The following is a 57671-nucleotide window of genomic DNA, read 5'->3' as shown; positions in this document are numbered from 1 at the left end:
AAGATTGGTACTACTTATCTTATGCGACTGGATTTCCCGAAAAAATAGTTTATGCCATGAGTAAAAATATAATTGGGCCCTGGGAATATAAAGGCATTTTAAATGAAATTGCAGGCAATTCCAATACCAACCATCAATCAATAATCGATTTTAAGGGCAAATCTTATTTTGTATACCATAACGGTGCAATCAATAATGATGGTGGCAGCTATCGTCGGTCGGTTTGCATCGATTATTTGCATTATAATAATGATGGTACAATTAAACGTATTGTGATGACTTCTGAAGGTGTTGGTGAAGCTAAATAATATGATGAATTTTTTTTTTACAGTTACCAGGATGGCAATATTTTTCACCTTTAAATTTACTCCATGCTTTCTGCTTTTTGCTTTTACTTGCTCGGCACAGGAGTATCAATCCAGTACAATTTCAAATGAGGGTTGGTCTAAAAATTCTGTAAACGCGGTTATTTTTCGTAAAAATTCTTTAGTGAATTATAAAAACAGTCAGTATGCGGCTTTCTACGATAAAAATCAGTTTGTTGTAGTTGCAAAAAGGAATATCAAAGATAAATTATGGCATTGCCAGAAAACTAAATACCAAGGCGATGCTACTGATGCACACAAATCAATCAGTATTGCTATGGATGGACGCGGATTTTTACACCTTGCATGGGGGCAACATAATAATCAATTAAATTATGTGCAATCAGTTGCTGCCGAATCATTAATATTCGGAGAAAAGATTTCGATGCTTGGAGAAAAAGAAGACAAGGTAAGCTACCCCGAATTTTATAAACTCGTTAACGGCGATTTACTGTTTTTTTATCGCGATGGCGGTTCTGGCAACGGAAACTTAATGATTAACCGATATTCAGTTAAAAATAATTCCTGGAGCCGAGTACAAGATGGTTTAATCAATGGGGAAGGAAAACGCAATGCCTATTGGCAGGTAGCAACCGATAAATCCGGAGGATTACACATTTCCTGGGTTTGGAGAGAAAGTCCGGATGTAGCAAGTAACCACGATTTAGCCTATGCTAAATCTACAGATGGCGGTATAACCTGGATTAAAAGTACGGGTGAAAAATATACGCTTCCAATAACCGAATCAAATGCTGAGTATGCCTTGAAAATTCCTCAAAATAGCGAATTAATTAATCAAACCTCCATGTTTGCTGATGATAGAGGGAGGGTTTTTATCGCTGCTTATTGGCGAGCTAAATTCGATTCGATTCCTCAATACCACATCGTTTATAAGGATGATTTTAAATGGAATGTCAACGATTTAAATTTCAGGAAAACAAGCTTTACTTTAAATGGTGGCGGTACAAAGAAAATCCCGATTTCCCGTCCGCAAATTATAGCCTGGAAACAACAAAAAAACTACGGGGTTGGCATCATATTCAGAGATGCTGAACGTGAAAATAAGGTCTCAATTGCTACCAATCAAAATATATTAACCAATAACTGGAAGCTAAAAGATTTAACCACAACCTGCGTAGGCGATTGGGAACCCAGTTACGATACCGAATTGTGGAAAGATAAACGCATCCTGAATCTATTTATCCAAAAAGTAACCCAGATAGATGGAGAGGGTAAGGCTGATATTGAACCTTCGGCGGTGCAGGTACTTAAATGGATGCCTTTTTAAAAGATTAACAATGCAAAAAATAACAACTGATATGAAAGTAATTTTTCGATTATCGTTATTGATAATTTTAACACCATTTCAAATTTTTGCGCAAAATAAAAGTACCTCCAAAGAGAAAATGGAGGCCTATCTTTTTGTGTATTTTACTGGCAATAATAAAACAGAAGAAGCGATACACTTTGCAATAAGTAAAGATGGTTACACCTACAGGGCACTTAATAATGATAATCCTGTTATTTCATCAACTAAAATAAGTTCTACAGGAGGCGTAAGAGACCCACACATTTTGCGAGGTGAAGATGGGAGGTTGTTCTACATGGTTGCCACAGATATGGAGTCTGCTAAAGGATGGGATTCTAATCGGGCAATGGTGCTTTTAAAATCTAGAGATTTAATTCACTGGACTTCGAACGTTGTAAATATTCAGACCCGATTTAAAGGACAAGATAGTTTAAAAAGAGTTTGGGCGCCGCAAACCATTTACGATACCAAAGCGAAAAAATACATGATATACTGGTCGATGAAACACGGAAACCAGCCAGATATCATATACTATGCTTATGCAAATAAAGATTTTACCGATTTAGAAAGCGAACCGAAGCAACTGTTTTTCAGTCCGACAAATGGCTCTTGTATCGATGGAGATATTATTTACAGTAACGGTAAATACAACCTGTTCTTTAAAACAGAAGGAAAAGGTAATGGGATAAAAAAAGCCGTTTCTAAAGAATTAACCAAGGGGTATGTTTTACAGGATAATTATTTGCAACAAACCAAAGAAGCTGTAGAAGGAGCAGGGGTATTTAAACTTAATAACAGTAATGAGTATATCCTGATGTATGATGTTTACATGAAAGGCAAATATCAGTTTACAAAAAGTACTGATTTGAAAAAATTTAAAGTGATAGATGAAGCGGTAAGCATGAATTTTCATCCTCGTCATGGTACGGTTTTGCCTATTAATGCATCAGAAGCAGGGAGGTTGTTATCTAAATGGTACAGCTCTAAATCGGTTTTAGAATCATCAATTTCATCATCAATAAAAACAAACAACATTGTAGTCGATTCGGCAAATCATACCGTTTTTTTTCCGCTGAAGTATGGCACAAATTTAAAAGCTGTCAATTTGCAATTACTTGGTTTTCCTGGTATCGTAATTTCTCCTTTTGGGCCTGTAGATTTTAGTAAAGGAACAGTTGATATCAGCATAACAATGCCTGGTAAGATTGCCGAAACATTTAAGGCAACGGCTCAAATTACTAATAATCCTGTATTAACGGGTTATTTTGCAGACCCAGAAATTTTGTATTCTAACAAGACATCTAAATATTATTTATATCCAACCAGCGATGGTTTTACAGGTTGGAGTGGTAATTATTTCAAAACTTTTTCATCAACAGATTTAGTAAACTGGAAAGATGAAGGAACAATTTTAGATTTGGTAAATGATGTTAGTTGGGGAAAAAGAAATGCCTGGGCGCCAACCATCGCTGAAAAGAAAATCGGTAATCAATTCAAATATTTTTATTATTACACTGCGGCTCAAAAAATTGGTGTTGCCGTATCTGATAATCCTGCGGGGCCATTTAAAGACAGCGGGCAGGCGCTTATTTCTAAAAAACCAGCAGGTATAAAAGGCGGTCAAGAAATCGACCCAGATGTTTTTACCGACCCTAAAACCAGAAAAAGTTATTTGTATTGGGGGAATGGCTATATGGCCGTTGCGCAGCTAAACGATGATATGGTTTCTATCGACACGAATTCTATTAAAATCATAACACCGAGTAAAGATTTCAGGGAAGGTACAGAAGTATTTTACCGTAATGGAAAATATTATTTTTTATGGTCGGAGGATGATACAAGAAGTGAAAACTACAGAGTTAGATATGGTTTTTCTGATACGCCAACTGGTAAGATTACTATTCCAAAGGATAACTTGATCTTAGCAAAAACCCCTGAGCAAGGCATTTATGGTACAGGGCATAACAGTATTATCCAAATTCCTGGTAAAGATGAATGGTACATGGTTTACCACAGGTTCACCATTCCGAAAGGAATTGAGATGGGAAGTGCAGCTGGTTATAACCGTGAGGTTTGTATAGATAAAATGGAGTTTAATGCAGATGGCAGTATAAAAAAAGTAATTCCGACAATTAAAGGTATTAATCCAATTAAATAATGAAAAAAATATACTTAACATTTATGCTGATTGCGTTTTTACAAATGGTGGCAAACGCACAGAAGCTACCAGCAAAAGCAGATGTACTACAGATTATTGATAAGGTTAACCAATACTGGCAGAGCAACAATAAACCACAGGTTCGCTCATTTTGGGATAATGCGGCTTATCATACAGGAAATATGGAAGTGGTGGCGTTAACCAATAATAAAAGCTATCAGAAATACTCTGAAGATTGGGCAAACCATAACCAGTGGATGGGCGCAAAATCTACCGATAGAAGCTTGTGGAAATATAAATACGGCGAAACTGATGAATATGTCCTTTTTGGCGATTGGCAAATTTGCTTTCAAACCTATGTAGATTTATATCACTTAGATAAGCAGGAATATAAAATAGCCAGAGCTAAGGAAGTGATGGAGTATGAGATGAGTACGCCTCAAAACGATTACTGGTGGTGGGCCGATGGACTATATATGGTAATGCCCGTGATGACCAAGCTTTACAAAACCACAGGCAATAAACAATACCTTGAAAAATTGCACGAATATTTTACCTATGCCAACAGCATTATGTACGATGAAGAAGCAGGGCTTTATTACAGGGATGCTAAATATGTATATCCAAAACACAAAAGTGCTAATGGCAAAAAAGATTTTTGGGCCCGTGGCGATGGATGGGTGTTTGCTGGTTTAGCGAAAGTTTTAAAGGATTTGCCTAAAAATGATAAACATTTTAATGATTATTTATCGAAATACAAAACGATGGCTGCCGCCATTTTAAAAAGCCAGCAACCAGATGGTTACTGGACCAGAAGTATGTTGGATGCTGAACATGCACCTGGGCCAGAAACCAGTGGAACGGCCTTTTTTACTTATGGTTTATTATGGGGCATTAATAACGGTTACCTTAAAAAAAATACTTATTTGCCAGTAGCATTAAAGGGCTGGAGTTATCTTTCCAAAACTGCTTTGCAAGAAAATGGTAAGGTTGGCTATGTTCAGCCTATTGGAGAAAAAGCCATTCCTGGGCAGATTGTAGACCAAAACTCCACATCAAATTTTGGAGTAGGCGCTTTTCTTTTAGCTGGATGTGAATTTTACAGATTTTTAAAAAACTAAACGTATGAAAATTTTATATAAAAAAGGTTTATTGCTGATTACCATTTGCTTTTTAGTGCTTTCTGCTTCGGCCCAAAAGAAGAAATCAATTAAAAATGCTAATGTTTTAAACGACAGACAGTTTTGGTTACAACAGATGGATAAAATGGTAAAGCCAGTGTTGTATAATTTGGCAAAAGATAGCTTGCGTATCGTAATGCCGCAGGTTACTTCAATTCACATTGATAATAAAGAACATAGAATTAAAGTTCAGTACGTTGAGGTTTTAGGGCGTGTTTTGAGTGGTATTGCGCCATGGTTGCAACTAGAAGGTGGTGATAAACAGGAAGTGGCTTTAAGAAAACAATACCGTGAATGGGCAATTCAGGGTTTAAAAAACTCGCTGGATTCTAACGCCAAAGACTTTATGAATTATGACATTGGCGGTCAGCAATTGGTTGATGCATCTTACGTAGCACTCGCTTTTGTAAGGGCTCCTTGGTTGTGGGAAAATCTCGGAGATAAGCATAGACAACTTATTATGAAATCCATCGTAACAACTAAAAAGTTTAAACCTGTGTTTTCAAACTGGCTTTTATTTTCTGCAATGAACGAAGCCTTTTTAGCAAAGTTTGGTTACACCTGGGACCCGATGCGAGTAGATTACGCCTTGCAGCAAATGGAGCAGTGGTATGTAGGTGATGGTATGTATAAAGATGGCAGCACTTACGCATTTGATTATTACAACAGTTATGTCATTCATCCTTTTCTGGCAAAAATTTCTGAAATTATTGGTGCAAAGGTTAAAGATTACAATTCGATGTTCGAGAAGATTAAAAAACGTAACGAGCGCTATGCAATTATTCAGGAACGTTTAATCAACACAGATGGCACTTACCCAGCAACAGGAAGGTCGATTGTTTATCGTGGAGCAGCATTTCATCATCTGGCAGATATGGCACTCAGAAAAGCACTACCTAAGCAATTAAGTCCAGAGCAAGTTCGTTGTGCGCTAACGGCTGTTATTAAAAAAACTTTAGAAAATCCATCAACTTATAAAAATGGTTGGTTAACAATTGGCTTATACGGTTCTCAACCGAACCTTGGCGATTTTTACAACAATCAAGGTAGCCCATACATTTGTTCAAATATTTTTCTCCCATTGGGATTACCTGCAAGCGACCCATTTTGGTCAAACCCGCCAGCTAAATGGAGTGCTCAACGCATTTGGTCTGGAGAAGATTTTCCTAACGACCATAGCGCCGATTTAAGATAACAATATTTAAAAGCGCAATTAAAATTTTTTGCGCTTTTAAAATAAACGTTGTATTTACGGTTAAAAAAACGATAAATGGCTTAAAAGTGCTTTTTTTGGCGATAATTACGAATTTAACCCCCATTAATTACTGTATTGCCCCTCACTATGTGGTCTATTTTAGTCTTTAATTTGTTATAACCAAATGTAAAAATATGAGAATAAGACACACCACTTAATTCGCTTTTGTAAGTAAAAGCCTTCTCATTAATATATGAGAAAAAATCAATTTAAAAATTGATTCCAACTAAAAACAAACTAACCAAATAAAACTATGCTAAAAAAATTACCATCACTAAAAAGGTGTTTGCTGATACTATTCGCAATATTTATAATTGCCAACACAGGTTTCAGTAACCTTTACGCTCAAGGCGTTACAACAGAAGTAAGCGGCACCATTCAGGATGCTAAAGGTTCCCCGATTCCGGGCGTTACTGTTAAAAATATAAGTTCGGCTAAACTGGCCATTACAGATGGCAACGGCCGCTATAAGATTGCGGCTTTAAAAGGCGAAAGTTTATCTTACAGTTATGTTGGTTATACCACTAAAACTGTGGTAGTTGCTAACGATAATCAATTAAATATAAAACTTGAAGAAGCTGACGATAAAACATTGAACGATGTAGTAGTTGTTGGTTACGGAACACAGAAAAGATCTGATGTTACCGGTTCAGTAGTTTCTGTGCCTAAATCAAGATTATCTCAACTTCCGGTTACGAATGTTCTTCAATCAATTGAAGGTGCAGTTGCAGGGGTTAATATTACGACAACATCTACGGTTCCTGGTAGTCAGCCGAATGCCTTAATTAGAGGGCAGAACTCCATTACTGCAGGTACTGGTCCGTTTGTGGTAGTAGATGGAGTTCCTTTAAGTAAAACTGGTGGCTCTTTAAATGATATCAACCCAAATGATATTGCTTCAGTTGAGATATTAAAAGACGCAAGTGCAACCGCAATTTATGGTACAAATGGTTCTAATGGTGTAATTCTAATCACAACCAAGAGAGGTACATCGGGCAAGCCAATAATTAGATATGGAGGTTATGCAGGTATAGAGAATTTATCTAACATTCTTGAGCCCAGAAGTGGTGCGGAATATGCTCAAAAATACGCTGATTTCTTGAAGCAAACAGGGCAGGTTCAGCAACGTCCGGTTCCAAATATTGGTGAACTTCCGGCCTATAATGCCGGTACAACAACAGATTGGGTAAAAGAAGCAACTCAGCAGGGAATAATACAAGACCATAATGTTGGCATATCAGGTGGTTCTCAAGATGTGAAGTATTTTATATCTGGCGATTATCTTGACCAAAAAGGTGTTGTTAAAGGATATAATTTTAAACGCCTTGGTCTGCGTTCAAATCTTGATGTTAATGTAACCAGTTTCTTAACAGTTGGTACATCATTATTTTTAACAAGTAATAATTATGATGGAGGAAGAGCAAACTTGTTATTCGCTACGGCAATGAGTCCTTATGGGCAGTTGTATAATCCAAATGGAACCTATAAAATTTTTCCAATGGAGCCAGAGCAATTATATACTAACCCTTTACTTGGTTTAACCACAACCCAAATTAGCAGAACAACTAATTTAAATGGAAATGGTTATGCCGAAATTAAATTCCCTGGTGCATTAACTGGTTTAAAATACAGATTAAACGCCGGATACACTTATTTTCCAAAAAGAGAAGGAAGTTATATAGGCCGTTTAGCTAATGATAATAATGGCACAGCGAGAAGTTTTAATTCTTCTACAAACAGCTACACAATCGAAAATATTTTAACCTATTCGAAGGATATTAAAAAGCATCATTTTGATATAACTGCTTTATATAGCTCACAAGAACGTAAGTATTTCGAAACTACGGCCGGAGCAACCGGATTTATAAATGATGAGTTAGGTTTAGATAATATTGGCGCTGGGTCTACACAAACAAGTGGTTCTTACAGAGATAGATATGGTATTAATTCTCAAATGGGACGTTTATTTTACTCTTATGATAGCCGTTACTTATTTACATTAACAGCTAGAAGAGATGGTTCATCAGTATTTGGTGCAAATACAACTAAATATGGCGTGTTTCCTTCAGCAGCATTTGGTTGGAACATCATCAACGAAAATTTTATGAAAAATGCCAAGGTGTTTAACAATTTAAAATTAAGATTATCTTACGGTAAAACAGGTAATGAGGCGGTTAGCGTTTATCGTACCATTACAACGGATAATACTGGTCGTTCTCCATTTAACGGAATAAGTACCATTGGTGTATTCCCAGCAAACTTAGGTAACTCATCTTTACAGTGGGAAACCACTAAAACAGCCAATATTGGGTTAGATTTTGGAATTTTAAACAACAGAATTAATGGTAGTATCGAAGCTTACGAGAATAAAACCAGTGGCCTGCTTTTAAGTAGAAGTTTGCCAATTATTACTGGTTATTCCAACGTGCTTGAAAATATAGGTAAAACTACAAATAAGGGTTTAGAAGTAACTTTAAACACTCAGAATGTTGCAGGCAAAGATTTTAGATGGGAAACCATGATTGTATTTGCAACCAATAAAAACAAAATTACCGATTTATACGGCGATGGTAAGGATGATATTGGCAACAGATGGTTTATCGGAAAACCAATAAGCGTTATTTACGATTATGAGATGACAGGCATTTGGCAAACTGGTGAAGATGTATCAAAGCAAGACCCAACTGCAAGACCAGGAAGTATAAAATTTAGTGATCTAAATGGTGATGGAAGAATTACTGGCGATGATAGAAAAATTTTAGGTCAGCTTGCACCAAAATGGACGGGAGGTTTAACGAACACCTTTCATTATAAAAATATTAACCTGAGTGTTTTCATCCAAACTGCACAGGGCATGACCAAAAATAATCCTGATTTAACTTACGGCGATGAAACCGGAAGAAGAAACACACCTGCAGAAATCGGATACTGGACTCCAGAAAATATGAGCCAGACCAGACCAGCATTATCATACAACAATACATTGGGTTATGGTTTTGCTTCTGATGCAAGCTATACCCGTATAAAGGATGTTACTTTAAGTTATGTGTTTGGTCAGTCAATGTTAGATAAACTTCATCTTGGAGGTTTAACAGTATATGCCAGCGGTCGTAACCTCCATACTTTTACAAATTGGGTGGGTTGGGATCCTGAAAATAACTATTCATCTCGTGGTTCCGGAGATTGGGTAAATAACTATCCATTAACCAGAACATTTGTATTCGGTTTAAACGTTTCACTACGCTAATTTATTTATCATGAAAAAGAATATCACAATCATAGCATGTACAGCGGTTATGTTTTTAGCATTTTCATCTTGCAAAAAAGCATTTCTGGATGAAAAACCATTCTCCGCCTACACACCACTAACAGTTACCGATTCACTTGGATTTGAAGCTTCATTAGTTGGGCTTTATAACCATACCAGTACAATATTCTCTTGGTCTGACCAGCAAGGCTGGCCAAGTGTTTGGCAAGTTGGTACCGATGTGGCAAACGCTACAAATAACCAACAAGGTGTAGAAATACCTTACTATAATTACGAAACACTTGCAGCTACCGATGGTGGTTCTGCCCGTACCTGGAACAGGAATTATATTTTGGTAAATCTAACAAATACGATTGTAGATGGTGTTGAAAATCCCGCTACAACCAGTTTGAGTGCAAGAGGTAAGGCTTTGGTAAGTGCCGAAGCGAAATTTTTTAGAGCTTATGCTTATAATAATTTGGCAACGCTATATGGCGGAGTGCCTTTAATTACAAAAGCATTAACTGGTCCAAAGATTGATTTTGTACGGGCTCCGATAGCAGATGTAAATAACTTTATTGTAAGCGATTTAGTTTATGCAGCTGCAAATCTTCCGGATATAGAATCTGTTAAAACAAATACAAAAGGGAAAATGTATGGTCGTGCGAATAAATTTATGGCCATGCAACTACTTGCAGAGGTATATTTAAGGATGGGTAAACCAGATTTGGCCGAACAACAAGCCCAAGCGATTATTACGAGTGGGAAATTCAGTTTAATTAGAAACCGTTTTGGTGTTAAAACCAGTTTACCAGGCGATTATTATTCTGATATGTTCCAGTATGGTAACCAGCGTCGTTCGCAAGGTAATACCGAATCTATTTGGGTATTAGAGCAAGAAAATCCTAATGCAGTTGTTGGCGGTATAACCAATTCACCACAACAAAGAAGGGTTTGGGGAGCAGCATATTATAATATCGCAGGTATGGCATTAGCTGATTCACTCGGTGGAAGATCTATCGGAAGATTACGCTTAAGCAACTGGGTATTATATGGTTTATACAAAGGAAACGATATCCGTAATTCTCAATACAACATCCGCAGAAAATATTATTATAACGATCCTAGTCCGACTTATGCCGCTAGATTTGGAAAACAAGTTCCGTTTACTGGCCCTGATACACTTATAAATATCTGTCCAAGTACTACAAAATGGGGTGCTTTCGACCCTAATGATACTTTCGGTTTTGCGATGATTAAGGATTTTATTCTGATGCGTTTGGGTGAAACTTACTTATTGCTTGCAGAGGCTCAGGTTGCCCAAGGTAAAACCAGCGAAGCTGCTACAACGATTAATGTACTTAGAACCAGAGCTAATGCAGATCAGGTTACTGCAGCTCAAATGACTAAAGATTTTATTTTAGACGAGCGAGCAAGAGAACTTATTGGGGAAGAAAACAGAAGAATGACTTTAATGAGAACCGGAACATTAGTAGAACGTGCCTTACGTTTAAATTCTGGCGATAAATCGAAACCAATTACTGGTTTAACTGCCAGAAATTTACTGTTACCAATTCCATTGGGCGAAATCCAGTTGAATAAAGATGCAGTACTGACTCAAAACCCAGGATATTAGTGAATGTGGTTAGTTAATCGGGGAGGTTTTTTTTAGCCTTCCCGATAATTAAAGTATTGATTATCTTGCCATTTCAATTTACACACCAAAACTAGTTTTATGCTTAAAATCAAAATTGCTCTACTCTTAATTTTTGTTTCAATTTCCAGTTTTATTCTAGCACAAGAGAAATTAAATGCTTTCTATCCTGGCAAAATATGGAAAGATAACAATGGCGTTCACATCAATGCACATGGTGGCGGAATTGTAGAAAATAAAGGAACATATTATTGGTTTGGAGAACATAAGATTGAAGGCGAAAAAGGAAATACAGCTCAGGTAGGTGTACATTGTTATTCATCAAAAGATTTATACAATTGGAAGGATGAAGGTATTGCACTTTCAGTTTCTGATGATTTAAAAAGCGACATTGCTAAAGGGTGTATTTTGGAAAGGCCAAAAGTAGTTTACAATAAAAAAACAAAAAAGTTTGTAATGTGGTTTCATCTGGAGCTTCTTGGTAAAGGTTATGAAGCTGCACGTACTGGTGTTGCAACTGCTGATAAAGCAACTGGACCATATACATTTATAAAAAGCTACCGCCCAAATCCAGGTATTATGCCGTTTTATCTTCCGGGTACTCCGGCTGACGAGAAAGTTAATTGTGCAAAACCAGCCAATAAAAGCGATGGTTTTTTCTGCAGAGATTTACCAGGCGGCCAAATGGCAAGAGATATGACCGTTTTTGTTGATGATGATGGTAAAGCTTATCACATTTTTTCTTCAGAAGAAAACTTTACCCTGCACCTGGCAGAACTAACCCCAGATTATTTAAATCATACTGGCAAATTTATAAGGATTTATGTGGGGCAGCAAACCGAAGCACCTGCACTTTTTAAAAGGGATGGCACATACTACATGATTGGTTCTGGTTGCACTGGTTGGGACCCAAATCCAGCCAGATGGTTCAAATCAAAATCAATTTGGGGGCCGTGGGTGTTTATGGGTAATCCTTGTATCGGAGAAAACGCTAACATTACTTATGGTGGGCAGAGCACTCATGTACTACCAGCACCAGGTAAAAAAGGTCAGTTTATTTTTATGGCAGATAAATGGTCGCCTAAAAATGCAATTGATGGTAGATATCTATGGTTGCCGATTAAGTTTGATAACGAAAAAATTGAAATTAGCTGGCTGGATAAGTGGGATTTAAGCACCTTCAACTAAAAAAATAACTTACAGGCGATTTAGTTTCATAATTGCGATTAATCTCGCGATAGTGGATACTTTTTGCCAAAAAAATCTATCTAATGAACAAATTTACAACATACATTTTAGTGCTAATTGGTTTGTGCTTCGCCTCATCAATTTTTGCCCAACAAGTAAAACACACCTTTAAGCTCAGCAAAACCGATTTTCTATTGGATGATAAACCCTTTCAAATTATCTCTGGAGAAATCCATTATCCACGGGTTCCGAAAGAAGCTTGGCGAGACCGTATGAAAATGGCTAAGGCAATGGGTTTAAACACCATTGGTACTTACGTGTTTTGGAACCTGCACGAACCTCAGAAAGGGAAATTCGATTTTTCTGGTAATAATGATATCGCAAGTTTTGTAAAAATAGCCAAAGAAGAAGGCTTATGGGTTATCTTACGGCCTAGCCCTTACGTTTGTGCGGAGTGGGAATTTGGTGGCTATCCATATTGGTTACAAAATGAAAAAGGTCTTGTTGTTAGAAGCAAACAAAATGAATATTTAAACGAATATAGAAAATATATTAATGCGGTGGGTAAGCAGCTTGCATCATCACAAATTAACCATGGCGGAAACATTTTGATGGTTCAGGTAGAAAATGAATATGGCTCTTACGCAGCTGATAAAGAATATTTAGACATCAACAGAAAAATGTTTATCGAAGCGGGTTTTGATGGTTTGCTGTACACTTGCGACCCTGAAAGTGATATAGTTGGTGGTCATTTGAATGGCTTATTGCCTGCAATTAATGGGCAAGATAATCCTGAAAGGGTTAAAGCTGCCATCAACAAATTTCACAATGGTACTGGGCCGTATTTTATTGCAGAATGGTATCCTGCCTGGTTCGATTGGTGGGGAACACCTCATCACACTGTGCCAGCAGAAAAATATACAGGCAAATTAGATTCAGTTTTAACAGCTGGTATTTCCATCAATATGTATATGTTCCATGGGGGCAGTACACGAGGCTTTATGAATGGAGCAAATTACAAGGATATTTCTCCTTACGAGCCCCAGATAAGTAGTTATGATTATGATGCACCCTTGAATGAAGCTGGAAATGCAACCGAAAAGTTCAAGCAATTCAGGGCGGTAATTCAAAAGCATTTACCTAAAAACGTTAAATTACCAGCTATTCCAGCGGCTAAGCCTGCTATTACAATTAAACCTTTCGAACTTGCTAAAAAGTATTACATTTTAAATCATCTACCAAATGGTATCGAAAACGAAAAACCATTAACTTTTGAAGATTTAAAACAGGACTATGGCTACCTGTTGTACCGCACCAAAATAGAAGGTGGTAAAAAGGGATTACTTAAAATTAACAAGCTAAGAGATTATGCAATTATTTTCATCAACGGAAAACAACAAGGCATTTTAGATAGACGCCTAAATCAAGATAGTTTATTGCTAAATTTACCTCAAGGAACTTTACAACTAGATATTTTTGTTGAGAATATGGGTAGGGTTAATTTTGGTAAATATCTGTTAGAAAATAAAAAAGGTATTACCGAAAGTGTTTTATTTGCTGGTAATGAATTAAAAAACTGGAAAATGTTTAGTTTGCCATTTAGCGATATTAATAGATTCTTAACGGAGCAGACAAGCAATAAATCTTTGTCAGGTCCATTAATCCGAACAGGTGCTTTTAGCTTAAACAAAACTGGCGATACTTACCTTGACATGCAGAATTGGGGTAAAGGAGTGGTTTGGGTTAACGGACACAACTTAGGTAAATACTGGTCTATTGGGCCACAGCAAACCATTTATGTACCCAAAGAATGGTTAAAAGTTGGCGAAAACGATATCAAAGTTTTAGAACTGTTAGATGATAAGGTAATAACTATCAATGCAATTGCTACTCCAATTTTAAATTCATTAAAGAATTAGTGTATGGAAAGAATTGCATTAAAATTGAAATTGTTAAAAGGGTATGAAGAGGAGTACCAAAAAAGACATGATGCCATTTGGCCAGAATTATCAATCCTGTTAACAGAAACTGGAATTTCCGACTATTCTATTTTTTTGGATAGAAGTAATTCCGAACTTTTTGCAGTTTTAAAGATTCAAAATCCTGAATTATTAAAAGAGCTTCCTGAGCAACAAATTATGCAAAAATGGTGGGCATACATGAGCGATATAATGGAAACAAAATCTAATAACGAACCAGTTTCTTCTCCTTTGGAAGAAGTTTTTTACCTTCAATAATACTAATTGATAATTAAGTAATCATCAGTAAGTTTTTTGATAATTAACCTTTAATGCCCTTGAGATGAAATATTTTTTCCTTCTATTTGTTTTGCTTGCTAAGTTTTCAGATGCACAAAACCTGCAAGATTATAAAATTAGACCTATAGAGTTTAATAAGGTAAAATTATCTGATAAATTTTGGCTACCTAGAATTGAAACGAATAAAGTGGAAACCATTCCAACTTCTTTTGCTCGCTGCGAAAATACAGGACGTATTAAGAACTTTGAAATGGCAGCCACAAAAACGGGCAAATTTTGTACAACATTTGTTTTTGATGATACTGATATTTATAAAACTATAGAAGGTGCATCATATTCTTTGGCTGTATATCCAGATAAAAAACTTGAAAATTACATCGATTCTTTGATAGTCGTAATCGCAAATGCGCAAGAACCCGATGGTTATTTATACACGGCCAGAACCATAAATCCCCCAAACCCACCATCATGGTCGGGAAAGGAGCGATGGGTAAACGAAGGCAATATGAGCCATGAATTATACAATTCAGGACATTTAATCGAATCTGCAGTTGCTCATTATCAGGCTACAGGAAAAAAAAATCTTTTAAACATTGCGATAAAAAATGCCAACTTGCTGGTAGCAACTTTCGGAACAAATAAACGAAGTGTAGCACCTGGACATGAAATCATTGAAATGGCTTTGGTACGTTTATATAGGGTAACGGCTAATGAAAATTACTTAAATCTTGCTAAATTCTTCATTAACCAAAGGGGAATTAAAAAGTATGATACGCTGGATTTAAATCCCTGGAAGAATGGCGCTTACTGGCAAGATAATTTACCTGTTGTTAATCAGAATGAAGCAGTTGGACATGCAGTGCGGGCAATGTACTTATATGCTGGGGTTGCAGATGTTGCCGCATTAACTGGCGATGAAAAATATCTGAATGCCATAGATAAAATTTGGGAAAACATGTGCGGGAAGAAGATGTATGTTAATGGAGGCATTGGCGCTGTACCCGATGGTGAACGCTTTGGAAACAATTATGAATTGCCTAATGCTACTGCTTACAACGAAACTTGTGCCGCAATAGGAAATGTCTATTGGAATCAACGTATGTTTCTTTTGCATGGCAGTTCTAAATATATTGATGTGATGGAAAAGGTGATGTATAACGCCTTATTATCTGGTGTGGGTTTGGACGGGAAAACTTTTTTCTACACAAATGCGATGCAGATTTTTGATGGTCCGAAACATAAGGACGTAGAGCCAGGTCGTTCTGGTTGGTTCGAATGTTCTTGTTGCCCTACTAATATGTCCCGTTTCTTGCCGTCGTTATCTGGTTATATTTATGCACAAACTCAAAATCAGGTTTACGTAAATTTATACGTGGCCAGTTCAACCGATTTGCTCTTGGGAAATAAATCAGTTAAAATTACTCAGAAAAATAATTATCCTTGGGAGGGCCACTTAAACTTTGATATTGAGCCTGAAGAGGATTCTGATTTTGCCTTAAAACTGCGTTTGCCAGGCTGGGCAGTAAATCAAGCCATACCATCCGATTTGTATAAATTTCAGAGTAAAAGTAATGAGAAATTTACTGTAAAATTGAATGGGAAAGCTTTAAAATATACTCTTAATGATGGTTATATCACAATTCAAAGGGTATGGAAGCGTGGCGATAAAGTTGAACTTGTTTTGCCAATGGAAATAAAAAAAGTGTTGGCTAACCAGAAATTAACGGATGATATTGGAAAAGTAAGTGTGCAACGTGGCCCAATAACCTTTTGTGCGGAATCTACCGATAACACAGCCAAGATAAGCGAAGCGAAAATACCGTCAAATTCAGATTTCAAATATTCATTCAATTCTAATTTATTAAGCGGAGTTGCCGAAATAAAAGGTAATGCAATTACAAAATCGCCAAGTGGAAATGAAATTTCAGTCCCATTTAAGCTCATCCCATACTATGCCTGGGCAAACAGAACTTTAGGCGAAATGAGTATATGGTTCCCAGTTTATACCCATACAAAATAATTTTCACATGGTCAGGTTTATGGCTTTATTTTAGAAAAATAATAATTGTGTTTGTAACGTCTATTCTTTTTTTAAATATTAAATTACGCTAATAAAAACCTAATATTATCTCTATGGTAACCAAAAAGTATGCAAAAAGTATATTATACAATTGTATTATTTTGTTATTGTTTGCGCCATTATTAACTAGGGCTCAAAATAGTCATTTTATCAAAATTAAATTAGATAAATCTATCGCTAAAGTGCAGCCTAATATGTGGGGCGTTTTTTTTGAGGATATTAATTTTGGTGCTGATGGTGGTATTTATGCAGAACTTATAAAAAACAGGTCATTTGAATTTACCAAACCTTTAATGGGCTGGTCTATTTTAAGAGAGAAACCTCAGGAAGGTGAGGTGCTGGTTGTTAATCGTAAAGAAGAAAACTCGGCTAACCCAAGGTATCTACAAATCAAAAAGCTAACTGGAGATTTTGAATTGGTTAATGAAGGATTTAAAGGAATTGGTGTTAAAAAAGGATTGCGCTACGATTTTTCAGTGCTTTATCATCAGCCAGAGCCTGGTGTAACCATGGTTTTGCAGTTAATTGATGGTGAAAAAAAAGTAATTGGTCAAGGTACTTTTAATCCGAAAGAATATGGGGAAAAGTGGTACAAGCAATTGGTTAGTTTTGTGGCGACAGAAACCAATCCAAAGGCAAAATTTTCTATAGTATTTAAAGGTAAAGGAAAAATCGATTTAGATATGATTTCATTATTTCCAGCTGATACATGGAAAAATCGATCGCAGGGATTAAGGGCTGATATGGTTCAATTATTAGCCGATATGAAACCAGGATTTACCCGTTTTCCTGGCGGTTGTATTGTAGAGGGAACTGATTTGGCCAATAGATACCAATGGAAAAATACAATCGGACCTATTGAAGATAGGAAAATGATTATAAATCGCTGGAATACAGAGTTTGCCCATCGGTCTGCGCCAGATTATTTCCAAAGTTTTGGATTGGGCTTTTTCGAGTATTTCCAATTGGCAGAAGATATCGGCTCAGATGCGTTGCCGATTTTAAATTGTGGTATGGCATGTCAGTTTAATTCTGGCGAAGTGGTAGCGCTTAATGAATTAGGCCCTTATGTTCAAGATGCTTTAGATTTAATCGAGTTTGCCAATGGCGATGTATCGACAAAATGGGGTAAAAAAAGAGCTGATTTGGGGCATCCAAAACCATTTAATTTGAAAATGTTGGGTGTTGGTAACGAAAATTGGGGACCGCAATACCTGGAACGGGTTGCTATATTTAAAAATGCCATCAAAGCAAAATATCCAAACATAAAATTAATATACAGTTCGGGCACCGACCCAGAAGGCGACCGCTTTAACTTGCTAAATAATTACCTCAGAAACGAAAAGGCCGATTTTATTGATGAACATTATTATCGCCCTGCAGAGTGGTTCTTGAAAAATGCAGGTCGTTATGATGAGTATCCAAGAAATGACACGAAAATTTTTGTAGGCGAATATGCGGTTCACGCGGATAAAAGTTTAACAGGAAAGGATAAAAATAACTGGCAAAGTGCGCTAGCTTCTGCCTCATTAATGACTGGCCTAGAACGAAACGCTGATGTTGTTCAAATGGCATCGTACGCACCATTATTCGCTCATATAGATGCATGGCAATGGGCACCCGATATGATTTGGGTTGATAATCTAAAATCCTATGGAACGCCAGATTATTATGTGCAAAAACTATTCTCAACAAATAAAGGCACTGATGTAGTTTCTGCAACTTTAGATAATAAAAACATTATTGGTCAAAATGGATTATTTGCTTCTTCAGTATTGGATAAAACCAAAAAAGAGTTGATAATAAAAATTGCTAATAATGCAGAAAATAGCCAGACTATCGATTTTAATTTAGAAGGTAAAATCAATCTTAATCAAAAAGGAAGTATTGAAGAATTAAGCAATTCGAATTTGAATCAGCAAAATTCTTTCGAAAATCCATTAGCTGTTAGTCCGAAAAAATCAGTTATAACCCTAAATGGAAAAAGCCTTAAAGTTGTTTTAAAACCTTATTCTTTCAATGTGATTAAAATTGGATATAATTAAAAATCTTGGATAGCTTCTTTTTAGCAAAGTCATAATCAAATTCAAAACAAGCAACAGTTAGTAAGAGTATGCTTTTAAATACTAATTGGAATCATCGAGGGCGATAATTCGGATAGGCAGTAATTTATTGGTGAAATTTCATATACAATTATTTTCTTACCCTTTGTACAAATGCATATCCAACATAAATTTCTAATTATATCCACTCAATTGCCGGTTCATTTAAATTCATTTAAGTTTTTGACAATCACGCCTGGTATCTTTTCAAAAATATCTTGCATGTACTTTCGGTGGTTGGCGCCCGCAATTACAACAACTTTTTTTAGGCCTTTCGCTTTTGAATGCGTCACCACATTTTTGCACATGCCTTCATTGCGCATTATCCACCAGTGAATTTTACTAAGCATCTCTTCCTTTGGAAAACCTTTCATGTTATACATCTCAGGGAGGTAAAAATCTCCAGATGCCGAGATAGCGGAAGCCTCAGGCGTATTGAGCCACTCGGTTACTTTATTTGAGGTCTTTTCAATTCGGTCGTATTCTGCAAAACCCTTGTTAATTTTTTCAAGTTTTTCTTTGAGCGCCATGCGAAATACCGCTGATGTGTCTTTCCTGAAAACTAAAAATTTAGTATCAAATGCTGCCCATGAAGCATTCCAGTTTAAATCATAGTCCTGACTGTCCATGGCCAGAAGTTCATTTATACCCATCTTTTTCATCATTGGAAAAGCAATCAACGCATATTCGGAACTCTGCAACCTCCGCATGCTCCGGCCTGTGGTATCCAGCCGCGGACTTAGTACAGCATCCACATACTCCTGGAGCTTCGCATCTGGCTTTGCTTTTAACGCATCAAAAACCTGCCAGTATTGATAATGGGCATTACTAACATCTTGATTTAAGTAAAATGCATGAGCCAGATCCGTTTTCAGCTGAAAGTTTTCAGGCTGCTGCAGCGTAAGTTCCTTTAAACTGTCAATCTTTTTCATTAGCAGCTTCTCTGCAATATACCTGTTTTTCCGAAGCATCTGCAATCTTGCCAGATTATCCTTTTTACACCAGTAATCCATCAGATTCTGTTCATCCGTTTTACTCAAAAACTCACCAAAAAAACCGTCCGGTTTAAACCTTTCTATTTTCCGGTAAATATCAGAAACGTCCTGCTTAGGATATTTGCTATAATTATGAGACACCCCAATCAGGAAAACTTCCAGCTTTTGGGCCGAAGCCGAGCAAGAAAACAAAAGGAACAAAGCGAAAAAATATTTCATACCAGCATTTTAGGTTTAATAGTAGATTTCTTGTCAAATCATTAGGTGAACACAAAATAGAAATTTATATATGGCTGGCAAAGGATTATTTTATTCAAAATGCATGATATGAGGCTGATATGTGTTACACTCTGGTGTTAGATAAATAATTAGGATATCGACATATTAATATCTTTTCCAGGTTCATTATTTCTTTTTTCCAATTATGTTTTACGTTAAGCTTTTACATTACTTTCATTGTTATCCGGATAATCCAGAATCGTTAACTCTGCTCGATCGGAAATAAAGTTAACGTAAGTCGCTGCTAATCTTTGTTTTATCTATTGTTGAAGATGGTCAATTAGATTTGATTTTCCCACTCAATAATTAAGTTAAAAAAAAGTAGACAGACTTGTCTGTATATGTAAGTTATTTTTTTACTTTTGTGTAATTAAATATTATGCATATGTCATCACCAAAAAAAAGGATTATAGAAACAGCATCCGTTCTCTTCGCAAATCAAGGTTATAATTCAACTGGAATTAATCAGATAATTTCTGAGGCTCGTGTCGCTAAGGCTAGTTTTTATCAACATTTTAAGTCGAAGGAAGATTTATGTGTTGCGTTTTTGGATGCCAGACATGAGTATTGGTTTAATGAACTTTATGTGTTTGTAAAAAATGAAAATGAGGTGAAAGCCAAGGTAATTTCGTCATTCGATTTTTTAATATATATGAACATGAAGGAAAATTTTCGTGGCTGTAGTTTTTTAAACGTATTATCTGAAATACCAAATGATAACATTAAACTTTTAAATCCAATTCAGCAACATAAAGCAGATCTCCGAGCATTTTTCAAATCACTGATGGCAGATGAAACATTGTCGGATCATGTTTATCTGCTTTTCGAAAGCTGCATTACAGAAAGTAAGATGTATAAATCGAATGAACTAATAGAAAAATCAAAATCAATTATAAATAACTTAATAAATTAAAGTAATGGAACAGAAATTTCCCCTACCTCCATACACCTTGGAGACAGCATTACAAAAAATCCAATTTGCAGAGGATGCCTGGAATTCACAAAATCCTGAGAAAATCTCTAAAGCTTACACAATTGATAGTGAATGGAGAAACAGAGATCAATTTGTTAATGGGAGAAAAGATATTGTAAAATTTCTTTCTGAAAAATGGAAAAAGGAGTTAAACTATAAACTTAAAAAAGAGTACTGGTCTCATACAGATAATCGCATAGCAGTTAGGTTTGAATATGAATTTATGGATTTAGAGGGTAATTGGTTTAGAGCATATGGAAATGAAAACTGGGAATTCGATGAAAACGGTTTAATGGCGAAGAGGTACGCAAGTATCAATAATTTAGCCATCAGTGAAGAGGAAAGGAAATTTAAATAGTTAGGTTTTTCAAGATGGAAGATGCAGGTGTTTGCATATATTTTGATAATTTTCAACGAACCTGTAAAGTTTTAAATTCAGGATTTTTTTAAAAAAAAAAGAATAAATATTACAATATCATATGAGGAAAACCATAAGAAAGCATATTAGGACTGTTAAATACATCATGTACAAAGAAACCCTGATAGATTTCAAAGAGCATATTTGGACTTTTCTGGGTTCATTTTTCGGAATCGGAATAATTGGATTTATAAATTCGGAATATTTCACCGCATCTGATAATCTTTTTCTTATCGGATCTTTTGGTGCCTCCTCCGTATTGGTTTATGGTATAATCAATAGTCCATTGGCTCAACCGAGAAATCTGATTGGTGGGCACCTTATATGTGCCATAATTGGGGTAACTATACACAAAATGATTCCGTCTGAACTTTGGCTTTCTTCTGCCTTATCTGTTTCACTCTCTATCGTGCTTATGCAAGTAACAAAAACGCTCCATCCACCAGGTGGAGCAACTGCCCTAATTGCGAACATAGGTTCTGCAAAGATACAGTCACTCGGATATTTTTATGTTTTAAGTCCAGTATTAACCGGTGCTTCCATACTTTTGATAGTAGCAATTTTTTTCAACAACCGCACCTCCCATCGGAGCTATCCCTCAAATAAGAATTGGTATCGAATTTGGCGTAGATATCGTCGGTAGTTAAATATTATGTTTATGATAATTGACTTTAATGTCTATTATATTCATTACCATTTTTTTGAGTAAGACTGGTCTTTGGTCATTATTTAGCCTTGATTTAGTCGATGATATAGTGGTGTTAAGGTTAATTGAGGCAAGTTGGTTGTCAGGAGATGTTGATTTGCACAAGCGACACGCGTGCGCCAGTGACGACAATAAGTAGTATTAAAAATAAAAAAGAGCAATAATTTTATTGCTCTTTTTTATTTGAAATGTCTTGATTAAATTCTTTCCTTACCGCTGTATTTTAATGTTAACTCAGGGTTTTTAGCATATTCATCCCAAAGCTCATCAATAGTCTTTCCGGCTAATTTAACCCAGGTATCTTTTGTGTAAGTTTTGTTTCTTAACTCTTTATCCATTTCAATAATTAATCCTGGCTTAACTTTTTGGTCTATCCATTCGAAAAAACGGGCAGTTATACGGTAGCTGTTTTCATATTTCTTTTCGTTGTGTTTAGCAGTTAAATCAGGTAAAGCCCACTTCGAACCAATATTATCAACCCCATATCTGTAGCGGATAAAATCGGCAATGCCTTCTGTTAGCCAAACTGGCCCTGAGCCGTATCCATAACCTTGTACCAAGTGCATACCTTCGTGTGTTACAATATCAATGTCAGTAGGGTGGGCGTTCATGTAATTCGTGCTAAACAGAATTCGGTTTCCACTGGCCTCTGCTACACCTTTATAAGCTGTATCGGTTACAAATAAAACATTGTGCGTAGTTTTATCATTAAAAGTACTTACCAATGTCGGGAAAACTTTAAAGTAAGTTTCGATTAGTTCTTTCTGGATATTTGGATTAAATGCAGAATTCTTATTTATAAAAACCAGCTGATAATCATCTTTCTTAATTGTATCAACTGATGCCCAATTTTTATGAAGTGCTTGTTGGAGGTTAGTCTGAAAGTTATTAAAGTTGGCTTTCTTTTTAATCCATTTGCTGTTTACCACAATTTCGCCAGGTATAGCCTTTATTGTAAAATTATTGGCGGTATCAATAACCCGCATGGTAACCTCTCTTTTAGTTCTATAACCATCTGCTACAGCAAAAGCCGGATAAATTTCTTTAAATGCGGCATTAATTTTTGCTGTATCTAAATTTACATTTGTTTTATTATCAATAGTTATTGAATATGGGCGAGGTGCATTTCTGTTTCGCTGCGGTGTTTGTGCAGAATTATTTGTAGTATTTTGCGCTACTGCAGTTACAGAAAGCAAGGTAAAAAGTGTAAGCTTTGAAATTTTCTTTAACATAGGTTGATTTTTTTTTGCTAAAAATAAGTGTTGTTTGAAAAATATCCTGTAAAAATGAAGCTACACATTGCATTGGAAATAAATAGTCCGTTGCTTTAATTCATTCTCTTTATTTTATCTTTGCCGCAAATTTAATATGCCCAATTGTGATTAATGTAAATAATATCTCCGTTTCATTCGGCGGAAGCACCCTTTTTAGTGATGTAACTTTTTCCATCAACGAAAATGATAAAATTGCCCTAATGGGTAAAAATGGCGCAGGGAAATCGACCATTTTAAAAATTATTGCAGATGTTGCTAAACCAACATCTGGGAATGTTACCGGACCAAAAGACGCAGTTATAGCTTATTTACCACAACATTTACTTACGCAAGATAATGTAACTGTTTTCGAAGAAACAATGAAAGCTTTTGCTGAAGTAAACAACATGCAAAAGGAACTTGATGAATTAAATGAACAGCTTACGATTCGTACTGATTACGATAGTGATGATTACATGAAACTTATAGAGCGTGTATCTGAGCTTAGCGAGAAATTTTATTCGATAGAGGAAACTAATTATGATGCAGAAGTAGAAAAAGTATTAAAAGGTTTGGGTTTTGAACGCAAAGATTTTAATCGTCAAACATCAGAATTTTCTGGTGGATGGCGTATGCGGATTGAATTGGCAAAAATTTTATTAAAAAAACCTGATCTTATTTTGCTCGATGAGCCGACAAACCACATGGATATAGAGAGTATCCAATGGCTTGAAGATTTTCTGATAAATTCGGCTAAAGCTGTAATGGTAATCTCACACGATAGGGCATTTGTAGATAACATAGCCAATCGAACGATTGAAGTTACAATGGGTAGAATATATGATTATAAGGCAAAATATACTCATTATCTGCAATTGAGAGCTGAGCGCCGCGTACATCAGCTAAAGGCTTATGAAGAACAACAACGCTTTATTGCCGATAATCAGGAGTTTATCGACAGGTTTAGAGGGACTTATTCAAAAACACTACAGGTTCAATCGCGTGTAAAAATGCTCGAAAAACTCGAAGTTATTGAAATTGATGAGGTTGATACATCAGCATTGCGTTTAAAATTTCCACCATCTCCACGTTCCGGCCAATATCCGGTAATGGTAGAAGAACTTACTAAAAAATACGGCGATCATGTCGTTTTTGAAAAAGCATCCATGGTTATTGAGAGAGGCGAAAAAGTTGCTTTTGTAGGTAAAAACGGAGAAGGTAAATCAACGATGATTAAAGCTATTATGGGTGAAATAGACTTTGAAGGAAGTTTGAAAGTTGGTCATAATGCTAAAATTGGATATTTTGCTCAAAACCAGGCAGCATTATTAGATGAAAATTTAACTGTATTTGATACTATCGACCAGATTCCTTTAACCGATGGAACCATAAAAATTAAAGATCTTTTAGGCGCTTTTATGTTTAGTGGAGATGATACTACAAAAAAAGTAAAAGTGTTATCTGGTGGAGAGAAAACCCGTTTAGCAATGATTAAACTATTGCTTGAGCCGGTTAACGTTTTAATCCTCGATGAGCCAACCAACCACCTGGATATGAAAACAAAAGACATCATTAAAGATGCCTTAAAAGATTTTGATGGTACTTTAATTCTGGTATCACACGATAGGGATTTCTTAGACGGGCTGGCTAAAAAAGTTTTTGAGTTCGGAAATAAACGTGTTCGCGAACATTTTGAAGATATAAAAGGATTTTTAGCTTACAAGAAAATGAACAACTTAAAAGATATTGAATTGTAGTAGAATAATTAAATATCGATGGGGAAGAAGTTATACAAATTCTGAGTTAAGCTTATTAAGCTTGCAACAATTTAAAGAAGAATGTAGTACCTTTTTCCCACTCGCTGTTTAACCAGATAGTACCTCCATGTCTTTCTACGATTTCTTTGCACAGATATAGGCCAATCCCAAAGCCGGCAATAGAACCCATGTGCTGGTTTTTTACCCTGTAATAACGCTCAAATATATGTTCGTGGTCTTCGGCAGAAATTCCCATCCCTCTATCTTGTATTGAGAAAACAACTTCATTATTATTTACTTCATACCTAATGGTAATCGTAGAACCCATTGGAGAATATTTCACCGCATTTCCAACCAGATTTTGTATAACCTGGGCTATTTTATCTCTGTCGGCATTTAGGTAAATATCACTAGTTAACTCAAATTCCAGCGGATGAGTATGAATTGTTGATTGAAGTTCTGATTCTAACTCATTAAATAATTCTTTAACACTAAAGGAAGAAATTTCAATTAACATTTTCCCTGATTCTAACCTCGAAACATTTAAGAATCCATTAATCATGGATGTCATACTTCGTATTTGTTTTAGTGCCTTACCCAAAACGTTATTTAATGCTTCATCTTCTTGCTTAATTGCAGTTCGTTGTAAAACTTGTATATATGCATTTAAAGATGTTAAAGGAGTTTTTAATTCATGGCTTACCATGCTAATAAAGTCATCTTTACGCTGTTCGTCTTTTTTTTGCTCAGTAATATCTCGTAAAGTTCCATTTAAACTCACCGCATTACCATTTTTATCAAATGTTGTTCGTCCTATAGCTTGTACAGTTCTAATTTCTGCTGATGAATTGGGTTTTAAACGATAATCAATAGCATAACGACCACCATGCTCTTGTATCAGCGCTTCAGAAATTGCTTTGGCAACATAATCTTTGTCATCATCGTAAATGGCAGCGAAAGCATTACTTAAGTCCATTTTTTCATTACTTGAAAGTCCGAACCAGTTTCTTAATAGCTCATTTCCAGAGAAAAGATTACTGGCCGGCTCATAATAAAAGGTTCCTAATTCTCCGGCATCTACAGCTAAAGAAAGCATTTGTTGAGCTTTTTCGTGCTCAAAAGAATCTAATATCTGTTTGGTAATCTCTTCTAAAATAACCAAAACGCCAGTTATTTGTCCGGATGATGATATAATTGGTTGATAAATTGAATTTACAAATGCTTCACGCAATCCATTTTCCTGGTAAAGCATTACTCTAAATACATTATTAATTTTTGGGATTCCAGTTTCGTAAACGCTTCTTAACCATTCGTTAACTGGCTGTCCTTTAAGCTCAGGTCTGGCAAGCTCGTGCGGCTTTCCTAAAACTTCTGATTCTTTTCGTCCCCAAATATTTAAAATCGTTTTATTGGCAATTTCAATAACCAAATCATCGCCTTCAAGCACACAAATACCTACCGGAGCTTGCTCAATTATGGTACGGATATGCTCTCTGCTATCAGCAAGAAGAACCATTGATTTGTTAAGTTCTTCATTTGTAGATAGGAGTTCTTCAACCGTTGCAGCCATTTCTTCATTAATGGCTTGGGCTTGCTCTTCTTTCTCACTTATTAAAAGCAGAGATGCCCTTCTTTGTGATACATCTCTAGCCGTATGAATGATGCAATATGTTTTCTGATTTTCATCGAGCATTGCTCTGTACTCAAAATCGAAATAAAAAGTTTGCAACTCCCCATCAACAATAATATCTGCTGGCGTATCAGATGCATAATAACTAACACCAGTTCGCCATACATTTTGCAGAATAGCAGTAAATGGCTGACCAACAATTTCTGGAATAGCTTCTTCAAAATGTTTACCTACAATAGAGCGATCTTTTCCCCAAATGTTAAGCATAGCATTATTCGCAAAGCGGATAAATAAATCTTCACTTGTGTAAATTGCAGTGGCTTCTTGTGTGTTTTGAAGAACTTCTAGAAGCTTATCATCGCTAAAGTTTGTAGCAGAATTATTTCTAAGATGAGTCATAAACTTTAACAAATATAATAATTGCTTATCGATTTGATAACAATTATTAATGAATTGAAACTGTTAAAATTTTCTGTAACCAAATTTAGAAATCATTTAAATCGAAATCTTATATAATTAGATTAAGGTTTATTCAGATTTAATGTTGTGTTAATCTAGTAATTAAATGGTTGTTGTAAATTCGGGAATAAATAAAAAAGGATAATGACAAACAGTTTAGATTTAGAAGCAGAAATTATAATTGGGTTTACAGCCAAGCTTAAAAAAAGTGTATTTTTTAATGATTCACAAAGTGAGGAGGTATATCAGCTTAAAAATGATTTACTTAATCAAGACTATCTTTTAAAATGTAAAAGCAATTTTAAAAATGCGATAGCAATTGCATCAACTATAACTACTTATTAATGGGTTTATCTCTATAAATCAATTGATTGAGAAACTAACGGACTATTACGAGTGTTGTTCGATTTTTCATTTAAATACAATTTAATAGCTTTTATAGTTTCTTCTGGAGCACTTATATGTGGATAATGACCAGTGGCATTTAATAAATGTAAGGTATTATATGGCGTATGTCTTTTAATAAAATCACCAACCTGTAATGGTACAATCATGTCATTATCATTCATTAAAGTTATGCTTTTTGTTTTGAGTTCTTGTAATTTGTTTCTATAATCACAATTAAAGGTTGCCATAGCAAATTCAAGTGCAATTTTTGGATTCATAGATTCGAAACATTCTTGCAAAAATTCTGCGTGTTCTGGATTTTCTAAATTTCCCATAACATTGGGAGCTAAATATTTACTCCAACCTATATAGTCATCTGCCATATATTTAAATAAACCTTCAACTTGTTCACGTTCAAATCCTCCGAAATATTCGTTTTCATTTATATATTTAGGAGACGGTCCGATAAAAATAAGCTTACTAATAGCTTCAGGAATTTGAATCGCTGCTAGCATACCAATCATTGCGCTTACAGAGTGTCCAATAAATACGATGTCTTTAAGTTTGAGCACTTCAATAATGTCAACTACATCACAAGCATAGCCTTCTAAAGATGAATATTTATGGTAATCATATTGATTTATTTCAGATTTTCCAGAGCCAACGTAATCAAACAAAATAATTTTATAATCATCTAAAAAAGCGCTGGTGATAAATTTCCATGTACTTTGGTCGCATCCGAAACCATGAGCCATCATCAAAACCTTTTCTCCTTTTCCAATAATATTTACATGATTTCTTTTTAGAATATTATTCATAGCGCCCTTAATATTTATTCAGCAAATAAATATAAAAACAAAATTGCTTTCAGTATTTTTTTGAAGTAATTGTTACAAATAATAGATGATTGGATACGGATTTTAGAGAGTGGCGCTAAGAAATGACCGTGATTGAATTTATTAAAAAAGATGAAATTAGAAAGATGAGTGATTTCTAATCGTTACAGTAAGATTGCCCAACTTGCAATCCTCCTCGAGATTTCATTGGGACAATTTCGCCTGATTCCAAATAAACTTTGTACAAAGGCTGACCGTCTGCTGGCGATACCTCTGTACTTATTGCAGAAATAACACCGCAAAATTTCTTTTTACATCCGGTGCTCATCATTACAAACAGCATAAGAAATATGAGTAGTCTATTCATCAATCAAAATAACCAAGCTTAAGAAAAATAGTTTTTATAAGTTATGCACACATCAATTTGTGTTTCAACCTCATCAATAAATTTAGTTTTTCCAAAGTACCAGGTTTTGGGTGCTGAAAAGGCAACTATAATCTTATTAAGTTTTAGCTCAGAAAGATTAGTATTTTTTTTATACTCATAGGCTAAAATGTAAGAATTCATATCTCCGTATCCTCGCAGCTGATGTATTTTTTTTAAGAAAAATTTTAAAAGGTGTATCTGGCTAGAAGTTTCCATATACACAAAGTTAAAACATTGTATAATTAATACTACCGTATTATTACCCTTTTGTTAAATAGCTGCCTAAATCGCAGTTTTTTTGTTTATTTTGAGGGTAAATATTTAATAATGTGTGTATTACGAAATAACGAATGATAAATATCAATTACTTTTTTTTCATTTAATATTATAGAAGAAAAACTAATTAGCGTTGGTGTTTATATTCGCAGATAATCTTATTAGCGCTATGAATAGATTGATACAAAGACACAATACCCATGCTTTTATTGATAAAATAAAGTTAGAGTGGCCGGGTTTTATCGAAGCCGCAAGGCATATGAATGAAAGATTAGTTTTTATTCAACTTTTAGAAAAAGCTGATGCATATGCATTTACATCTAGCCTTATGCCAAAGCTGGGCGCCTTGGTAGATTTTAGTCACCCACTAGAAATATTCATCTTAAATAATGATGGAGTTTCTTTAGAGCATCTTCGTTTTAATTGCGAAACAATCAGCGTAAGTGCTTAACATCTTTTATTTTAATTAATTACTATTCCGATGCATAGCAATTATTCTTTTTAAAAGTATTAAACCTTTTTTCGCGATTTTTTATTCTCTGCGGTTTCGCCCACAAGTAAGGTGGCAATAAGCTCAAATTTATCTGGCTGCGCATTGTATTCATCTGCCATTGTTTCCCACTTTCTTAATTCTAATTGAGCATTTTCAACTTCAACTTTTAATAACTCTATCTTATTTTGTAGTAGTTTGCTAATATTCTGATTTGCCATAATTACAAAATTACAGCCTTTTCCTGCTCTTTTTAATTAGTTATTGTTAAGAAATTGTAACTACTTAATCTACAGAGTGAAAAAAAATTCTAATACATTTTTAGATTTTAGCGCTTACGATAATGGTTTATTGACAAATTCTATAACGTTTCAAAAAAAACAAAATATTGTGCTTGATAATCATAATATTATAAGAAAAGTACGATTAATCTTATATTTAATTGTGCAGATATCGATTAGATGATTACTTTTGCAGCGGAAAGCTGGCAGAGTGGTCGAATGCGGCAGTCTTGAAAACTGTTGACTGTCATAGGTCCGGGGGTTCGAATCCCTCGCTTTCCGCTCAACAAAAAAAGGAAATCGAAAGATTTCCTTTTTTTGTATCCAATACATTTTTCAACTCCTCTTTACAAAACGTATTTCTTCGTAAAATTGTCCAAAGAGTGTAATTACAAGTATCTCCATTTGTTTAAGATTTTATCGCTTTGTACCTTCATAAATAAAATATAAAATTATGGGAATTGAAAAAGCAATATTGGCAGGCGGATGTTTTTGGGGCGTAGAAGAACTTATAAGGCATTTACCTGGCGTAGAATCTACAGTGGTGGGTTACACCGGAGGAGATGTTCCTAACGCAACTTATAGAAATCATGGAACCCATGCCGAAGGAATAGAAATTACATTTGATTCGTCTGTATTATCTTATCGAAAATTACTTGAATATTTTTTTCAAATTCATGATCCGACAACTAAAAACAGGCAAGGGAATGATGTAGGGACATCATATCGTTCTGCAATTTTTTATTTAAATCCAGAACAGGAAGTTACCGCAAAACAATTAATCGAAGAAATGGATGCTTCTGGAGTTTGGCCTGGTAAAATTATTACCGAAATTGTACCAGCTACAGAATTTTGGAACGCAGAAGAAGACCATCAAGATTATCTTCAAAAGGTACCTTATGGCTACACTTGCCATTTCGAGAGACCAAATTGGAAATTATCTTAATGTTTTTATCCGTTGGGATTAATGATTTTGAATTACTTTGCTAAGCGTTGGATTATTGTAAACAATTTTAATAACATGTATTATTGTTACAATAATTAAAATTCCAGTAATTGTTTTCAGCAATAATAGCCTTTTATTTTTCATCATGTTTTTGTTGTTAGAAACGTACTGTAATGCGATAACGCTACATCGAATAATTTGTATTGTACATTGTACCTGAAATATTAATGAAATGAGGATAGCTACCTATAATGTAAATGGCGTAAATGGGCGTTTGCCAGTGTTGTTACGTTGGTTAGATGAAACTAAACCCGATGTTGTTTGCCTGCAGGAATTAAAAGCACCAGATGAAAAATTTCCTATTGAAGCAATAAATGATGCAGGATATAGTGCCATTTGGCATGGACAAAAAAGCTGGAATGGCGTTGCTATTCTTGCAAGAGGTAAACAAATAAAAGAATTAAGAAGAGGTTTGCCGGGCGATAACGATGATTTGCAAAGTCGCTACATTGAAGCTATGGTAGATGATGTGGTTATTGCCTGCCTTTATTTACCAAATGGAAATCCCGCACCCGGACCAAAGTTAGATTATAAAATGGCGTGGATGGAGCGTTTAAATAAACACGCAACAAAACTCTTGCAGTTTAAGTTACCTACTGTTATTTGTGGAGATTTTAATATTATACCAACTGATTTTGATGTTTATAAACCTGAGAGATGGGTTGATGACGCACTTTTTAGAACCGAGGTTAAGGCTGCATTCCATAATTTAATTGCACAAGGTTGGACAGATGCTTTGAGAAAACTTTATCCTGATGATAAAATTTATACATTTTGGGATTATTTTAGAAATGCATACGGTAGAGATGCCGGATTAAGGATAGATCATTTTTTATTGAATGAGCAACTTTTAGGTAAGTTAAAAGCTGCTGGAGTTGATAGGCAAGTTAGAGGATGGGTAAAAACTAGTGACCACGGCCCGGTTTGGATAGAGCTTGAATAATTCATTACATGTGTGACGGATTTTTTACTCTGTAATTTTTTTGACGAGATCGGGTTAATTGGTTTTAATAAATGAAATTATAGCTATTTTAAGCTTACTAAATCTGAAGTTTATGGATATTCTCAAAAACCAAAAAAAAATTGCGGCTTTTTTAAATAGAATTAAATCTGAATGGCCTGGTGTTGTAGAGCGTTTTGAGTTTAAAACCGCAACTGTAATTTACGTTCATTTAAAAGAAGGCATTTCTAGTATGGATTTTTTAGGGAAGCTTTCCAGAAAAATCGAAAGGCTCGTAGATTTTTCAGAACCTATAATTTTATATCATATTGAAAGCGATGGCATGAATCTTCGTTCTCACCCAATTAATTGGTACTCATCAATAAATTCGGGAGTATCAAAATAAAAATTTATAAAAGCTATAGATAATAACAATATAGATAAAATCCTCAATACTTATAAATAAAAAATGGAGGATACAAATACCCTCCATTAACAAACAATTAATCAGTGTTTATCAAAACAATAATTAATGAACTGTAAGATTAAGTATTTTTTCTAATACAGCAAAAGTATTTTTAATTCTATTTTGGAGTAATAGAAAGTAAGTCTGCAAATAAAAATTGTGAGAACCTACCTTGTAGGTTTTCTGGCAACAAATTTTTTAAAAACTTTTGGTGCTTTGCCAGGCTCATCCTCAGAAATTTTTATGCTTAAAATATTTCCCTTATACGATTCACCATTTAAAGCAGATATAACCTTCTGCGCATCATCTAATTTTAGTATTTCTACAAATGCATAACCTTTACATTTATTAGTAGCTCTATCTCGAACAACTTTAATGGTTTCAATATTTCCGTAAAGACCAATAAGCATTGCCAGATCCATTTCACTAATATCAGGTCGTAACCCACCTACAAAGAGCTTCGTCATAGATAATTGGTATTTTTTGTTTTAGAGATGCAAGATAATTTTTTTAACCTGAACAATCAAGCATTAATTCTTAAAGATTGTCCATTAAATAAATCGTTTTAACAGCATTTCTAACTCAGTTTTCAATTCATTTTAATAGATGTTAAGTTACTCTCTATAAAATAATAGGCAAGAATTGATTTGAGATGCTTCAAATAAAATGGGCTAGAACTTTGTTTTTAAAACCTTGATTAAAAGTTAAATGCTTAAAATACAAGTTAAAACTTTAAAAGGGAACAGTTGTTGTAATGAATTATGAAATTTATAATTTAAAAAAAAAAAGTTATGAAACTTTACAAATCAATTCCTTTATTAATGCTCTCCATTATTCTGATTTCGGGATGTGTGAGTAACAAAAAATACGCCGAGTTACAAACTACCTTTGATAAACTAAGAGAAAGAAATCAGGAGTTAAGCAACAAATATCAAGATAGCCAGAGAGAACTTACGGGCGCAACAAGTCGCGTTAAAAGTTTGGAAGAGCAAATTGCATCTGAAAAGGCTAACACAGCCGCATTACAAGATGCATTAACCAAATGCTTAAACTCAAGTAACCAAGGAAATGTTAACATTTCCAAACTGGTTGATGAAATTAATAGTTCGAATAAATACATCAAACAATTAATTAATGCGAAAAACAAAAGCGACTCGCTTAATATGGTACTTACAAATAACTTAACCCGTTCTCTAAGTAGAGAAGAATTGGGCGATGTTGATGTGCAGGTATTAAAAGGTGTGGTTTATATTTCTTTAGCTGATAATATGTTATATAAATCTGGTAGTTATGAAATATCTGATAAGGCAGCAGAAACACTTAGCAAAATTGCCAAAATAATTAAGGATTATGATAGCTATGATGTATTAATTGAAGGTAATACTGATAATGTTCCAATTGCTCAAACTAATATTAGAAATAACTGGGATTTGAGTGCGCTGAGAGCATCCTCAGTAGTTCAAACATTGCAAACCAAATTTGCGGTTGATCCGAAACGTTTAACAGCAGGGGGTAGAGGCGAGTTTAATCCAATAGCCGATAATAGTACGCCTGCAGGTAAAATGAAAAACAGAAGAACGCAGATTATTATAACACCAAAATTAGATCAGTTTATGGAACTAATTGGTAAAGCACCAGAACAACCAGCTGGTACAGCAGCACCGAAACAATAATAATTCAAGTCTTTAATATTCAAAAAACTCCCGATAAAATCGGGAGTTTTTTTTTAAAAAGATATTATGATTTATCATGGTTTGTTAATAGACTAATGATTTAGTTAAATGTAGTTTAGAATTTCATTGCTTCGAAAACAATCAATAATAATTTAATTGAGAAAAAATTAAAGCATAAATAGTATTATTAGTTAGTGAGTAAGTGTTAGTAAAAGTTACAATTTAATGTACTTAGTGTAAAAAGCACACTTTTTGAGGCTAATTGTTTTAAATTTATGCAAAATTAAATGATTGATTAACAGATAATTAAAAATTGTTATTAGAAATAATTGTGTTTTTCTTTCAATTTAACACATATCAAGTATCTTTTTTTAAAAATATACATATATTTGTTCTTACCCTTTCGAGGGTATGTTTTTCATAGGTAGATGTAGGGTCAGAACTTTGTTCTGGCCCTTTTTTGTTTTGTCAAATTAATAAAGCTTATTTTTGTGTTGGATATGAATAAAAAGAAAATAATTGTTGCCGTTACAGGTGCAAGCGGTTCGATATATGCAAAAGTGCTTTTTGATAAACTGACATTACTAAAATCACAAATAGAAGCGGTTGGTGTGGTAATGAGTGATAATGCAAAAGAAGTTTGGCAATTTGAACTCGGCAATAGCGATTACGAAAGATATGATTTCAAATTTTACCAAAAAAATGATTTCAATGCGCCATTTGCATCTGGCTCTGCCAAATATGATAGAATGATTATTATCCCTTGCTCAATGGGTACGCTTGGAAGGATTGCACACGGCATTTCTAATGATTTAATTTCAAGGGCAGCAGATGTTGTTTTAAAAGAGCGACGTAAACTAATAGCCGTTGTTAGAGATACACCTTTCAGCTTGATTCATATAAATAATATGAAGACCGTTACCGAAGCTGGTGGAATTATTTGCCCGGCTAACCCTTCATTTTACAGTTTACCTAAAACGATAGAAGAAGTAGCAGAAACAGTTGTGAGTAGGGTTTTGGATCTGGCAGGTTTTGAACAGCAAAGCTACCGCTGGAATGAAAATCATTAAATAATTAGATAAAATGGTTGTAAAATAATCTCACATATAAATGTAAGGTTTAAAACTGACTCAGATCTCATATCTCAATACTCATATCTAATTCTTATCTTTGCAGGCTAAATGAAAAAGGTCGCATTTTATACATTAGGTTGTAAACTAAATTTCTCTGAAACATCTACTATAGGTCGGTTATTTACTGATGCAGGTTATGCTGTGGTCGAATTTCAAGATGCAGCTGATGTTTATGTGATTAATACCTGCTCCGTTACAGAACATGCCGATAAAAAATGTCGGAAGGTTGTAAAGGAAGCTTTAAAGCATTCTCCAAATGCTTATGTAACCATTGTTGGTTGTTACGCACAACTAAAGCCACAAGAAATTGCCGAAATTGAAGGTGTCGATATGGTTTTAGGTGCAGCAGAAAAATTCAGAATTGTTGAGTTTATTTCTGATTTGACCAAGCAACCGAAGGCGATTGTTCATCAACAAAGCATAGAAAAGGTTAACCATAACTTTATTGCTTCATATTCAATTGGAGATAGAACCCGTACATTTTTAAAAGTTCAGGATGGTTGCGATTACCCATGTACCTATTGTACAATTCCTTTAGCTCGTGGCGCAAGTAGGAGCGATACCATAGAAAATGTAGTTAATCGAGCGAAGCAAATTGCAGAAAGTGGCGTAAAAGAAATTGTGCTTACAGGCGTAAACCTAGGCGATTTTGGTATTAGAAATGGCGAACGTGAAGATAAATTCTTTGATTTGGTTAAAGCCCTGGATGAAGTTGATGGCATTGAGCGTATTCGTATTTCATCTATAGAACCTAATCTTTTAAGTAACGAAATTATCGAATTTGTAGCCACATCGAAAAGATTTGTTCCGCATTTTCATATCCCTCTTCAGTCTGGCTCAGACAAAATCTTAGGCTTAATGCGTCGTCGTTATCGCCGCGATTTATATGTAGAGCGTGTAGCGAAGATTAAGGAAGTAATGCCGCATTGTTGTATAGGCGTAGATGTCATTGTTGGTTTTCCTGGTGAAACAAAAGATGATTTTTTGGATACTTACCAGTTTTTAAACCAATTGGATATTTCTTATTTACACGTATTTACATATTCTGAACGCGAATTAACTGTTGCCGCTGAAATGAAAGGTGTTGTTGCAGGTAGCGAGCGTAACGAACGTAGCAAAATGCTTCATATTTTATCCGATAAGAAGCGTCGTGCTTTTTACGAATCTCAAATTGGAACGGAAGGCGAAGTGCTTTTCGAAGCTGACCAAAAAATGGGCTACATGCATGGTTTCACAAAAAACTATGTAAAGGTTCGTGCTAAATACGATCCGGTTATGGTAAACGAGCTTAAGGCTGTTAAGCTTATCGAAATTACCCCCGATGGCGATGTGGAGGTTGCCGAGCTTGAAACTGTTTACGCACATCATTAATTCGATTTTTAGTAAATCAATTTCCGCCAATTACTTTAACGTTAGTCGGGCTATCCGCTTAATCTTTTTGGCTCTTGCGGAAACTTACGAAATCTAATGAGACTGGGCTTACAAGATTTCGTAAGTTTCTTCCACCTCGCAGCCAAAAAGTATATCGCTTATATCCCGTTTATTAAAAATGGTCCACCTTTTTAAACTCAGGTTCGGCACCTTGCACATTCCTATGAAATACTGCAGAAGTGCTATAAACCTGATCGAAGTAGAAATCCTTTTTTGCTCTCAAAAAAGATTGTAGTGTAGAGCAGGGCTATCTCAACCTATAATTGCAGGAAACTGCTTTTCAAATTAAGATAATAGCATTTTTGGTAATCATTTCCAGCTTTCAGCTTTGCTGTTTCTTTCCTATCTTCGCATCAAATTATTTGTATGTTTCCTACCGTTTCACATTTTTTAGAATATTTGTTGGGCATAAATTTGCCGCTACCCTTCAATACGTTTGGTGTTTTTGTAGCACTTGCATTTGTTGCCGGTTACTGGGCGTTTACGCAGGAGTTAAAGCGTAAAGAAGCATTAGGTATTTTACATCCGTTTGTAAAAACGATAATTGTTGGTAAACCGGCAACTACTACCGATTTGATATTGAATGGTCTTTTCGGGTTTATTATTGGCTATAAATTGTTGTATGCGTTACTTAATTATAGCCTTTTTGTAAGCGATGCGCAATCTATATTAATGTCGGCCAAAGGAAATATTTTTGGTGGTTTGTTTTTAGGTATTCTATTCGCGTATTGGGATTATAAAGAAAAGGAAAAACATAAACTGGCTAACCCAAAAGAAACAAAAGTAATTATTCACCCCTATCAATTAATGAGTAATTTAATTGTGTGGGCAGCAATTTGGGGTTTTTTAGGTGCTAAATTTTTTGATAATCTGGAGTATTGGGACGACTTTGTAAAAAATCCAATTGAAAGATTATTATCGTTTAGCGGCTTAACTTTTTATGGTGGTTTAATTTGCGGTGGTGCTGCAGTTTTAATAATTGCAAAGCGTAATGGAATTAAGCCCTTGCATATGTTGGATGTTGGCGGACCAGGTATGATGCTTGCTTATGCAGTTGGTAGAATTGGATGCCACTTATCTGGTGATGGTGATTGGGGCATTGTTAATCCAAATCCAAAACCATTTTCTTGGTTGCCAGATTGGTTATGGTCTTACAAATATCCAAATAATGTTGTTGGCGAGGGTATTCCAATTCCGGGTTGTGGGGCTGGAAAGTTTTGTAATGAATTGGCACAAGGCGTTTATCCAACTCCAATTTATGAAGTTATAATTTGTTTAATCTTATTTGCTTTCCTTTGGAAGATAAGAGATAAAATAAAGGCACCAGGCTTAATGTTTGGTATTTATATGATATTAAATGGTTTAGAGCGCTTCTTCATAGAATTGATTCGAGTAAATTCTAAATATCATGTGTTGGGTTTACCACCATTTACACAAGCCGAAATGATTTCTACTTTCCTGGTAGTAGGTGGAATTATATTGTGTATTTATTCGTTAAGGAATAAGAATAAATTAGCTTAAAAACATTATAAATTCATTAAAACTCAACAACACAGGATTTATGTTGTTTAAATAACTATGAATTACGAATTACTATGCAATAAAGTGATATCTATTGTTCGGCTAACCGGAAATTTTATTCGCAAAGAAGCTATGCAATTTGATACACAAAGGGTTGAATATAAAGGCTTAAACGATATGGTTTCTTATGTTGATAAAACAGCTGAACAGAAACTGGTTCAAAACCTTGAAAAACTTATTCCAAATGCAGGCTTTTTAACAGAAGAGAAAACGATAAACAGGGAAGGCAAAACCTACAAATGGATTATCGACCCGCTTGATGGAACTACAAATTTTATTCATGGTTTGCCTACATACGCCATTAGTGTTGCATTATATGAAGATGATAAAGCAGTTTTAGGCGTTGTTTACGAATTAAATCGTGGAGAAATGTTTTATTCTTACAAAGGTGCGCCAGCATTTATGAATAAAAAGGAAATACAGGTTTCTTCAAATCCGGATTTACAATCTAGCTTATTAGCGACAGGTTTTCCTTATTATCAATTTGATAAGCAACCACAATATTTAAAGTTACTTGAAGAAATGATGCAGAAAACCCACGGTTTAAGACGTATGGGCTCTGCTGCAACGGATTTGATTTATGTAGCTTGTGGTCGTTTTGATGCTTTTTTTGAATATAATTTACAACCCTGGGATTTTGCCGGTGGTTGTTTCATTGTACAGCAAGCAGGTGGAGAAGTTTTCGATTTTAATGGTGGTGATGATTTTTTTGGTAAAAGGGAAATTGTAGCTACAAATGGTAAAATCAGTGAAGAAATGCTTGTGGCGATTAAAAAGTATTTTGGATAAGGGTTTAAGCTTCGGTATTTTTAAGGTTTGATTGCGATTTATCAGGTTACACATAAAGTCATCCTCGAATAAAGTTGTAAAGATTTTTGCAACGCACATTTAAGTCGATTTAAAAATCGCACAGCCTACATAAAGCATTAAAACTTTGGGTATGGACTATTAATTTGTAAACCTTAGAAATTACGAGTCTTCTTAATTTTAATTTGCTTCATTAGTCTGTTTTATATACATTTTGAATACAGAACCTTCGCCTTCTTTACTATTAATTTCGATTTTACCCCCCGAAGTATTAATAATAGTGTGCACCAGATAAAGCCCAACACCCGAACCTTCAACATCTGATTTGATTCGCTTGAATTTAGAAAAAATATGTTCCATTGCCTGTTCGCTTATGCCTACGCCATTATCTTGTACGCTGATTACCACAAAGTCATCAATTTTTTCTGAGCTTATTTTAATTATTGGTTTAACATCTTTCGATGTGTATTTCATAGCATTATTAAGCAAATTATAGATTACACTCCTGAGCTTGCGCCTAACGAAAGTAATTTCCATAATTTTTAAATCGGAAATGATTTCTGCACCAGATTCTATTACCAATGGCGCAATAGCAAGTCTTACATCCTCCAATATGCTGCCAATATCTAGTAATTCTTCCATTGCGTGGTATCGCTGTTTTTGCCACCTGGAATCAAGCATACTTTCTACAACCCCTTTCATACTTGTTAGGCTTTTTTCAAGATTCACCGTTAGACGAGAAAACTCTTCAATGCTTCGTGATGGTAAATTTTTCATCATTTGCACCGAAAGGCTCAATGCTAATAAAGGATTTTTGATGTCGTGAGCAATTGTATCTAGCAAGAGTTCGTGCTCGGCCAGTAATCTTTCCTGCTCTTTTAAGTCTTGAATTCTTGCAGTAATATCTACAAAAGTAATAATTACACCATTTGTAATATTTTCCTTTCGTACAATATATGGTAATACATTCATCTGAAACCACCGCATGTCGGTTGTTTGTATTTCTTTTTCTAATATTTTACCTGTAGCAATAACGGTTTTAATGTTATCGATAATGGTCGGGAAGCGAAAATTTTCTTTAATTTCATCTAAAGGCTTGCCAATAAAATTTTCTTTCAAACTAAACTGTTTCATTGCCGGAGGCGTAAACTTCCGTAAAATTAAATTTGCATCTACAAAAAGTTGTGGAATAATGGTATTGCTGAAATAATTTTCGAGGTCCTCATTAAGTTGAGTAAGGTTATTGATTTGCTCACTATTTGTATCCATTGATAAGTGACGTATGTTTTAGTGGATGATATTACAATTTAAATAAATAATTAATAATTCCTTAATTGTATCAGAGATTTTAGAATAACTTACAAAATCATCTTTTTACATCTTAAATAATTGTTATGAGGTATTGTGTAAAATAAAACAGGCGATACCGTCACAGTATCGCCTGTTATAAATGAAAATATTATTTACTAAATTGTTTAAAATAGAAACTATTCAGCTGCTGCTTCACTATTTATTGCTGAAACTGCAATTTCGGTAAGTGCCACATCTGTCTCTTTTTCATTCTCTAGTGTTTGCTCTAAAAGTGATGATACATCGTTTCTATCCATATTTTCGGCAAATACTTTTAGCGTTCCATAGGTGGCGATTTCGTAATGCTCTACCTTTTGCGCAGCTAGTATTAACCCAGCGTCTCTAATCATTGTTCCTGCATCGGTATCTTCAATTATGCCGTTTGCTTCTTCTAATAATCCTGCCATAGCATCACATTTTTTAGCTGTAGCTTTTTCGTCAAGCAAGCTAAAAATTTCTTCTAAAGTTTCTATGTGAGTTTGCGTTTCCTGAGTGTGTTTTTCAAAAGCTGCTGCTAATTCTGGACTTGTAGCCGCTTTTTTCATTTTTGGAAGTGCTTTAACCAAATGCTTTTCTGCCCAGTAAATATCCTTCAATTCATCTATAAAAAATTCGTGGAATTCAGAAGGATTAATTTTACCAACATTTTTAATCGTTTTGCTAGCAGATGTTTTTGTTTTGGCATTTGCCGTTGTTTTTTTTGAAGTTGCCATAAGTTTTAGTTTGTATATTAATTAACATAAGAACCTATCCTGATTAATAATGGTTTGGCAAAGAATAAGAACGCGTATATTTCTTAACCATTACGTATTTCTTGCTCAACGCTAAAAAGTGGTTTTTAAGCTACTTTAACACATTATTTCCGCAGTTACCAACCAAATATGGAATATTGTAAATCGATATATTTTAACGGTTTCAGTAGTTACTACCTATATAGCATATTACTACGTGTTTTGAATATTCTTAAAACCAAGTGGTGTTTTAAGATGTGGTTAGTGTAAATCTAATTCAAGATTCAATCATCCAGTAACAAAACGAAAGCTTATGTTTCATCATTCAAAAGATTTACAATTTAATGCCAGGGTTTCAAAGCCAGATCCGGTTTTCGCCAATATTCTATTAGAACAGTTTGGCGGAGAAAACGGCGAACTTGCAGCGGCCATGCAATATTTTACGCAAGCATTTGGTGCAAAACAGCCGCATCCAGATAAGTATGATATGTTGATGGATATTGCCACTGAAGAATTTTCACATTTGGAAATAGTGGGTGCAACTATTCAAATGTTACTAAAGGGCGTAAATGGCGAACTTAAAAATGCTGCAGATTCATCTGAAATTATGCAGGTACTTGAAGGTAAAGCGGCTAAAGAAGAAATTATCCATGCTGCGCTTACGGCTAACCCTCATTTTGCAATGCTTAGTAGTGGTGGGCCAAGACTTGCAAATAGTCAAGGGATTCCCTGGTGTGCTTCGTATATCCATTCCAATGGCGACTTAACTGTTGATTTAAGATCTAATTTAGCATCAGAATCAAGAGCTAAGTTAGTTTACGAACACTTAATGAAATTTACGGAAGATCCATACGTAAAAGAAACACTTTCATTTTTGATGACAAGAGAAGTTGCTCATTATAAAATGTTCGAAGCGGCGCTAGATACTATACAGCCTAATTTTCCTCCAGGTGTATTACAAGCCGATCCAAGGTTTACTCAACAATATTTTAATTTATCTCCAGAAAAATCTTCTAAAGGTACATGGAATACAGGAGAAATGCCTGGCATGGGTAAAGAGTGGGAATTAATAGAAGATCCTGTTGCATTTGTTAAAGAAACCGAAGGATTAACATCTTTAGAAGATTCAAAAGACGAGGAATTAGCAGAAACTGAATCGATGAACAAAAAAATGAGTGAGAAGAAAAGTAAAGAAGTAAAAACTTCTGAACCTAAAGGAACAGCTCAGTGGAGCGATTATGGGAAAGCATAGTTAGGTAATTTCATTTTCAAAAAATCCAGATGTCAAAAGCGTCTGGATTTTTTATGTTAAATGCACACTTCCAAATATTCTATTTTTGATTTATTTAAAACTTTATGGAATAGGCTATGTTGTGCATATGCCTAACAGCTGTGAAAATCAATATAATTTTTTCGCTGGTTATGCCTAAACATAATGAAGAAAATCATTTTAGCAGAAGATCACACAGTGATGAGAAATGGCCTTAAAATGCTCATCGAATCAACAAATAAATATCAAATTGTATTTGAGGCCTGTAATGGGCAAGATGTATTGGAAGCTTTTAATAATGGAATTAAAGCTGACCTAATTATATCGGATATAAACATGCCCGTTCTAAACGGTATCGAAATGACGACTACTTTAAAACTTAATGGCTGTCAGGTACCTGTTTTAATCATGTCTATGTTGGAAGATAATGAACATTTTTATCAGGCAATTAAAGCGGGTGCAAATGGTTTTTTAAATAAATCTGTAGATTTTGATGAACTCTTCTTCTGCTTGTCGAGAATTGTTAAGGGAGAGCGTTACATATGTTCATCATTAGCAGTCAGAATTGTGGATGCCGCAATAAACTCTTCATTTTCAGCTTCGAGTAATATACAGAATAGTGAATTTTCATCAAGAGAAATTGAAATTTTAAAGCTTATTGGAGATGGGTTGACTAATGCTGAAATGGCTGAAAAGCTCTTTATCTCCAGGCGGACAGTTGAAGGGCATAGGCAAAACCTTATAGACAAAACCGGCGCAAAAAATACGGCCGTTTTAATGCGTTATGCGTTCAATAGAGGTATACTTAATTAAATTTTGTGGCAAACGTTGAAATATAAATGATACAAATAAATAGTCAGCAGATATTTTGCCAAATGGGAGATGTATCTCCAGATGGTTATTTTATCTATAATATTAGTAAATCTTCGGTAGAATATGCAAATCCTGCTTCATACAAAATTTTTGGTGTTGAGCCTACAGAACTAGAGAATTATGCTGATCTACTTATTAAAAAAGTCCATCCCGAAGATTTGCATCACCTATTGAGTTGTTATGATGAGTTAATTGTAGATGGTGGCGCAAAAAAATATATGTTTAAATTTAATTTTAATCAGGAAGAGAAATACTTGCGGTATTCGCTCGTACGCTCTGAAGATGGAATTTATATTTATGGAACAATTGAAGATTTTACAGTCGATCAGGAGAATAAAATCCACATAGAGCAAATAAATGCCCGTAAAAATGTAACACTAGAGGTGCTTGCTCATGATTTAAAAGAGCCGATGGGAATGATAAGAATGACTGCGAGCTCATTAGAAAATAATCTTGATCGTTTAGGCAAAAATGATTTAGAAAACTCACTGCGTTTTATAAATGATATGTGTGAGCGGAACCTAAAATTGGTGCGTAGTATTGTTAATCAAGAATTTCTTAAATCTTCAGTTGTCGCAATAAAAAAAGACCGTGCAGATTTAGTGTGGGAACTAAAAGATGTTGTGCGCTTTTATAATCGTTCGCATCTTAAGGATGTTAGAAAATTTACATTTTCAAGTACCCAAGATAAAATTTTCTTGTTTTTAGACAGCATGAAGTTTTTGCAAGTAATTAATAACCTAATTTCAAATTCGATTAAATTTACTTCAGAAGGAGGGAAAATAGCGGTATTTGCCGAAGAAAGAGATGATGATGTGTTGGTTTCAGTTAGCGATAATGGAATTGGTATTCCTTCCTCTATGCGTAGTCAGCTTTTTTACTCCAATAAAGAAGTATTAAGAAGAGGACTTAATGGAGAAGAATCTGGTGGTTTAGGTATGAGTATAATTAAGGATATTGTTGATCTACACGGTGGTAAGATTTGGTTTGTTAGTGAAGAAGATGTTGGAACAACCTTTTTTATATCACTTCCTAAAAATTAACTTTTAAATATTTTTAATATGTGCATTCAACTTGCACAATGTTTATTATTTTTTGTATTATCCCTACTATGGATTCATTTGCTCCGCAATTTCATGGTATTATAGCCATCAAACCCTATAATAGGTCAACTGATATCCTCCATATTGTAAGTAAAATTTAATGCATGCCAACTTAAAGAAGCTGCATAAATAGTAATAATTTATTTAGTTATTCTTTAACTTAAGCGAATCTTTAGCTCTTTTTTTAAAGAAACCGCGTAATAGAAAATTACTTTGTAAGGCTTCTAAATCTTCATCAAGTTTTTTACTGCTTTTTTCCAGGTTAAGCATAATAGATTTTACCTGTCTTGCGGTTTGTTCGTCATTGAGTAATAGTCCTGCAGCATTGTCGCTACTTTTCAATTTTGAGGATGCACGCTCTAAATTTGCAGCCATTAAACTTGCCGACTCCGTAGTTTTATTTAGATTAGTAACTGCATTATCAAATTTATTAAAAACTGCAGTGTCGGTAAGCATTTTGTGCATTAGGCCATCTTTCGAATTTATGGTTTTGCTGAACTCCCTAAGTTCAACAGCTGCTTTTGAAGTCATTTGTGAAGTTTGGCTCAAATTAGAAACCATAAGTTTAAAATTTTGTGCCACAGCTTCATCAGTTAGTAAAGCGCCGGCAGCGCCTTTACCATCTACCAAATTACGGGCAAGTACTTTAAAATCTGCAGTAACATCCACTAAATTTTTATTATTAACCTGGAGGGTCTTCATAATATCGTCTGTAGAGAGTGAGGTATTAACTTTGAGCATATCGCCATCTTCAACAAATGGGAATTTTGGCGTACCACCGGTGAGCACTACGATTTTATTTCCGATCAGTCCGTCTGCACCAATACTTGCGCCAGCATCTTTGTGAATGTATTTATGCACATCTTCTTCTATGCTTAACAGTACTTTAACTTGCGAAGATCCATAAAAATCAATTCTCTTGATTGTACCAATCTTTACTCCAGAGAACCAGACATTATTGCCTTTTTTAAGGCCTTGAATATCATTAAAAACCACGCTTAGGTTAAAGCTTTTTACAAATGTTTTCTTTTGGCTTCCTAAGGTAAATATAGCAACTACAAATATCAAAATGCCAATGGCTATAAAGATACCTACCGTTATTTTTTTTCTGTTATCGTTCATGTTTTAACGTATAAAATTATAATCAAAAAATGGTTGTGCCTGCGCATCATTAGCAGTAAATATGGCATCAAAACTTCCCTGACGATCGAAACGTCTTTCTACAAGCATTGCTATACGGTTACCAACTTCTTTGGCACAGGTTAAATCGTGGGTAATAATAATTGCACTGGTGTGGTATCTTTCCTGCACATCGTTAATAAGTTTATTAATTTCTTTTGATGTTATTGGATCGAGGCCCGCGGTTGGTTCATCATAAAGCATAATTTCGGGTTTTAGCATGAGTGTTCTGGCTATTCCTATTCTTTTACGTTGCCCGCCTGAAAGTTCGGAAGGCATCTGGTTAATAGTCTGCAATAAACCTACCGCGTCAAGCATTTCTTCAACTAATGCATCTACCTCATTTTTAGTCATATCTTTTCGGTTTCTCACCAACGGAAATTCAAGGTTTTCCCTAACAGTCATGCTATCGTAAAGCGCACTATTTTGAAAAGAGAAGCCAACCCGAAGTCTAAGATCTAGTAAATCAGCGTATGCAATTTCATCAATACGCTGATTTAGTACACTAATTTTTCCGCTGTCTGGACTAAGAAGGCCAACAATAATTTTAATTAATACAGATTTACCCGTACCACTTTTGCCTAACACCACTAAATTCTCTCCCTTGTATAAATCAAGCGATGCGTTTTCTAAAACAACATAATCTCCAAAGGCTTTGTTTAAACCCGAAATTTCTATCACTTTTTCTCCACTTAAATCGGTTTCTGGTTTTGATAGCATAAACTATGTATTAAATAAACTGAAAATTTGAACGCAGACCACTTCTTCAATAAATATTAAGAACATGGCGGTTACTACAGCAGAGTTAGCTGCTTTTCCTACACCTTCGGTACCCTTAGAAGAGTGATAGCCTTGATAGCAACCCACAATTGCAATGGTGAAGCCGAATAATATTGCTTTAAATGTTGAAGCGATAATGTCTAAATAGGTAATGCTTTCCAGTGCACTTTGAAAAAATGTTGTAGCACTCGTACCTTCATTTACAGAAACATTTAATAAAGCGCCTAGCATACCAACCATTGCGGTATAAAAAGTAAGTATTGGCATTGTTATCGTTGCCGCAAGAACTCTTGTAACCACTAGAAATTTAAATGGGTTTGTTGCACTTACCTCCATTGCATCAATCTGTTCACTAACTTTCATCGAGCCAAGTTCGGCACCAATACTGGAGCCAACTTTTCCGGCAGCAATTAATCCGGTAAGCAAGGGGGCAAGGGTTCTTAACAGGGCAATGCCAACTAGGGAGGGAAGCCAGGAAGTAGCGCCAAATTCTGATAAGGATGGTCGCGATTGTTTAGTAAATACAAGGCCAGTAATGAAACCTGTGGTCGAAATAAGTAACGCAGAACGGTAACCAATTTCGTAACACTGCCGCATAAGTTCTTTAAACTCGTATGGTGGTAGAAAAGCTTCTTTAAAAAACCGCCCAATAAATCCAAAAACATTATATAGTGCAATAAATCCTCGTCCGAATTTGCCTGGCTGATTAGGAGTATTGCGTTCCTGTCCTATTCCCATATAAGTTAGTGATTATTTTTTGCTGCTTTTTTCTGTAATGAAGCTTCCTTTGCTAAACGATATTGATGAATCTCCATTGTATCTGCGGGAGACAAACTGCCATAAAAACTTTGGAAAGTAATATTCAAGGTTTCACTTGCTTTTTGAAATTCTTTTTCGCCAATAAGTCCGTTTTCGAATTCATTGCGAAGAGTGTAAGATTGGTCTAAGACAGATTTAGCAGAATCAACGATTGACTTACTGCCTAATACGGTCTGCTCCTCTACACGATTACCCCCAGAGCCTTTTTCCGGATTGGTGTTGTGACAAGCAATCATAAAGAGTAAGGGTAGAAGCATTAATCTTGATTTCATGCTAATTATACAATAATACCCGATTTTTGTTTGCTCAAACCGTTGTCGTGAGAAAATAAATTCCTTTATCATGTGGCTTTAACAGTAAGGGTTGCAATAACTTCGTATTTGCATCATGCATTTTAGGCAGCAATAGCTTAAAAAGAAATAAAACTCCTCCGCTACATAAATACAATTTATCTAAGCCAGAATTTTGATTTTCACCTCATCGGAGAATACGGAATTTAGTAGTATGACGGAGCTGAAAACACAATTATTAATCTGTAAGTTGTCTGGCAACTCTATTTGTTAAATCTGCTATATCGAATGGTTTAGGAATAAAATCATCAGCCCTGCTGCGGAGTTTCATTTTTTCAATCTCAACATTGGCTGTAAGTAATATAACCGGAATTGCCTTTGTATTTCTATCCAATTTCAGATGTTCACAAATATTTATTCCGTGGCCATCCGGCAACATTACATCCATAAGAAATAGATCAGGTTTGTCGCCTTTTAGTGCGAGATTAAATTCGGCTACATTAGTAAAACCTGTTACCTCGTAACCTGCAGTTGTGAGTATTTCTTCCAGCAATTCCAGAATATCAATCGTATCTTCTAATATGTATATCTTCTTTTTCATTATTATTTATTGAAAAGAAACACATATTAAAAACTTTTGTTTATCCCTTATTAAAAAAAGATATCCAGTGAGGTGTATTAGGTATTATTATTAAGATATATTATTATTTATAATCTTCTAAATCAAGCAGATTAGTATGTAAAAATATTTCACATTAAATAGCTCAAAAAAAAGGAGTTTCTACATAAACAAAAACTCCTTTTAATACTTAAGCAAATGGCTTACATTTTGGTCATTGTGTCTTTAGCCATTGTATCAGTCATCATCGTATCGCTTCCCATACTCATTGTGGTGTCGGTTATTGTAGTGTCTGTCATTGTAGAATCCGCACCATCCGCTTTTTTCTCTGAACAAGCCACTACCGTTAAACTTAATGCCAAGGCTAAGAAACCTAATTTGAATAAATTTTTCATGTTTTTTTGTTTTATAATTTATTGATTACCAGTTGATATATTAAGAAAACAAAAGGTAACCCAAGTTTCTGTAACGTATCGGCGAATATTCCTGATTTGAGTGGTAATCAGTATTTAAGCTTACAAAAATGATACACCATCCGTATAAAGTTTGATGTGTTATCCTTTACGAATTACATTATATGTTGGCGATAATAAATCTATTCCTGCTTCAGATAGGGAATTTCTTATAATTTGTTGATATACTTAATGCCATAACAGCATTTGATTATGCCGCAGGTACATGGCTTACCACAGCTGAAACCATTAGCGTAATTGCACCTACAATAAATAAACTAAGACCAATGGTTTGCATAATTTGTTCGGCTTTTGGAGTAAATGATGCCCGGTCTGTCGCTACTATTTTACTTAATCCTTTTATATTGTTCCTTAACTTTTTTCTATGAATTGCTAAGGCTATAATCACGAACCCAAAGGCCATTACAATAAGTCCGTTTAACTCAAGTATATTAATGATGTTATTTTCCATACATTAATTACAAGTCAGGCTTTAAATTGTTTAGTGATAATTTTTTGGTATTGATTTATAATGTTCCAAATCCATCATTAATCTGCGAATTTATAGTTGATGCATTGGCTGTGATATGGCTTGCAAAAAATAGGATATTTGCATAGTAACGCTAAGGCGTTTCCGCTTCGTGCTGATTTGGAAAGGTTAATGTTTAATTCAAACACAAATGGTAAAAAATTTTATTCTTAGTGTTGCTATAGGGGTTTTCTTTTCAACATTTGCTAAGGCTCAAAAGGTTATAGATAATATGTTAAGCGAAAGCAAAAAAAGAGAAGGATTTAGACTCCTTTTCGATGGTAAAAGTACAAAAGGCTGGCATCTTTATAATCAGGGAAAGATATCATCTGCTTGGATAGCCAAAAATTGTGATCTTAGGTGCGTACCAGGAACAGATGCGGAACATGGGGATTTAGTAACAGATGAAAAGTTCCAGAATTATGAACTTCTTTTCGACTGGAAAATTTTCAAAGATGGAAACGGCGGCGTATTCATCAATGTGTTGGAGAAAAAAGATATACCAACAGCCTGGGCTTCGGGACCTGAGTACCAACTATTGGGTAATGCATTATGATTATGCGAAAGAAATGAAACGTTCTGGTTGCTTATATGGTTTCTCAAAACAACTTAATGCGCCGCCAATGGTTGCTGCGGGCGGGTGGAACCATTCGATAATCCGTCAGCATGATGGAAAAGTTCAGTTCTATTTAAATGGTGTATTAACTGCTGAACAGGATTTTACAACAGAACAATGGAAAAAAGCCATAGCAGCAACAAGTTTTAGTAATTTTCCTGAGTTTGGAAAGCAAACCAGCGGGCAAATTTCCGTACAGGATTGAAATAAAAGTGTTTCGTTCAAGAACCTTTAAATCTAGTACATTTTATAATCCACCTTTAGGAATTACCTTTAGATGGAGGTGTTTTGACCTTAAATTTGCAAGTGGATAAAGGAGTTGGAACTAGACAGAAAGTGTAGGATTATACCAAACTTATCTTAATGAAATAGTTCTGATTCAATCAATCCGATAGATAAGTAATGTGCAACCTTATCCGACCGCATAAACTTCAAACGACTATATATTTAATAAAAAATGACTGAAAATTTTGATCGAATAAAAACAATATCGTAATATTGCAATATTAAAGAACCGAAAAATATGGGTGCAACAAAGACTGAACACTTTACAGACCGACAAAATCAAATTGCGACAATTGCAAAAGCATTGGGACATCCTGCAAGAATTGCAATTATTGAACATCTGATGAAAGTAAACGAATGTATTGGAGGTGACATTGTGAACGAACTTCCTTTGGCTCAACCAACTGTTTCGCAACATTTGAAAGAATTAAAAAATGCTGGAATTATAAAAGGAAATATCGAAGGAAATTCAATTTGCTATTGTATTGACGAAAAAACAATCGACATTTTAAATTCATATTTCTTAAATATTATACAAACCGTTACAAAGGCTAAATGCTGCTAAGTATTTTTTTGAAGTAATTTATCGCAATATTGCATTAAACAAATAAACTAAAAATAAGATGAAATTGTCAAACGTAAAACAAATTTTGCCAACATTAGAAAATGTTGAATTTCAACTTGAAAACGGAACTTTCGTTCCCGAACACTTTCACGTAACAGAAGTGGGAATGATGACTAAAAACTTCATTGATTGTGGCGGTGTAATCCGAAGCGAAAAGGTTTTAAACTTTCAACTTTGGAATGCAGATGATTTTGAACATCGTTTAAAACCAAACAAATTGCTAAATATCATTACACTTTCGGAAGAAAAATTAGGTATCGAAGATTTTGATATTGAAGTGGAATATCAAAGTGAAACAATCGGAAAATACGATTTAGAATTTAATGGAAAAACATTTGTTCTCAAAAATAAAACAACGGCTTGTTTGGCACAAGATGCTTGCGGTATTCCATCAGAAAAGCAAAAGAAAAATCTTATTGAGTTAAATGTAAATCAATCAGCTTGCACACCAAATTCGGGTTGCTGTTAATAGGATACAGTATGGAAATTCAATTTATAATAAAAGACAATTTTTCAGAAGTTGTAGAAATATATAAACAAGGTTTAGCAACCAACCATAGCCACTTTTCAGAACGATTTGCCTCAATGGGAAAATTGGGACAAAGGACATTTTGATTTTTGCAGAATTAGTATTTATGAAGATAATAAAATGCTTGGTTGGACAGCCCTAACACCCGTTTGAGCAGATGTGTTTATGCAGGTGTGGCAGAAGTAAGCGTTTATGTTTCACAAGAAGCAAGGGGAAAAGGTATTGGCAAAATATTATTAACCGAGTTGATTAAACAAAGCGAAGCAAACGGAATATGGACTTTGCAATCTAGTATATTTTCCGAAAACATTAGCAGTATAAAACTGCACAAAAAATGCGGTTTTAGAATGGTAGGATACCGAGAAAAAATTGGAAAAAAAGACGGTATTTGGAAAGACAATTTTCTGATGGAAAGGCGAAGTCTAAATATTTGAAAATGAAAGAAAAATTCATAAACCACAAGAAACCCATTATTATCACTAAATCTGTAATTGTTTTGCAACTCATTTTTGGCTTCGACCCAAAGTTTTGCATTACCAATATCATTTGGTTATTCGTTTAAAATTATGACAAAAAAAGTATTAGTGCTTTGCACGGGAAATAGTTGCAGAAGCCAAATTGCAGAAGGTTATTTAAGACACTTTGCTGGCGAAAAGGCAGAGATTTATAGTGCAGGAGTTGAAACTCACGGAGTAAATCCGAAAGCCATTGCAACGATGAAAGATGACGGAATTGACATTTCAAACCACACTTCTAACAACATTGACGAATATCAAACCATCGACTTCGATATTGTAATTACAGTTTGCGATAACGCTAAAGAACGCTGTCCATTCTTTCCGACAAAAGCTCAGAAATTTCACTATAATTTTCCCGATCCAGCAAAAGCGAAAGGAACAGACGGGGAAATCACCGAAGAATTTAGAAAAATAAGACAACAAATTAAAAGTTACTGCGAGAATTTTATTGCTAAAAATTTATGACTTGACGACCATAAAATGGTGATGGGAGAACAGGCATTTGGCAAAAGTGGCGGTTCAGTTTTGCAGAGAATTTTGTGTTAAAATTCAACTTCGCTAAGCCTTAAACCATCACTTGCCATTATAACCTACGTAAAAAAAAACTTTATCTTACATTTAAAACCACTTTACCTTTAGCTCGACCGCTGGAAACATAAGACATCGCTTCATTCATTTGCTCGAAAGAAAATACTTTATCCACCACAGGATGAATAACACCTGTTTCAATCAATTTTGAGATTTCAGATAACTGTTTTCCATTCGCTTTCATAAACAAAAACGAATAATTAACACCAAGTTTTTTCGCACTACTTTTTGTTTGTCTACTCAAAAAGAAAATGGCCGTTTTCATAAACCATGACAATCCCATTTCTTTTGCAAAAGCAGTGTCAGGCGGACCTGAAATTGAAATCACTTGTCCACCAGGTTTCAAAATCCGTAATGACTTTAAGAGCGTTTTTTCGTCTTGACTATTTAAAACCAAATCATAACCTCTCAAAATCGTTTCAAAATCTTGCGTTTTGTAATCAATCACTACATCAGCACCTAAACTTTTTACCAAGTCAAAATTATTGGCACTTGTGGTAGTGGCGACAGTTGCACCCAAATGTTTTGCCAACTGAATAGCAATGGTACCTACACCACCCGAACCAGCTTGTATAAAAACTTTCTGACCTTTTTTGAGTTTTGCTTTTTCTACAAAAGCTTGCCAAACGGTTAGAGCTACCAACGGAATAGAAGCAGCTTCTTCAAACGAAATGTTTTTCGGCTTTAAAGCCAAATCTTTTTCATTAACAGCAATAAATTCTGCAAAAGTTCCGATATGATAATCAGCAGGGCGGGCAAAAACTTCATCTCCAATTTTGAAGCCACTTACTTTAGGACCAACCCCAACAATAGTTCCTGCAACGTCGTGCCCTAAAATCAAAGGAAACTTATAGGGCATTAGTAACTTAAATTCTCCGCTTTTCAATTTAGCATCTAACTGATTGATACTTGCCGAATGAATTTGAATTAAAACTTCGTTTTCCCCAACAGTTGGTTCTGGTATGTTAACCAATTGAAGTTTGTCGGTTTTACTATATTTTGAAATGCTATATGCTTTCATATCGATTGTAATTAATTTATTAATTTTTTGTTGTGCTTTTTCGAATTGATGATACGGTATGCCACCTTAGGAAGAAAGCGGTTTAAAAAGTAAATAGTCTTACTGTCGCCAATTCTAATGGTATAAATATCATTTTCCAATCCTTTAATCAAGCCACTTACCAATTGTGCAGGACTGATTTTTTTATCATCGCGATCGATAACCATATCTGTATCAACTAAGGGAGGGAGCAGTTCAAAAATCTTCAACTCACTATTAATAATTTGCAGATGATTGCGTAACGATTTCACATAAAAAGCCAAAGCCGTTTTAGAAGACGAATAGGTGGCTTCAATGGAAGATGGAACGATACTGAGAATGGATGTAGTGTGGATAATCGCAGCTTCTTTTCTGGATTTTAGCATATCCATAAAAAGATTGTTCAGCTGTATTACGCCAAAATAGTTGACTTCCATTTCGTAAATAGCACCTTCTAAATGTTCGCTTTTAGGAATACCCAAATTGGATGGTGGTATGCCAACACCTGCATTATGGTACAAAACATCAATACCTCCCAAATCCTCTACTGCTTTGTACAAACTTTTGGCATCAGCTTCTTTAGATGCATCACTTTGTATTGCAATAAGTGCTGGGTAGAGCCGTAATGCATCATCCAGCTTACGCTGATTTCTTCCGGTAATGACCACCTTAGCACCTACCTGCAAAAAATGGCGGGCAGCTTCTAGTCCAATGCCTGATGCACCACCTGTGATTAAGATGGTTTTTCCTTTTAAGTTCATGACATCTAAATTTAAGATTAATTATTAATGAGGTGCTTGTTCTGAAACTGGATTTAACAAAGCGTGGATTTTTTTACTGTCGCCGACTGGAACTTCGAACTGATTTTGTTCTAAAGCTAAAAATAATTCATCCGCAACTTCAGATGGCGGAATACCATTTGCACCACCTATTTCCGCCGAAAATTCCGTGTTGACTAAAGGTGGATAAACTTCGTAAATATGCAGCTTTTCGTTCTCTTCAAACGTATCACGCAAGCCTTGGGTATAACTATGGAGTGCCGCTTTGCTAGCTGAGTAAGTAGGCAAAAATTTGTTTGACCTGAAAACTGCAATGGAAGAAATGTTGACGATTGCCGAATCATCTTGTTTCAATAATTGTGGCAAAACCAAAGATGTGAAATGAATTACACTGATGTAATTGGTATTGATTTCCTGATAAGCTTTTTCGGCAGTATTGTTTTCACTGTTGCTTAGGTCGTTCATAAATGCTGCACCTGCATTGTTCACAATAATATTCACCTGCGGATGATTTGTTTTTAAATCTTCCGCAATGCGAATTCTATCTGCTTCAACTGATAAATCGCCTTCAATGGCAACTGCATTATCAAGCACCTTAAGCGCTTGTTCAAGTCGTTCTCTACTACGTCCGTTAATGATGACCTTGTTGCCTGCTGCATTAAATTTTTTTGCGATTTCCAGACCTATCCCGGCACTTCCGCCACTGATAAAAATTGTATTTCCTGTTGTTTTCATTTTAAAAAATTTGTAAATTTGCTTGCGTTTTGCAAGTGCAAATATATAAAACAACTTTCATTTTGCAAGTGATTTTAATAATAAATTTATGGTTAATAGTAAGAAAAGATCAGATTGTCCTGTTAGTAGTTCTTTAGATGTTTGGGGCGACAAGTGGTCTTTATTAATTGTTCGGGATTTAATGTTTGCAAAACAATGTACCTACGGCGATTTTTTAAAATCAGGAGAAAAGATTGCGACCAATATTTTAGCATCCCGACTGCAAACGTTGGAAGAGAACGGAATTATTACAAAATCAGAACATCCGGACAGTAAAGCAAAAGTTTTATATCAATTAACGCAAAAGGGAATAGACTTACTTCCTTTAATGATTGAAATAAATTTGTGGGCAGAAAAATATTTTACCATACCGGCAGACCGGAAAGAAATGTTGAAAGAAGTAAAAAAGGATAAAGAAAACTTTATTAAAACGGCCATAAAAGACATGAAAAAATGAGCGCTAGTAACTAAAATTGAGGCGATTGCAACTGATGCAAAACAGATCTTAACAATAGAATCCTTTTGTCCGACAGAATTATTAAAGAAACTGCCTAAAAGTTTTCTAGAAAAACTGAAAAATTGTAAAAAAAATATAACTAGATTAAAAGAAAACCTTACTTTATTGAAGTTTTATTTTCTTCTTTTAAACAAAAAAAGCTTATCATTCGATAAGCTTTTTTCGTACTTAAGATAAAAATCTTTAAAGTGCCTCAGAAACTACATCAGTAACTTCTGGAACCATTCTCTGCAGTAAATTTTGAATACCAGATTTCAATGTAATTGTAGAAGAAGGACAACCACTGCAAGAACCACGAAGTTCTACAGTAACAACACCTTCATCAAAAGATTTATAAGTAATTGCACCGCCATCTTGCTCTACCGCTGGGCGAACATAATCGTGCAAAATTTGCTGTATTTTAATTTCAGTTTCCGAACCTTCGAAACTTGGCGCTTCTTCAGCCGTAGCTTCTTTAATTTTTAATTCAGACTCTACTGCACCTTTTACAAACTCTTTTAAAATAGCTTCGATATCAGCCCATTCAGCATCATCGGTTTTTGTAATAGTTACAAAATTGCTGGCGAAGAACACACCCGAAACAAAGTTAAATTTGAATAACTCTTTAGCAAAAGGTGAATGTTCGGCGCTATCTTTAGTCGCGAAATCTTCACTTCCGTTAATTAGCAACTTATTTACCATGAATTTCATGGTTGCCGGATTTGGAGTTTGTTCTGTATATACGTTAATGGTCATGTCTAATCAATTTGATAAACAAAATTACTAATAAAGATTAATAAAGCTTTTTCTTGCTGTCTGTTTAGCGTCAATTTAATATTAGAAAATGCCTGTGTAATTAAATGGTGTAATGGTTCTCAAAGTAGCTTTTACATCTTCAGCAACTGTTAGTCCATCGATAAACTGGCTAATGCTATCTGCGTTTATTTTGGAATTAGTTCTTGTTAATTCCTTCAAAGCTTCATAAGGATTTGGATAATTCTCGCGTCTCAATATAGTTTGGATTGCTTCGGCAACAACCGCCCAGTTATCTTCTAAATCTGCCTGTAAGGCAGCTTCGTTTAATAAAAGTTTATTTAAGCCGCGAAGCGTAGAATTGATAGCAATTAAAGTATGACCAAAAGGAACACCAATATTTCTTAAAACTGTAGAATCAGTTAAATCTCGTTGCAAACGGGAAACCGGAAGCTTGGCAGCAAAAAATTCAAATAACGCATTTGCAATTCCGGCATTACCCTCAGCGTTTTCGAAATCAATCGGGTTTACTTTATGTGGCATAGCCGATGAACCAATTTCACCAGCCTTTATTTTTTGTTTAAAATAATTTTTAGAGATGTATGTCCAGATATCTCTGTCTAAATCAATAATGATGTTGTTAATTCTTTTCAAAGCATCGCATTGCGCTGCAAACTGATCATAATGTTCAATTTGTGTTGTGTGTTGTGCTCTGGTTAAGCCTAAAGTTTCATTTATTAATTTATTAGAGAAACTTACCCAATTTATTTGTGGATATGCGATGTGATGCGCATTAAAGTTTCCTGTTGCGCCACCAAATTTTGCGCTATTGGGAATCGCTTTTAAAACTTCAAGCTGAATGTTTAAACGCTCAGCAAAAACCAAAAATTCTTTACCCAATTTGGTAGGAGAGGCTGGTTGGCCATGCGTATGCGCCAACATTGGAATGTCTTTCCAGTCGTTAGACAGTTCCTCGATTTTTTTTATTAAAGATTGAACAGCTGGATAATAACTTTCATTCAACGCAAGTTTGATAGAATAAGGAATTGCGGTGTTGTTAATATCCTGAGAGGTTAAGCCGAAATGGATGAACTCTTTGTAATCTTGTAAAGATAAACTGTCGAATTTACTTTTGATGAAGTACTCAACCGCTTTAACATCATGGTTGGTTACTTTTTCTGTCTCTTTAATTTCCAAAGCATCGCTTTCTGAAAAGTTTTCATGAATTTTTCTAAGCTGAGGAAAAAGTGATTTTTCGAATTTTTCTAAACCTGGGAGGTTAATCTCGCATAATGCAATAAAATATTCAATTTCAACAAAAACACGATATTTAATTAAAGCTTCTTCTGAGAAATAAGCGGCTAAACTTTCGGTTGTTTTTCTGTAACGACCATCAACTGGAGAAATTGCTTGTAGTGCGGTTAAATTCATTATGCGAAATATATTAAGCCGCAAATTTAGTATAATTGGTTGATTTCCGGGAGTGTGCTAGTTAAGTTTTTTAGAAATAATGATTTTGATTAAATTAAAAAAATATGAACATAAAAAAAAGCCTTAAGAATCTCTTAAGGCTTTTATTTTTACTGAGAATTTTAAAAAGGTCATTATATTGTTGTTATGCAAAATATATTGACTGTTCGTGTGAGGCCATTTGAGGCTAGGTAAACATTGAG

The 57671-nt window shown here is 34.8% G+C and carries 59 protein-coding genes and 1 tRNA gene (1 of these 60 running past the window's edge); 38 read left to right on the top strand and 22 right to left on the bottom strand.

Annotated elements, in window-relative coordinates; translation table 11 throughout:
* The 12 genes from QWY86_RS12935 to QWY86_RS12880 form a co-directional block, all read left to right on the top strand.
* Positions 1 to 308, top strand: partial view of a glycoside hydrolase family 43 protein gene (locus QWY86_RS12935; RefSeq protein WP_290242746.1) — the 3' portion only. The gene continues 664 nt to the left of window position 1, outside the view; the window shows 308 of its 972 coding nt (coding positions 665-972); the start codon falls outside the window, past its left edge; it ends in the stop codon at positions 306 to 308.
* A gap of 1 nt (position 309) precedes the next feature.
* The gene (locus QWY86_RS12930; RefSeq protein WP_290242744.1) at positions 310 to 1653 is read left to right on the top strand and encodes a BNR repeat-containing protein; all 1344 of its coding nucleotides are present in this window, start codon (positions 310 to 312) and stop codon (positions 1651 to 1653) included.
* A 10-nt stretch (positions 1654 to 1663) separates the two neighbouring features.
* Entirely contained in the window at positions 1664 to 3832 is a 2169-nt protein-coding gene (locus QWY86_RS12925; protein ID WP_290242742.1) for a glycoside hydrolase family 43 protein, read from the top strand.
* Positions 3832 to 4953: a glycoside hydrolase family 88/105 protein gene (locus QWY86_RS12920; protein ID WP_290242741.1), complete on the top strand. Its 1122-nt coding sequence runs from the start codon at positions 3832 to 3834 to the stop codon at positions 4951 to 4953. The genes QWY86_RS12925 and QWY86_RS12920 overlap by 1 nt, the downstream gene beginning before the upstream one ends.
* Positions 4954 to 4957: 4 nt before the next feature.
* Complete coding sequence (locus QWY86_RS12915) at positions 4958 to 6208, top strand: DUF2264 domain-containing protein (RefSeq protein WP_290242740.1); 1251 nt, start codon at positions 4958 to 4960, stop codon at positions 6206 to 6208.
* 313 nt (positions 6209 to 6521) lie between these two features.
* Positions 6522 to 9515 carry a SusC/RagA family TonB-linked outer membrane protein gene (locus QWY86_RS12910; protein ID WP_290242739.1) on the top strand — a complete coding sequence of 998 codons (2994 nt, stop codon included), beginning with the start codon at positions 6522 to 6524 and terminating at the stop codon, positions 9513 to 9515.
* 10 nt (positions 9516 to 9525) lie between these two features.
* Complete coding sequence (locus QWY86_RS12905) at positions 9526 to 11151, top strand: RagB/SusD family nutrient uptake outer membrane protein (RefSeq protein ID WP_290242738.1); 1626 nt, start codon at positions 9526 to 9528, stop codon at positions 11149 to 11151.
* A gap of 99 nt (positions 11152 to 11250) precedes the next feature.
* Positions 11251 to 12357 carry a glycoside hydrolase family 43 protein gene (locus tag QWY86_RS12900; RefSeq protein ID WP_290242737.1) on the top strand — a complete coding sequence of 369 codons (1107 nt, stop codon included), beginning with the start codon at positions 11251 to 11253 and terminating at the stop codon, positions 12355 to 12357.
* 83 nt (positions 12358 to 12440) lie between these two features.
* Entirely contained in the window at positions 12441 to 14276 is a 1836-nt protein-coding gene (locus QWY86_RS12895; protein WP_290242736.1) for a glycoside hydrolase family 35 protein, read from the top strand.
* A gap of 3 nt (positions 14277 to 14279) precedes the next feature.
* Positions 14280 to 14594: an L-rhamnose mutarotase gene (gene rhaM, locus QWY86_RS12890; protein ID WP_290242735.1), complete on the top strand. Its 315-nt coding sequence runs from the start codon at positions 14280 to 14282 to the stop codon at positions 14592 to 14594.
* A 64-nt stretch (positions 14595 to 14658) separates the two neighbouring features.
* The gene (locus QWY86_RS12885) at positions 14659 to 16635 is read left to right on the top strand and encodes a glycoside hydrolase family 127 protein (RefSeq protein ID WP_290242734.1); all 1977 of its coding nucleotides are present in this window, start codon (positions 14659 to 14661) and stop codon (positions 16633 to 16635) included.
* Between the two features lie 113 nt (positions 16636 to 16748).
* The gene (locus QWY86_RS12880; RefSeq protein ID WP_290242733.1) at positions 16749 to 18740 is read left to right on the top strand and encodes an alpha-L-arabinofuranosidase family protein; all 1992 of its coding nucleotides are present in this window, start codon (positions 16749 to 16751) and stop codon (positions 18738 to 18740) included.
* Positions 18741 to 18958: 218 nt separating this feature from the next.
* Here QWY86_RS12880 and QWY86_RS12875 read toward each other — a convergent pair whose 3' ends face one another.
* Entirely contained in the window at positions 18959 to 20011 is a 1053-nt protein-coding gene (locus tag QWY86_RS12875) for a DUF5694 domain-containing protein (RefSeq protein ID WP_290242732.1), read from the bottom strand.
* A gap of 445 nt (positions 20012 to 20456) precedes the next feature.
* Between QWY86_RS12875 and QWY86_RS12870 the strand changes: the two genes are divergently transcribed.
* From QWY86_RS12870 to QWY86_RS12860, 3 genes are all read left to right on the top strand, one after another.
* Positions 20457 to 20984, top strand: coding sequence for a TetR/AcrR family transcriptional regulator (locus QWY86_RS12870; protein WP_290242731.1), 528 nt, complete (start codon positions 20457 to 20459; stop codon positions 20982 to 20984).
* 4 nt (positions 20985 to 20988) lie between these two features.
* Positions 20989 to 21402 carry a nuclear transport factor 2 family protein gene (locus tag QWY86_RS12865; RefSeq protein ID WP_290242730.1) on the top strand — a complete coding sequence of 138 codons (414 nt, stop codon included), beginning with the start codon at positions 20989 to 20991 and terminating at the stop codon, positions 21400 to 21402.
* Between the two features lie 121 nt (positions 21403 to 21523).
* A complete protein-coding gene (locus tag QWY86_RS12860) occupies positions 21524 to 22105 on the top strand; it encodes an HPP family protein (RefSeq protein ID WP_290242729.1) in 582 nt (193 codons plus the stop codon).
* A gap of 260 nt (positions 22106 to 22365) precedes the next feature.
* On the opposite strand, the gene QWY86_RS12855 is transcribed toward QWY86_RS12860, so the two are convergent.
* On the bottom strand, positions 22366 to 23400 hold the full coding sequence (locus tag QWY86_RS12855; protein ID WP_290242728.1) for a basic secretory protein-like protein: 1035 nt from the start codon (positions 23398 to 23400) through the stop codon (positions 22366 to 22368).
* A gap of 146 nt (positions 23401 to 23546) precedes the next feature.
* Here QWY86_RS12855 and QWY86_RS12850 point away from each other — a divergent pair, with 146 nt between their 5' ends.
* Positions 23547 to 25178: an ABC-F family ATP-binding cassette domain-containing protein gene (locus tag QWY86_RS12850; protein ID WP_290242727.1), complete on the top strand. Its 1632-nt coding sequence runs from the start codon at positions 23547 to 23549 to the stop codon at positions 25176 to 25178.
* A gap of 55 nt (positions 25179 to 25233) precedes the next feature.
* On the opposite strand, the gene QWY86_RS12845 is transcribed toward QWY86_RS12850, so the two are convergent.
* Positions 25234 to 27207 (bottom strand): PAS domain-containing sensor histidine kinase, encoded by a 1974-nt coding sequence (locus QWY86_RS12845; protein ID WP_290242726.1) that lies wholly within the window; start codon positions 27205 to 27207, stop codon positions 25234 to 25236.
* A gap of 204 nt (positions 27208 to 27411) precedes the next feature.
* Here QWY86_RS12845 and QWY86_RS12840 point away from each other — a divergent pair, with 204 nt between their 5' ends.
* Complete coding sequence (locus QWY86_RS12840; protein WP_290242725.1) at positions 27412 to 27612, top strand: hypothetical protein; 201 nt, start codon at positions 27412 to 27414, stop codon at positions 27610 to 27612.
* 11 nt (positions 27613 to 27623) lie between these two features.
* Here QWY86_RS12840 and QWY86_RS12835 read toward each other — a convergent pair whose 3' ends face one another.
* From QWY86_RS12835 to QWY86_RS12825, 3 genes are all read right to left on the bottom strand, one after another.
* Positions 27624 to 28472: an alpha/beta fold hydrolase gene (locus tag QWY86_RS12835; RefSeq protein ID WP_290242724.1), complete on the bottom strand. Its 849-nt coding sequence runs from the start codon at positions 28470 to 28472 to the stop codon at positions 27624 to 27626.
* Between the two features lie 175 nt (positions 28473 to 28647).
* A complete protein-coding gene (locus tag QWY86_RS12830; RefSeq protein WP_290242723.1) occupies positions 28648 to 28857 on the bottom strand; it encodes a hypothetical protein in 210 nt (69 codons plus the stop codon).
* 18 nt (positions 28858 to 28875) lie between these two features.
* A complete protein-coding gene (locus QWY86_RS12825; protein WP_290242722.1) occupies positions 28876 to 29133 on the bottom strand; it encodes a hypothetical protein in 258 nt (85 codons plus the stop codon).
* A gap of 229 nt (positions 29134 to 29362) precedes the next feature.
* Between QWY86_RS12825 and QWY86_RS12820 the strand changes: the two genes are divergently transcribed.
* Positions 29363 to 29644: a hypothetical protein gene (locus QWY86_RS12820; protein WP_290242720.1), complete on the top strand. Its 282-nt coding sequence runs from the start codon at positions 29363 to 29365 to the stop codon at positions 29642 to 29644.
* Between the two features lie 59 nt (positions 29645 to 29703).
* Here QWY86_RS12820 and QWY86_RS12815 read toward each other — a convergent pair whose 3' ends face one another.
* Positions 29704 to 29904 carry a hypothetical protein gene (locus QWY86_RS12815; RefSeq protein ID WP_290242719.1) on the bottom strand — a complete coding sequence of 67 codons (201 nt, stop codon included), beginning with the start codon at positions 29902 to 29904 and terminating at the stop codon, positions 29704 to 29706.
* 257 nt (positions 29905 to 30161) lie between these two features.
* On the opposite strand from QWY86_RS12815, the gene QWY86_RS12810 reads away from it, so the two are divergent.
* The 4 genes from QWY86_RS12810 to QWY86_RS12795 all read left to right on the top strand — a co-directional run bounded on the left by QWY86_RS12810 (position 30162) and on the right by QWY86_RS12795 (position 32316).
* Positions 30162 to 30246 (top strand) — tRNA-Ser (locus QWY86_RS12810).
* A gap of 172 nt (positions 30247 to 30418) precedes the next feature.
* Positions 30419 to 30910: a peptide-methionine (S)-S-oxide reductase MsrA gene (gene msrA / locus QWY86_RS12805; protein WP_290242718.1), complete on the top strand. Its 492-nt coding sequence runs from the start codon at positions 30419 to 30421 to the stop codon at positions 30908 to 30910.
* A 232-nt stretch (positions 30911 to 31142) separates the two neighbouring features.
* Positions 31143 to 31913, top strand: a complete 771-nt coding sequence (gene xth, locus QWY86_RS12800) for an exodeoxyribonuclease III (protein ID WP_290242717.1) — start codon at positions 31143 to 31145, stop codon at positions 31911 to 31913.
* 112 nt (positions 31914 to 32025) lie between these two features.
* Entirely contained in the window at positions 32026 to 32316 is a 291-nt protein-coding gene (locus QWY86_RS12795) for a hypothetical protein (RefSeq protein WP_290242716.1), read from the top strand.
* A gap of 227 nt (positions 32317 to 32543) precedes the next feature.
* On the opposite strand, the gene QWY86_RS12790 is transcribed toward QWY86_RS12795, so the two are convergent.
* On the bottom strand, positions 32544 to 32843 hold the full coding sequence (locus QWY86_RS12790) for an RNA recognition motif domain-containing protein (protein ID WP_290242715.1): 300 nt from the start codon (positions 32841 to 32843) through the stop codon (positions 32544 to 32546).
* A 324-nt stretch (positions 32844 to 33167) separates the two neighbouring features.
* On the opposite strand from QWY86_RS12790, the gene QWY86_RS12785 reads away from it, so the two are divergent.
* The 5 genes from QWY86_RS12785 to QWY86_RS12765 all read left to right on the top strand — a co-directional run bounded on the left by QWY86_RS12785 (position 33168) and on the right by QWY86_RS12765 (position 38983).
* A complete protein-coding gene (locus tag QWY86_RS12785) occupies positions 33168 to 34049 on the top strand; it encodes an OmpA/MotB family protein (protein WP_290242714.1) in 882 nt (293 codons plus the stop codon).
* 500 nt (positions 34050 to 34549) lie between these two features.
* Positions 34550 to 35119, top strand: coding sequence for a UbiX family flavin prenyltransferase (locus QWY86_RS12780; protein ID WP_290242713.1), 570 nt, complete (start codon positions 34550 to 34552; stop codon positions 35117 to 35119).
* A 111-nt stretch (positions 35120 to 35230) separates the two neighbouring features.
* Positions 35231 to 36553 (top strand): tRNA (N(6)-L-threonylcarbamoyladenosine(37)-C(2))-methylthiotransferase MtaB, encoded by a 1323-nt coding sequence (gene mtaB / locus QWY86_RS12775; RefSeq protein WP_290242712.1) that lies wholly within the window; start codon positions 35231 to 35233, stop codon positions 36551 to 36553.
* A 426-nt stretch (positions 36554 to 36979) separates the two neighbouring features.
* Positions 36980 to 38134 carry a prolipoprotein diacylglyceryl transferase gene (locus tag QWY86_RS12770; protein WP_290242709.1) on the top strand — a complete coding sequence of 385 codons (1155 nt, stop codon included), beginning with the start codon at positions 36980 to 36982 and terminating at the stop codon, positions 38132 to 38134.
* A gap of 57 nt (positions 38135 to 38191) precedes the next feature.
* Positions 38192 to 38983 carry an inositol monophosphatase family protein gene (locus QWY86_RS12765; RefSeq protein WP_290242708.1) on the top strand — a complete coding sequence of 264 codons (792 nt, stop codon included), beginning with the start codon at positions 38192 to 38194 and terminating at the stop codon, positions 38981 to 38983.
* A gap of 198 nt (positions 38984 to 39181) precedes the next feature.
* On the opposite strand, the gene QWY86_RS12760 is transcribed toward QWY86_RS12765, so the two are convergent.
* Both QWY86_RS12760 and QWY86_RS12755 read right to left on the bottom strand, forming a co-directional pair.
* The gene (locus QWY86_RS12760; RefSeq protein WP_290242707.1) at positions 39182 to 40270 is read right to left on the bottom strand and encodes a sensor histidine kinase; all 1089 of its coding nucleotides are present in this window, start codon (positions 40268 to 40270) and stop codon (positions 39182 to 39184) included.
* Between the two features lie 218 nt (positions 40271 to 40488).
* The gene (locus tag QWY86_RS12755; RefSeq protein ID WP_290242706.1) at positions 40489 to 41064 is read right to left on the bottom strand and encodes a YciE/YciF ferroxidase family protein; all 576 of its coding nucleotides are present in this window, start codon (positions 41062 to 41064) and stop codon (positions 40489 to 40491) included.
* A 331-nt stretch (positions 41065 to 41395) separates the two neighbouring features.
* On the opposite strand from QWY86_RS12755, the gene QWY86_RS12750 reads away from it, so the two are divergent.
* From QWY86_RS12750 to QWY86_RS12740, 3 genes are all read left to right on the top strand, one after another.
* Positions 41396 to 42334 (top strand): manganese catalase family protein, encoded by a 939-nt coding sequence (locus QWY86_RS12750; RefSeq protein WP_290242704.1) that lies wholly within the window; start codon positions 41396 to 41398, stop codon positions 42332 to 42334.
* A 183-nt stretch (positions 42335 to 42517) separates the two neighbouring features.
* Positions 42518 to 43165 carry a response regulator transcription factor gene (locus tag QWY86_RS12745; protein WP_290242703.1) on the top strand — a complete coding sequence of 216 codons (648 nt, stop codon included), beginning with the start codon at positions 42518 to 42520 and terminating at the stop codon, positions 43163 to 43165.
* Between the two features lie 26 nt (positions 43166 to 43191).
* Positions 43192 to 44268: a PAS domain-containing sensor histidine kinase gene (locus QWY86_RS12740; RefSeq protein ID WP_290242702.1), complete on the top strand. Its 1077-nt coding sequence runs from the start codon at positions 43192 to 43194 to the stop codon at positions 44266 to 44268.
* Positions 44269 to 44472: 204 nt separating this feature from the next.
* Here the strand turns inward: QWY86_RS12740 and QWY86_RS12735 are convergent, their stop codons facing one another.
* From QWY86_RS12735 to QWY86_RS12705, 7 genes are all read right to left on the bottom strand, one after another.
* Complete coding sequence (locus QWY86_RS12735) at positions 44473 to 45450, bottom strand: MlaD family protein (protein ID WP_290242701.1); 978 nt, start codon at positions 45448 to 45450, stop codon at positions 44473 to 44475.
* A gap of 3 nt (positions 45451 to 45453) precedes the next feature.
* Positions 45454 to 46227, bottom strand: coding sequence for an ABC transporter ATP-binding protein (locus QWY86_RS12730; RefSeq protein WP_290242700.1), 774 nt, complete (start codon positions 46225 to 46227; stop codon positions 45454 to 45456).
* 3 nt (positions 46228 to 46230) lie between these two features.
* Positions 46231 to 47025 (bottom strand): MlaE family ABC transporter permease, encoded by a 795-nt coding sequence (locus QWY86_RS12725; protein ID WP_290242699.1) that lies wholly within the window; start codon positions 47023 to 47025, stop codon positions 46231 to 46233.
* 5 nt (positions 47026 to 47030) lie between these two features.
* Positions 47031 to 47378 (bottom strand): hypothetical protein, encoded by a 348-nt coding sequence (locus tag QWY86_RS12720; protein WP_290242698.1) that lies wholly within the window; start codon positions 47376 to 47378, stop codon positions 47031 to 47033.
* A gap of 256 nt (positions 47379 to 47634) precedes the next feature.
* The gene (locus QWY86_RS12715; RefSeq protein ID WP_290242697.1) at positions 47635 to 47997 is read right to left on the bottom strand and encodes a response regulator transcription factor; all 363 of its coding nucleotides are present in this window, start codon (positions 47995 to 47997) and stop codon (positions 47635 to 47637) included.
* A 221-nt stretch (positions 47998 to 48218) separates the two neighbouring features.
* Positions 48219 to 48410, bottom strand: a complete 192-nt coding sequence (locus QWY86_RS12710) for a hypothetical protein (RefSeq protein WP_290242696.1) — start codon at positions 48408 to 48410, stop codon at positions 48219 to 48221.
* 268 nt (positions 48411 to 48678) lie between these two features.
* A complete protein-coding gene (locus tag QWY86_RS12705; protein WP_290242695.1) occupies positions 48679 to 48939 on the bottom strand; it encodes a hypothetical protein in 261 nt (86 codons plus the stop codon).
* A gap of 208 nt (positions 48940 to 49147) precedes the next feature.
* Here QWY86_RS12705 and QWY86_RS12700 point away from each other — a divergent pair, with 208 nt between their 5' ends.
* The 7 genes from QWY86_RS12700 to QWY86_RS12670 all read left to right on the top strand — a co-directional run bounded on the left by QWY86_RS12700 (position 49148) and on the right by QWY86_RS12670 (position 52034).
* Positions 49148 to 49552 carry a 3-keto-disaccharide hydrolase gene (locus QWY86_RS12700; RefSeq protein ID WP_290242694.1) on the top strand — a complete coding sequence of 135 codons (405 nt, stop codon included), beginning with the start codon at positions 49148 to 49150 and terminating at the stop codon, positions 49550 to 49552.
* A complete protein-coding gene (locus QWY86_RS12695; RefSeq protein ID WP_290242693.1) occupies positions 49542 to 49817 on the top strand; it encodes a 3-keto-alpha-glucoside-1,2-lyase-like domain-containing protein in 276 nt (91 codons plus the stop codon). Before QWY86_RS12700 ends, QWY86_RS12695 begins: the two co-directional genes overlap by 11 nt.
* Positions 49818 to 50135: 318 nt before the next feature.
* Positions 50136 to 50462, top strand: a complete 327-nt coding sequence (locus QWY86_RS12690) for an ArsR/SmtB family transcription factor (protein WP_290242692.1) — start codon at positions 50136 to 50138, stop codon at positions 50460 to 50462.
* Between the two features lie 58 nt (positions 50463 to 50520).
* Positions 50521 to 50991 carry a DUF6428 family protein gene (locus QWY86_RS12685; RefSeq protein ID WP_290242691.1) on the top strand — a complete coding sequence of 157 codons (471 nt, stop codon included), beginning with the start codon at positions 50521 to 50523 and terminating at the stop codon, positions 50989 to 50991.
* A gap of 188 nt (positions 50992 to 51179) precedes the next feature.
* Positions 51180 to 51485, top strand: coding sequence for a GNAT family N-acetyltransferase (locus tag QWY86_RS12680; RefSeq protein WP_290242690.1), 306 nt, complete (start codon positions 51180 to 51182; stop codon positions 51483 to 51485).
* A 2-nt stretch (positions 51486 to 51487) separates the two neighbouring features.
* A complete protein-coding gene (locus QWY86_RS12675; protein ID WP_290242689.1) occupies positions 51488 to 51613 on the top strand; it encodes a hypothetical protein in 126 nt (41 codons plus the stop codon).
* Positions 51614 to 51617: 4 nt separating this feature from the next.
* A complete protein-coding gene (locus QWY86_RS12670; protein WP_290242688.1) occupies positions 51618 to 52034 on the top strand; it encodes an arsenate reductase ArsC in 417 nt (138 codons plus the stop codon).
* A gap of 142 nt (positions 52035 to 52176) precedes the next feature.
* Here QWY86_RS12670 and QWY86_RS12665 read toward each other — a convergent pair whose 3' ends face one another.
* The 3 genes from QWY86_RS12665 to QWY86_RS12655 are packed head-to-tail and all read right to left on the bottom strand — an operon-like array spanning position 52177 to position 54710.
* Positions 52177 to 53178 carry an NADP-dependent oxidoreductase gene (locus QWY86_RS12665; protein WP_290242687.1) on the bottom strand — a complete coding sequence of 334 codons (1002 nt, stop codon included), beginning with the start codon at positions 53176 to 53178 and terminating at the stop codon, positions 52177 to 52179.
* Between the two features lie 11 nt (positions 53179 to 53189).
* Positions 53190 to 53957 (bottom strand): SDR family oxidoreductase, encoded by a 768-nt coding sequence (locus QWY86_RS12660; RefSeq protein WP_290242686.1) that lies wholly within the window; start codon positions 53955 to 53957, stop codon positions 53190 to 53192.
* Positions 53958 to 53981: 24 nt separating this feature from the next.
* Positions 53982 to 54710, bottom strand: a complete 729-nt coding sequence (locus QWY86_RS12655; RefSeq protein ID WP_290242685.1) for an SDR family oxidoreductase — start codon at positions 54708 to 54710, stop codon at positions 53982 to 53984.
* Positions 54711 to 54798: 88 nt separating this feature from the next.
* On the opposite strand from QWY86_RS12655, the gene QWY86_RS12650 reads away from it, so the two are divergent.
* Positions 54799 to 55206, top strand: coding sequence for a winged helix-turn-helix transcriptional regulator (locus QWY86_RS12650; protein ID WP_290242684.1), 408 nt, complete (start codon positions 54799 to 54801; stop codon positions 55204 to 55206).
* Positions 55207 to 55449: 243 nt separating this feature from the next.
* On the opposite strand, the gene QWY86_RS12645 is transcribed toward QWY86_RS12650, so the two are convergent.
* Both QWY86_RS12645 and purB read right to left on the bottom strand, forming a co-directional pair.
* A complete protein-coding gene (locus tag QWY86_RS12645) occupies positions 55450 to 56001 on the bottom strand; it encodes a NifU family protein (protein WP_290242683.1) in 552 nt (183 codons plus the stop codon).
* A gap of 81 nt (positions 56002 to 56082) precedes the next feature.
* The gene (purB, locus tag QWY86_RS12640; RefSeq protein ID WP_290242682.1) at positions 56083 to 57429 is read right to left on the bottom strand and encodes an adenylosuccinate lyase; all 1347 of its coding nucleotides are present in this window, start codon (positions 57427 to 57429) and stop codon (positions 56083 to 56085) included.
* Between the last annotated feature and the right edge of the window lie 242 nt (positions 57430 to 57671).

Source organism: Pedobacter aquatilis, from assembly GCF_030409415.1.
Lineage (GTDB): Bacteria > Bacteroidota > Bacteroidia > Sphingobacteriales > Sphingobacteriaceae > Pedobacter > Pedobacter aquatilis.
Note: the sequence above shows the minus strand (reverse complement) of the source record. Positions and strands in the feature narration are given on the sequence as shown.

Excerpts from the sequence above, each read along its gene's own strand:
- QWY86_RS12930 (WP_290242744.1), top strand. The coding sequence starts at position 310 with ATGATGAATTTTTTTTTTACAGTTACCAGGATGGCAATATTTTTCACC.
- QWY86_RS12925 (WP_290242742.1), top strand. The coding sequence starts at position 1,664 with ATGCAAAAAATAACAACTGATATGAAAGTAATTTTTCGATTATCGTTA.
- QWY86_RS12920 (WP_290242741.1), top strand. The coding sequence starts at position 3,832 with ATGAAAAAAATATACTTAACATTTATGCTGATTGCGTTTTTACAAATG.
- QWY86_RS12915 (WP_290242740.1), top strand. The coding sequence starts at position 4,958 with ATGAAAATTTTATATAAAAAAGGTTTATTGCTGATTACCATTTGCTTT.
- QWY86_RS12910 (WP_290242739.1), top strand. The coding sequence starts at position 6,522 with ATGCTAAAAAAATTACCATCACTAAAAAGGTGTTTGCTGATACTATTC.
- QWY86_RS12905 (WP_290242738.1), top strand. The coding sequence starts at position 9,526 with ATGAAAAAGAATATCACAATCATAGCATGTACAGCGGTTATGTTTTTA.
- QWY86_RS12900 (WP_290242737.1), top strand. The coding sequence starts at position 11,251 with ATGCTTAAAATCAAAATTGCTCTACTCTTAATTTTTGTTTCAATTTCC.
- QWY86_RS12895 (WP_290242736.1), top strand. The coding sequence starts at position 12,441 with ATGAACAAATTTACAACATACATTTTAGTGCTAATTGGTTTGTGCTTC.
- rhaM (WP_290242735.1), top strand. The coding sequence starts at position 14,280 with ATGGAAAGAATTGCATTAAAATTGAAATTGTTAAAAGGGTATGAAGAG.
- QWY86_RS12885 (WP_290242734.1), top strand. The coding sequence starts at position 14,659 with ATGAAATATTTTTTCCTTCTATTTGTTTTGCTTGCTAAGTTTTCAGAT.
- QWY86_RS12880 (WP_290242733.1), top strand. The coding sequence starts at position 16,749 with ATGGTAACCAAAAAGTATGCAAAAAGTATATTATACAATTGTATTATT.
- QWY86_RS12875 (WP_290242732.1), bottom strand. The coding sequence starts at position 20,011 with ATGAAATATTTTTTCGCTTTGTTCCTTTTGTTTTCTTGCTCGGCTTCG.
- QWY86_RS12870 (WP_290242731.1), top strand. The coding sequence starts at position 20,457 with ATGTCATCACCAAAAAAAAGGATTATAGAAACAGCATCCGTTCTCTTC.
- QWY86_RS12865 (WP_290242730.1), top strand. The coding sequence starts at position 20,989 with ATGGAACAGAAATTTCCCCTACCTCCATACACCTTGGAGACAGCATTA.
- QWY86_RS12860 (WP_290242729.1), top strand. The coding sequence starts at position 21,524 with ATGAGGAAAACCATAAGAAAGCATATTAGGACTGTTAAATACATCATG.
- QWY86_RS12855 (WP_290242728.1), bottom strand. The coding sequence starts at position 23,400 with ATGTTAAAGAAAATTTCAAAGCTTACACTTTTTACCTTGCTTTCTGTA.
- QWY86_RS12845 (WP_290242726.1), bottom strand. The coding sequence starts at position 27,207 with ATGACTCATCTTAGAAATAATTCTGCTACAAACTTTAGCGATGATAAG.
- QWY86_RS12840 (WP_290242725.1), top strand. The coding sequence starts at position 27,412 with ATGACAAACAGTTTAGATTTAGAAGCAGAAATTATAATTGGGTTTACA.
- QWY86_RS12835 (WP_290242724.1), bottom strand. The coding sequence starts at position 28,472 with ATGAATAATATTCTAAAAAGAAATCATGTAAATATTATTGGAAAAGGA.
- QWY86_RS12830 (WP_290242723.1), bottom strand. The coding sequence starts at position 28,857 with ATGAATAGACTACTCATATTTCTTATGCTGTTTGTAATGATGAGCACC.
- QWY86_RS12825 (WP_290242722.1), bottom strand. The coding sequence starts at position 29,133 with ATGGAAACTTCTAGCCAGATACACCTTTTAAAATTTTTCTTAAAAAAA.
- QWY86_RS12820 (WP_290242720.1), top strand. The coding sequence starts at position 29,363 with ATGAATAGATTGATACAAAGACACAATACCCATGCTTTTATTGATAAA.
- QWY86_RS12815 (WP_290242719.1), bottom strand. The coding sequence starts at position 29,904 with ATGGCAAATCAGAATATTAGCAAACTACTACAAAATAAGATAGAGTTA.
- msrA (WP_290242718.1), top strand. The coding sequence starts at position 30,419 with ATGGGAATTGAAAAAGCAATATTGGCAGGCGGATGTTTTTGGGGCGTA.
- xth (WP_290242717.1), top strand. The coding sequence starts at position 31,143 with ATGAGGATAGCTACCTATAATGTAAATGGCGTAAATGGGCGTTTGCCA.
- QWY86_RS12795 (WP_290242716.1), top strand. The coding sequence starts at position 32,026 with ATGGATATTCTCAAAAACCAAAAAAAAATTGCGGCTTTTTTAAATAGA.
- QWY86_RS12790 (WP_290242715.1), bottom strand. The coding sequence starts at position 32,843 with ATGACGAAGCTCTTTGTAGGTGGGTTACGACCTGATATTAGTGAAATG.
- QWY86_RS12785 (WP_290242714.1), top strand. The coding sequence starts at position 33,168 with ATGAAACTTTACAAATCAATTCCTTTATTAATGCTCTCCATTATTCTG.
- QWY86_RS12780 (WP_290242713.1), top strand. The coding sequence starts at position 34,550 with ATGAATAAAAAGAAAATAATTGTTGCCGTTACAGGTGCAAGCGGTTCG.
- mtaB (WP_290242712.1), top strand. The coding sequence starts at position 35,231 with ATGAAAAAGGTCGCATTTTATACATTAGGTTGTAAACTAAATTTCTCT.
- QWY86_RS12770 (WP_290242709.1), top strand. The coding sequence starts at position 36,980 with ATGTTTCCTACCGTTTCACATTTTTTAGAATATTTGTTGGGCATAAAT.
- QWY86_RS12765 (WP_290242708.1), top strand. The coding sequence starts at position 38,192 with ATGAATTACGAATTACTATGCAATAAAGTGATATCTATTGTTCGGCTA.
- QWY86_RS12760 (WP_290242707.1), bottom strand. The coding sequence starts at position 40,270 with ATGGATACAAATAGTGAGCAAATCAATAACCTTACTCAACTTAATGAG.
- QWY86_RS12755 (WP_290242706.1), bottom strand. The coding sequence starts at position 41,064 with ATGGCAACTTCAAAAAAAACAACGGCAAATGCCAAAACAAAAACATCT.
- QWY86_RS12750 (WP_290242704.1), top strand. The coding sequence starts at position 41,396 with ATGTTTCATCATTCAAAAGATTTACAATTTAATGCCAGGGTTTCAAAG.
- QWY86_RS12745 (WP_290242703.1), top strand. The coding sequence starts at position 42,518 with ATGAAGAAAATCATTTTAGCAGAAGATCACACAGTGATGAGAAATGGC.
- QWY86_RS12740 (WP_290242702.1), top strand. The coding sequence starts at position 43,192 with ATGATACAAATAAATAGTCAGCAGATATTTTGCCAAATGGGAGATGTA.
- QWY86_RS12735 (WP_290242701.1), bottom strand. The coding sequence starts at position 45,450 with ATGAACGATAACAGAAAAAAAATAACGGTAGGTATCTTTATAGCCATT.
- QWY86_RS12730 (WP_290242700.1), bottom strand. The coding sequence starts at position 46,227 with ATGCTATCAAAACCAGAAACCGATTTAAGTGGAGAAAAAGTGATAGAA.
- QWY86_RS12725 (WP_290242699.1), bottom strand. The coding sequence starts at position 47,025 with ATGGGAATAGGACAGGAACGCAATACTCCTAATCAGCCAGGCAAATTC.
- QWY86_RS12720 (WP_290242698.1), bottom strand. The coding sequence starts at position 47,378 with ATGAAATCAAGATTAATGCTTCTACCCTTACTCTTTATGATTGCTTGT.
- QWY86_RS12715 (WP_290242697.1), bottom strand. The coding sequence starts at position 47,997 with ATGAAAAAGAAGATATACATATTAGAAGATACGATTGATATTCTGGAA.
- QWY86_RS12710 (WP_290242696.1), bottom strand. The coding sequence starts at position 48,410 with ATGAAAAATTTATTCAAATTAGGTTTCTTAGCCTTGGCATTAAGTTTA.
- QWY86_RS12705 (WP_290242695.1), bottom strand. The coding sequence starts at position 48,939 with ATGGAAAATAACATCATTAATATACTTGAGTTAAACGGACTTATTGTA.
- QWY86_RS12700 (WP_290242694.1), top strand. The coding sequence starts at position 49,148 with ATGGTAAAAAATTTTATTCTTAGTGTTGCTATAGGGGTTTTCTTTTCA.
- QWY86_RS12695 (WP_290242693.1), top strand. The coding sequence starts at position 49,542 with ATGCATTATGATTATGCGAAAGAAATGAAACGTTCTGGTTGCTTATAT.
- QWY86_RS12690 (WP_290242692.1), top strand. The coding sequence starts at position 50,136 with ATGGGTGCAACAAAGACTGAACACTTTACAGACCGACAAAATCAAATT.
- QWY86_RS12685 (WP_290242691.1), top strand. The coding sequence starts at position 50,521 with ATGAAATTGTCAAACGTAAAACAAATTTTGCCAACATTAGAAAATGTT.
- QWY86_RS12675 (WP_290242689.1), top strand. The coding sequence starts at position 51,488 with ATGAAAGAAAAATTCATAAACCACAAGAAACCCATTATTATCACTAAA.
- QWY86_RS12670 (WP_290242688.1), top strand. The coding sequence starts at position 51,618 with ATGACAAAAAAAGTATTAGTGCTTTGCACGGGAAATAGTTGCAGAAGC.
- QWY86_RS12665 (WP_290242687.1), bottom strand. The coding sequence starts at position 53,178 with ATGAAAGCATATAGCATTTCAAAATATAGTAAAACCGACAAACTTCAA.
- QWY86_RS12660 (WP_290242686.1), bottom strand. The coding sequence starts at position 53,957 with ATGAACTTAAAAGGAAAAACCATCTTAATCACAGGTGGTGCATCAGGC.
- QWY86_RS12655 (WP_290242685.1), bottom strand. The coding sequence starts at position 54,710 with ATGAAAACAACAGGAAATACAATTTTTATCAGTGGCGGAAGTGCCGGG.
- QWY86_RS12650 (WP_290242684.1), top strand. The coding sequence starts at position 54,799 with ATGGTTAATAGTAAGAAAAGATCAGATTGTCCTGTTAGTAGTTCTTTA.
- QWY86_RS12645 (WP_290242683.1), bottom strand. The coding sequence starts at position 56,001 with ATGACCATTAACGTATATACAGAACAAACTCCAAATCCGGCAACCATG.
- purB (WP_290242682.1), bottom strand. The coding sequence starts at position 57,429 with ATGAATTTAACCGCACTACAAGCAATTTCTCCAGTTGATGGTCGTTAC.